The 54,792-nt window shown below is 67.7% G+C and carries 58 protein-coding genes (1 of these 58 running past the window's edge); 39 read left to right on the top strand and 19 right to left on the bottom strand.

Features of this window, described 5'->3' with window-relative positions:
* From HB724_RS07155 to HB724_RS07085, 15 genes are all read left to right on the top strand, one after another.
* Positions 1-541: energy transducer TonB (locus tag HB724_RS07155; protein WP_213980223.1), on the top strand; the 541-nt coding region annotated here is incomplete at its 5' end.
* A gap of 79 nt (positions 542-620) precedes the next feature.
* Entirely contained in the window at positions 621-1,103 is a 483-nt protein-coding gene (locus tag HB724_RS07150) for a methylated-DNA--[protein]-cysteine S-methyltransferase (RefSeq protein WP_213980222.1), read from the top strand.
* A 60-nt stretch (positions 1,104-1,163) separates the two neighbouring features.
* Positions 1,164-2,786, top strand: a complete 1,623-nt coding sequence (locus HB724_RS07145; protein WP_213980221.1) for an NAD(P)/FAD-dependent oxidoreductase — start codon at positions 1,164-1,166, stop codon at positions 2,784-2,786.
* A complete protein-coding gene (locus HB724_RS07140; RefSeq protein ID WP_218625102.1) occupies positions 2,786-3,514 on the top strand; it encodes a copper homeostasis protein CutC in 729 nt (242 codons plus the stop codon). Before HB724_RS07145 ends, HB724_RS07140 begins: the two co-directional genes overlap by 1 nt.
* The gene (locus HB724_RS07135) at positions 3,511-4,518 is read left to right on the top strand and encodes a N(4)-(beta-N-acetylglucosaminyl)-L-asparaginase (RefSeq protein WP_256731363.1); all 1,008 of its coding nucleotides are present in this window, start codon (positions 3,511-3,513) and stop codon (positions 4,516-4,518) included. The genes HB724_RS07140 and HB724_RS07135 overlap by 4 nt, the downstream gene beginning before the upstream one ends.
* A 42-nt stretch (positions 4,519-4,560) precedes the next feature.
* Entirely contained in the window at positions 4,561-6,618 is a 2,058-nt protein-coding gene (locus tag HB724_RS07130) for a S9 family peptidase (RefSeq protein WP_213980219.1), read from the top strand.
* A gap of 128 nt (positions 6,619-6,746) precedes the next feature.
* Positions 6,747-7,199, top strand: coding sequence for a YbgC/FadM family acyl-CoA thioesterase (locus tag HB724_RS07125; RefSeq protein WP_213980218.1), 453 nt, complete (start codon positions 6,747-6,749; stop codon positions 7,197-7,199).
* A gap of 6 nt (positions 7,200-7,205) precedes the next feature.
* A complete protein-coding gene (tolQ, locus tag HB724_RS07120; protein ID WP_213980217.1) occupies positions 7,206-7,895 on the top strand; it encodes a protein TolQ in 690 nt (229 codons plus the stop codon).
* A 160-nt stretch (positions 7,896-8,055) separates the two neighbouring features.
* Complete coding sequence (gene tolR / locus HB724_RS07115) at positions 8,056-8,496, top strand: protein TolR (protein WP_213980216.1); 441 nt, start codon at positions 8,056-8,058, stop codon at positions 8,494-8,496.
* Positions 8,493-9,314 (top strand): cell envelope biogenesis protein TolA, encoded by an 822-nt coding sequence (locus HB724_RS07110; RefSeq protein WP_346344686.1) that lies wholly within the window; start codon positions 8,493-8,495, stop codon positions 9,312-9,314. Before tolR ends, HB724_RS07110 begins: the two co-directional genes overlap by 4 nt.
* Positions 9,315-9,324: 10 nt before the next feature.
* The gene (tolB, locus tag HB724_RS07105) at positions 9,325-10,704 is read left to right on the top strand and encodes a Tol-Pal system beta propeller repeat protein TolB (RefSeq protein WP_213980215.1); all 1,380 of its coding nucleotides are present in this window, start codon (positions 9,325-9,327) and stop codon (positions 10,702-10,704) included.
* A gap of 66 nt (positions 10,705-10,770) precedes the next feature.
* Positions 10,771-11,286 (top strand): peptidoglycan-associated lipoprotein Pal, encoded by a 516-nt coding sequence (gene pal, locus HB724_RS07100; protein ID WP_213980214.1) that lies wholly within the window; start codon positions 10,771-10,773, stop codon positions 11,284-11,286.
* A 309-nt stretch (positions 11,287-11,595) separates the two neighbouring features.
* Positions 11,596-12,510 (top strand): SPFH domain-containing protein, encoded by a 915-nt coding sequence (locus HB724_RS07095; protein ID WP_213980213.1) that lies wholly within the window; start codon positions 11,596-11,598, stop codon positions 12,508-12,510.
* Positions 12,511-12,519: 9 nt separating this feature from the next.
* On the top strand, positions 12,520-12,738 hold the full coding sequence (locus HB724_RS07090) for a toxin-antitoxin system HicB family antitoxin (RefSeq protein WP_213980212.1): 219 nt from the start codon (positions 12,520-12,522) through the stop codon (positions 12,736-12,738).
* An 85-nt stretch (positions 12,739-12,823) separates the two neighbouring features.
* Positions 12,824-13,081 carry a hypothetical protein gene (locus tag HB724_RS07085; protein ID WP_213980211.1) on the top strand — a complete coding sequence of 86 codons (258 nt, stop codon included), beginning with the start codon at positions 12,824-12,826 and terminating at the stop codon, positions 13,079-13,081.
* A gap of 150 nt (positions 13,082-13,231) precedes the next feature.
* On the opposite strand, the gene HB724_RS07080 is transcribed toward HB724_RS07085, so the two are convergent.
* From HB724_RS07080 to HB724_RS07070, 3 genes are read right to left on the bottom strand one after another with little or no spacing between them, the layout of a single operon-like run.
* Complete coding sequence (locus tag HB724_RS07080) at positions 13,232-14,074, bottom strand: S1/P1 nuclease (protein ID WP_213980210.1); 843 nt, start codon at positions 14,072-14,074, stop codon at positions 13,232-13,234.
* Entirely contained in the window at positions 14,071-15,024 is a 954-nt protein-coding gene (locus tag HB724_RS07075) for an isoaspartyl peptidase/L-asparaginase (RefSeq protein ID WP_256731368.1), read from the bottom strand. The genes HB724_RS07080 and HB724_RS07075 overlap by 4 nt, the downstream gene beginning before the upstream one ends.
* Before the next feature lie 35 nt (positions 15,025-15,059).
* On the bottom strand, positions 15,060-16,235 hold the full coding sequence (locus HB724_RS07070) for an acyltransferase (protein ID WP_213980208.1): 1,176 nt from the start codon (positions 16,233-16,235) through the stop codon (positions 15,060-15,062).
* An 85-nt stretch (positions 16,236-16,320) separates the two neighbouring features.
* Between HB724_RS07070 and HB724_RS07065 the strand changes: the two genes are divergently transcribed.
* Positions 16,321-17,148, top strand: a complete 828-nt coding sequence (locus HB724_RS07065; protein ID WP_213980207.1) for a LytTR family DNA-binding domain-containing protein — start codon at positions 16,321-16,323, stop codon at positions 17,146-17,148.
* Here the strand turns inward: HB724_RS07065 and HB724_RS07060 are convergent.
* Complete coding sequence (locus tag HB724_RS07060; protein WP_213980206.1) at positions 17,092-18,363, bottom strand: acyltransferase family protein; 1,272 nt, start codon at positions 18,361-18,363, stop codon at positions 17,092-17,094. The genes HB724_RS07065 and HB724_RS07060 overlap by 57 nt on opposite strands.
* A 69-nt stretch (positions 18,364-18,432) precedes the next feature.
* Between HB724_RS07060 and ispG the strand changes: the two genes are divergently transcribed.
* Genes ispG through HB724_RS07025 form a run of 7 tightly spaced genes read left to right on the top strand, consistent with a single transcriptional unit; the run spans position 18,433 to position 22,333 of the window.
* Positions 18,433-19,557: a flavodoxin-dependent (E)-4-hydroxy-3-methylbut-2-enyl-diphosphate synthase gene (gene ispG, locus HB724_RS07055; RefSeq protein WP_213980205.1), complete on the top strand. Its 1,125-nt coding sequence runs from the start codon at positions 18,433-18,435 to the stop codon at positions 19,555-19,557.
* Positions 19,558-19,611: 54 nt separating this feature from the next.
* Positions 19,612-19,890 carry an AbrB/MazE/SpoVT family DNA-binding domain-containing protein gene (locus HB724_RS07050; RefSeq protein ID WP_346344685.1) on the top strand — a complete coding sequence of 93 codons (279 nt, stop codon included), beginning with the start codon at positions 19,612-19,614 and terminating at the stop codon, positions 19,888-19,890.
* On the top strand, positions 19,887-20,267 hold the full coding sequence (locus HB724_RS07045; RefSeq protein ID WP_346344684.1) for a type II toxin-antitoxin system VapC family toxin: 381 nt from the start codon (positions 19,887-19,889) through the stop codon (positions 20,265-20,267). The genes HB724_RS07050 and HB724_RS07045 overlap by 4 nt, the downstream gene beginning before the upstream one ends.
* 5 nt (positions 20,268-20,272) lie before the next feature.
* The gene (locus HB724_RS07040) at positions 20,273-21,169 is read left to right on the top strand and encodes a DMT family transporter (RefSeq protein WP_213980202.1); all 897 of its coding nucleotides are present in this window, start codon (positions 20,273-20,275) and stop codon (positions 21,167-21,169) included.
* Complete coding sequence (locus HB724_RS07035; RefSeq protein ID WP_213980201.1) at positions 21,166-21,645, top strand: GNAT family N-acetyltransferase; 480 nt, start codon at positions 21,166-21,168, stop codon at positions 21,643-21,645. The genes HB724_RS07040 and HB724_RS07035 overlap by 4 nt, the downstream gene beginning before the upstream one ends.
* Complete coding sequence (locus HB724_RS07030) at positions 21,645-21,962, top strand: multidrug efflux SMR transporter (RefSeq protein WP_213980200.1); 318 nt, start codon at positions 21,645-21,647, stop codon at positions 21,960-21,962. The genes HB724_RS07035 and HB724_RS07030 overlap by 1 nt, the downstream gene beginning before the upstream one ends.
* On the top strand, positions 21,962-22,333 hold the full coding sequence (locus HB724_RS07025; protein ID WP_213980199.1) for a TfoX/Sxy family protein: 372 nt from the start codon (positions 21,962-21,964) through the stop codon (positions 22,331-22,333). Before HB724_RS07030 ends, HB724_RS07025 begins: the two co-directional genes overlap by 1 nt.
* On the opposite strand, the gene HB724_RS07020 is transcribed toward HB724_RS07025, so the two are convergent.
* From HB724_RS07020 to HB724_RS07010, 3 genes are read right to left on the bottom strand one after another with little or no spacing between them, the layout of a single operon-like run.
* Complete coding sequence (locus tag HB724_RS07020) at positions 22,314-22,967, bottom strand: DUF1345 domain-containing protein (protein ID WP_213980198.1); 654 nt, start codon at positions 22,965-22,967, stop codon at positions 22,314-22,316. The genes HB724_RS07025 and HB724_RS07020 overlap by 20 nt on opposite strands.
* Positions 22,968-22,972: 5 nt before the next feature.
* The gene (gene ppa / locus HB724_RS07015; RefSeq protein ID WP_213980197.1) at positions 22,973-23,512 is read right to left on the bottom strand and encodes an inorganic diphosphatase; all 540 of its coding nucleotides are present in this window, start codon (positions 23,510-23,512) and stop codon (positions 22,973-22,975) included.
* Between the two features lie 36 nt (positions 23,513-23,548).
* Positions 23,549-25,444 (bottom strand): peptidase M61, encoded by a 1,896-nt coding sequence (locus HB724_RS07010; protein WP_213980196.1) that lies wholly within the window; start codon positions 25,442-25,444, stop codon positions 23,549-23,551.
* A gap of 112 nt (positions 25,445-25,556) precedes the next feature.
* Between HB724_RS07010 and HB724_RS07005 the strand changes: the two genes are divergently transcribed.
* Complete coding sequence (locus HB724_RS07005) at positions 25,557-26,876, top strand: DUF1295 domain-containing protein (protein ID WP_213980195.1); 1,320 nt, start codon at positions 25,557-25,559, stop codon at positions 26,874-26,876.
* 240 nt (positions 26,877-27,116) lie between these two features.
* Here the strand turns inward: HB724_RS07005 and HB724_RS07000 are convergent, their stop codons facing one another.
* The 3 genes from HB724_RS07000 to HB724_RS06990 all read right to left on the bottom strand — a co-directional run bounded on the left by HB724_RS07000 (position 27,117) and on the right by HB724_RS06990 (position 30,193).
* Positions 27,117-28,493 (bottom strand): glutamate--cysteine ligase, encoded by a 1,377-nt coding sequence (locus tag HB724_RS07000; protein ID WP_213980194.1) that lies wholly within the window; start codon positions 28,491-28,493, stop codon positions 27,117-27,119.
* A gap of 213 nt (positions 28,494-28,706) precedes the next feature.
* On the bottom strand, positions 28,707-29,447 hold the full coding sequence (locus tag HB724_RS06995) for a 16S rRNA (uracil(1498)-N(3))-methyltransferase (RefSeq protein WP_213980193.1): 741 nt from the start codon (positions 29,445-29,447) through the stop codon (positions 28,707-28,709).
* A gap of 47 nt (positions 29,448-29,494) precedes the next feature.
* Complete coding sequence (locus HB724_RS06990) at positions 29,495-30,193, bottom strand: EF-hand domain-containing protein (protein ID WP_213980192.1); 699 nt, start codon at positions 30,191-30,193, stop codon at positions 29,495-29,497.
* Between the two features lie 120 nt (positions 30,194-30,313).
* Between HB724_RS06990 and ubiA the strand changes: the two genes are divergently transcribed.
* Genes ubiA through HB724_RS06975 form a run of 3 tightly spaced genes read left to right on the top strand, consistent with a single transcriptional unit; the run spans position 30,314 to position 33,378 of the window.
* The gene (gene ubiA / locus HB724_RS06985; protein ID WP_213980191.1) at positions 30,314-31,231 is read left to right on the top strand and encodes a 4-hydroxybenzoate octaprenyltransferase; all 918 of its coding nucleotides are present in this window, start codon (positions 30,314-30,316) and stop codon (positions 31,229-31,231) included.
* A 31-nt stretch (positions 31,232-31,262) separates the two neighbouring features.
* Positions 31,263-32,609: a metallopeptidase TldD-related protein gene (locus HB724_RS06980; protein WP_213980190.1), complete on the top strand. Its 1,347-nt coding sequence runs from the start codon at positions 31,263-31,265 to the stop codon at positions 32,607-32,609.
* Positions 32,602-33,378 carry a 3'(2'),5'-bisphosphate nucleotidase CysQ gene (locus HB724_RS06975; RefSeq protein ID WP_213980189.1) on the top strand — a complete coding sequence of 259 codons (777 nt, stop codon included), beginning with the start codon at positions 32,602-32,604 and terminating at the stop codon, positions 33,376-33,378. Before HB724_RS06980 ends, HB724_RS06975 begins: the two co-directional genes overlap by 8 nt.
* Here HB724_RS06975 and HB724_RS06970 read toward each other — a convergent pair.
* From HB724_RS06970 to HB724_RS06960, 3 genes are all read right to left on the bottom strand, one after another.
* The gene (locus HB724_RS06970; protein ID WP_213980188.1) at positions 33,375-34,097 is read right to left on the bottom strand and encodes a hypothetical protein; all 723 of its coding nucleotides are present in this window, start codon (positions 34,095-34,097) and stop codon (positions 33,375-33,377) included. The genes HB724_RS06975 and HB724_RS06970 overlap by 4 nt on opposite strands.
* A gap of 3 nt (positions 34,098-34,100) precedes the next feature.
* Complete coding sequence (locus HB724_RS06965) at positions 34,101-35,306, bottom strand: toxic anion resistance protein (RefSeq protein ID WP_213980187.1); 1,206 nt, start codon at positions 35,304-35,306, stop codon at positions 34,101-34,103.
* A 136-nt stretch (positions 35,307-35,442) separates the two neighbouring features.
* Complete coding sequence (locus tag HB724_RS06960) at positions 35,443-36,012, bottom strand: NAD(P)H-dependent oxidoreductase (protein ID WP_213980186.1); 570 nt, start codon at positions 36,010-36,012, stop codon at positions 35,443-35,445.
* 95 nt (positions 36,013-36,107) lie between these two features.
* On the opposite strand from HB724_RS06960, the gene typA reads away from it, so the two are divergent.
* Entirely contained in the window at positions 36,108-37,928 is a 1,821-nt protein-coding gene (gene typA, locus HB724_RS06955; protein ID WP_213980185.1) for a translational GTPase TypA, read from the top strand.
* A 171-nt stretch (positions 37,929-38,099) separates the two neighbouring features.
* On the opposite strand, the gene HB724_RS06950 is transcribed toward typA, so the two are convergent.
* On the bottom strand, positions 38,100-38,993 hold the full coding sequence (locus HB724_RS06950; protein WP_213980184.1) for a LysR family transcriptional regulator: 894 nt from the start codon (positions 38,991-38,993) through the stop codon (positions 38,100-38,102).
* A 90-nt stretch (positions 38,994-39,083) separates the two neighbouring features.
* Between HB724_RS06950 and HB724_RS06945 the strand changes: the two genes are divergently transcribed.
* Positions 39,084-40,025: an NAD-dependent epimerase/dehydratase family protein gene (locus HB724_RS06945; protein ID WP_213980183.1), complete on the top strand. Its 942-nt coding sequence runs from the start codon at positions 39,084-39,086 to the stop codon at positions 40,023-40,025.
* Between the two features lie 40 nt (positions 40,026-40,065).
* Here HB724_RS06945 and HB724_RS06940 read toward each other — a convergent pair whose 3' ends face one another.
* Complete coding sequence (locus HB724_RS06940; RefSeq protein ID WP_213980182.1) at positions 40,066-40,455, bottom strand: DUF4168 domain-containing protein; 390 nt, start codon at positions 40,453-40,455, stop codon at positions 40,066-40,068.
* A gap of 176 nt (positions 40,456-40,631) precedes the next feature.
* Here HB724_RS06940 and rlmN point away from each other — a divergent pair, with 176 nt between their 5' ends.
* Together rlmN and HB724_RS06930 are read left to right on the top strand one after the other, a co-directional pair.
* Complete coding sequence (rlmN, locus tag HB724_RS06935) at positions 40,632-41,840, top strand: 23S rRNA (adenine(2503)-C(2))-methyltransferase RlmN (RefSeq protein WP_213980181.1); 1,209 nt, start codon at positions 40,632-40,634, stop codon at positions 41,838-41,840.
* Positions 41,841-41,971: 131 nt separating this feature from the next.
* Positions 41,972-42,733, top strand: a complete 762-nt coding sequence (locus HB724_RS06930) for a sulfite exporter TauE/SafE family protein (RefSeq protein WP_346344683.1) — start codon at positions 41,972-41,974, stop codon at positions 42,731-42,733.
* A gap of 3 nt (positions 42,734-42,736) precedes the next feature.
* On the opposite strand, the gene HB724_RS06925 is transcribed toward HB724_RS06930, so the two are convergent.
* Entirely contained in the window at positions 42,737-43,357 is a 621-nt protein-coding gene (locus HB724_RS06925) for a flavin reductase family protein (protein WP_213980180.1), read from the bottom strand.
* Positions 43,358-43,411: 54 nt separating this feature from the next.
* On the opposite strand from HB724_RS06925, the gene HB724_RS06920 reads away from it, so the two are divergent.
* The 4 genes from HB724_RS06920 (at position 43,412) to HB724_RS06905 (ending at position 47,560) form a co-directional block, all read left to right on the top strand.
* A complete protein-coding gene (locus HB724_RS06920) occupies positions 43,412-44,149 on the top strand; it encodes a cytochrome b/b6 domain-containing protein (protein ID WP_213980179.1) in 738 nt (245 codons plus the stop codon).
* On the top strand, positions 44,146-44,877 hold the full coding sequence (locus tag HB724_RS06915) for a molybdopterin-dependent oxidoreductase (protein WP_213980178.1): 732 nt from the start codon (positions 44,146-44,148) through the stop codon (positions 44,875-44,877). Before HB724_RS06920 ends, HB724_RS06915 begins: the two co-directional genes overlap by 4 nt.
* Positions 44,878-44,957: 80 nt before the next feature.
* Positions 44,958-46,190 carry a cyclopropane-fatty-acyl-phospholipid synthase family protein gene (locus tag HB724_RS06910; RefSeq protein ID WP_213980177.1) on the top strand — a complete coding sequence of 411 codons (1,233 nt, stop codon included), beginning with the start codon at positions 44,958-44,960 and terminating at the stop codon, positions 46,188-46,190.
* 152 nt (positions 46,191-46,342) lie between these two features.
* Complete coding sequence (locus HB724_RS06905; protein WP_213980176.1) at positions 46,343-47,560, top strand: argininosuccinate synthase; 1,218 nt, start codon at positions 46,343-46,345, stop codon at positions 47,558-47,560.
* Positions 47,561-47,713: 153 nt separating this feature from the next.
* Here HB724_RS06905 and HB724_RS06900 read toward each other — a convergent pair whose 3' ends face one another.
* Positions 47,714-48,922, bottom strand: a complete 1,209-nt coding sequence (locus tag HB724_RS06900; RefSeq protein WP_213980175.1) for an LL-diaminopimelate aminotransferase — start codon at positions 48,920-48,922, stop codon at positions 47,714-47,716.
* A gap of 128 nt (positions 48,923-49,050) precedes the next feature.
* Between HB724_RS06900 and phaC the strand changes: the two genes are divergently transcribed.
* The 3 genes from phaC (at position 49,051) to clpS (ending at position 52,197) form a co-directional block, all read left to right on the top strand.
* Positions 49,051-50,787, top strand: coding sequence for a class I poly(R)-hydroxyalkanoic acid synthase (gene phaC, locus HB724_RS06895; RefSeq protein ID WP_213980174.1), 1,737 nt, complete (start codon positions 49,051-49,053; stop codon positions 50,785-50,787).
* 237 nt (positions 50,788-51,024) lie between these two features.
* On the top strand, positions 51,025-51,633 hold the full coding sequence (locus HB724_RS06890) for a phasin family protein (protein ID WP_346344682.1): 609 nt from the start codon (positions 51,025-51,027) through the stop codon (positions 51,631-51,633).
* Positions 51,634-51,864: 231 nt separating this feature from the next.
* Entirely contained in the window at positions 51,865-52,197 is a 333-nt protein-coding gene (gene clpS / locus HB724_RS06885) for an ATP-dependent Clp protease adapter ClpS (protein ID WP_213980229.1), read from the top strand.
* A gap of 63 nt (positions 52,198-52,260) precedes the next feature.
* Here clpS and HB724_RS06880 read toward each other — a convergent pair whose 3' ends face one another.
* A complete protein-coding gene (locus HB724_RS06880) occupies positions 52,261-52,995 on the bottom strand; it encodes a Crp/Fnr family transcriptional regulator (RefSeq protein ID WP_346344681.1) in 735 nt (244 codons plus the stop codon).
* A gap of 122 nt (positions 52,996-53,117) precedes the next feature.
* On the opposite strand from HB724_RS06880, the gene murA reads away from it, so the two are divergent.
* Entirely contained in the window at positions 53,118-54,401 is a 1,284-nt protein-coding gene (gene murA / locus HB724_RS06875) for a UDP-N-acetylglucosamine 1-carboxyvinyltransferase (RefSeq protein WP_213980172.1), read from the top strand.
* Positions 54,402-54,544: 143 nt separating this feature from the next.
* On the opposite strand, the gene HB724_RS06870 is transcribed toward murA, so the two are convergent.
* Positions 54,545-54,792 carry the 3' end of a GH92 family glycosyl hydrolase gene (locus HB724_RS06870; RefSeq protein ID WP_213980171.1) on the bottom strand. The gene runs 2,077 nt beyond the window's last position, so only the last 248 of its 2,325 coding nucleotides appear in the window; the start codon falls outside the window, past its right edge; it ends in the stop codon at positions 54,545-54,547.

The following is a 54,792-nucleotide window of genomic DNA, read 5'->3' as shown; positions in this document are numbered from 1 at the left end:
CGGCGCCCGCGGCGCGCGCCGCCCGCCCCCCCCAGGGGTGGCCGGGCCGGGGGCTCGCCAGCCCGGCCCGGCCCGCGCGCCGGGGGCGGCGGTCGTGGGCCGCCGCGCGCGCCGGAGGCGCGGCCAGGCCAGGTCAGGCAACGGGCCGGGCGCCGGGCCGGGCACCGGCGCGGGCGGGCAGGGCACCGGGACGGGCAGCGGCGGCGCCGGGAACGGCGATGGCGACGGCGGCACGCCGCTGGAGTGGGTCGGCGGACGCATCCGCGATTCCGATTATCCGCGCCCCGCGCTCAGGGCAGGCGCGAGCGGGACCGTGTATCTGCGCTTCACCGTGGGGGTGAAGGGCCGCGTGACCGACTGCACCGTCACCCGCTCCAGCGGCAATGCCGATCTCGACGAGACGACCTGCCGGCTGATCCGCCAGCGCTTCCGCTACAAGCCGAGCCGTGACGCCAACGGCCGCCCCTATCCGGACGTCGTCACCGGCGAGCATGAATGGACGCTCTACCGGCGCCCGCAGCCGGACGATCCCGGCAACTGATTCGCTTTGAGCGCAAGCCGCGGAGCGTATCGCGCGCCGGGCCTCCCTATTCCGCTCCCGACGCAATAGGAGTGAACCCATGACCTTCTCGTACAAGACGATGGCGTCGCCGGTGGGCACGCTGAAGCTGGTCGCCAGCGCGCAGGGCCTCTCGGCGATCCTGTGGGAGAATGACGATCCTGCCCGCGTGCGGCTCGGCCCGCTGGTCGAGGATGCGGCGCACCCGATCCTGGTCGAGACCGAACGTCAGCTCGGCGCCTATTTCGCCGGCACGCTGACGGCGTTCACCGTGCCGCTCGATTTCCACGGCACCGCATTCCAGAAGCAGGTCTGGGCCGCGCTGCTCGCGATCCCCTATGGCGAGACGCGCAGCTATGCCGAGATCGCCCGCGCCATCGGCCGGCCGGCCGCCTTCCGCGCGGTGGGTGCGGCGAACGGCCGGAACCCCATCTCGATCATCGCCCCCTGCCACCGCGTGATCGGCACCAACGGCGCGCTCACGGGGTTCGCGGGTGGGCTGGAGGCCAAGGAACTGCTGCTCGGAATCGAGAGCCGGGCCTGACTCGCCCCGGCCGAAGCGGACGAATGGCGGAAAGCCTCGCCCCGCGCTAAGGGCATGGCAATGTTGCGCCTCTCCGATCTCAAGCTTCCGCTCGACCATGAAGACGAAGCCCTGCCCGCCGCGATCTGCGCGCGGCTGGGCATCGTGCCCGAGGATCTCATCGGCTTCTCGGTCTGGCGCCGCGGCTGGGATGCGCGGAAAAAGGCGCATATCCTGCTGATCTACACGGTCGACGTGACGCTGCGCGACGAGGATGCCGTGCTGGCGCGCTTCGCCGACGACCATAATGTCCGCCCGACGCCCGATACCGAATACAGGTTCGTCACCCAGGCGCCCCAGCCTTACACCGGCCCGCGCCCGATCGTGGTCGGCGCCGGCCCGTGCGGGCTGTTCGTCGGCCTGATCCTCGCCCAGATGGGCTTCCGCCCGATCATCCTCGATCGCGGCAAGGTAGTGCGCGAGCGGACCAAGGACACCTGGGGCCTGTGGCGCAGGAGCGTGCTCAACCCCGAATCGAACGTCCAGTTCGGCGAGGGCGGCGCGGGCACCTTCTCCGACGGCAAGCTCTACAGCCGGATCAAGGATCCCCGCCACCTCGACCGCAAGGTGCTGACCGAGTTCGTCAAGGCCGGCGCGCCCGAGGAGATCCTCACCGAGGCGCATCCGCATATCGGCACCTTCCGCCTGGTCACGATGGTCGAGAGCATCCGCGAGACGATCGAGGCGCTGGGCGGCGAATATCGCTGGCAGCACCGGGTGGTGGACCTCGACATCGAGACCGACGCCGAGGGCAATCGCCGCGTGACGGGCGTCGAGCTCCAGACCGGCGAGACGATCGCCGCCGATCATGTCGTCCTCGCGCTCGGCCACAGCGCCCGCGACACGTTCCAGATGCTCCATGATCGCGGCGTCTTCATCGAGCCCAAGCCCTTCTCGATCGGCGTCCGTATCGAGCATCCGCAAAGCTGGATCGACCGCGCCCGCTTCGGTCCCAATGCCGGCAACGCGATCCTCGGCGCGGCCGACTATGCGATCTCGCACCAGGCGAGCAACGGCCGCGCGGTCTACAGCTTCTGCATGTGCCCCGGCGGCACGGTGGTCGCCGCCACGTCGGAGGAAGGGCGCGTCGCCACCAACGGCATGAGCCAATATTCGCGCAACGAGCGCAACGCCAATTCGGGCATCGTCGTCGCGATCGATCCCGAGCGCGATTACCCCGGCCATCCGCTGGCCGGCATCGAGCTCCAGCGCCGGCTGGAGGAAAAGGCCTATGTCGCGGGCGGCTCCGACTACAAGGCGCCGGCGCAGAAGCTGGGCGATTTCGTCGCGGGGCGGCCCTCGACTGAATTGGGCGAGGTGATCCCCTCCTATCGCCCCGGCGTGAAGATGACCGACCTCGCCGAGGTGCTCCCCGAATTCGCGGTGACGGCGATGCGCGAGGCTTTGGTCGCGTTCGGGCGCCAGATCCCAGGCTACGACCATCCCGACGCGGTGATGACCGGGGTGGAGACGCGCACCTCCTCGCCGATCCGCATCACGCGCGGCAAGGACTTCCAGAGCCTCAACACCGCCGGCCTCTACCCGGCGGGCGAGGGCGCGGGCTATGCCGGCGGCATCCTCTCGGCGGCGGTGGACGGGGTCAAGGTGGCCGAGGCAGTGGCGCTCGACATGATGGGCGCGTGATGGCCGTTCTCGAAATCTGTGTCGATGATCCCGCCGGGATCGACGCGGCGGTCGCCGGCGGCGCCGACCGGATCGAGCTCTGCTCCGGCCTGGAGCTCGGCGGCCTCACGCCGTCGGCGGCGCTGGTGGCGCGCGCGGTCGGGACCAATTGCCCGATCCATATGATGATACGGCCCCGCGCCGGCGGCTTCGTGCTGGAGGAGGGCGAGGCGGCCCTGATGATCGAGGATATCCGCCTGGGCGTCGCGCGCGGCGTCGCGGGCGTGGTGGTCGGCGCGTTGCGGCACGATGGGACGCTGGACCGGGAGGCGCTGGCGCGCTTCCGCGATGCCGCGGGCGATGCGACGATCGTGCTGCATCGCGCGATCGATCTCGTGCCCGATCCGATCGGGGCGGTGCGCGAGGCGGCCGCGCTCGGCTACGACAAGATCCTCAGTTCCGGCGGCGCGCCCACCGCGGCCCAGGGCATGGCGACGCTGGCGGCAATGGTCGAGGCGGCGGGAGACCGGCTGTCGATCATCGCCGGATCGGGTGTCACGCCGGAGAATGTCGCGCCGCTCATCGCCTATACCGGCGTGCGCGAGGTGCATGGATCGGCCAGCCGTCCGGGGCCGGATCCCGATGCGCAGGCCGTGCGCCTGGGTTTCGCGGCCGGGCCGCGCCGCAGGACGGACAAGATGGTCGTGCAGCAATTGCGCGCCGGGATCGAAGGGGGAAGCAGGCGATGAACGAAGGCATTTCGCGGCGCACGGCGATGGGGCTCGGCGCCACCGCCCTGCTGGCGGCGGGCACCGCCAGGGCGGCGGACGCCGCGGACCCGGTCGCGGTCCTCTCCACCTGGGATTTCGGCAAGGCGGCGAACGAGGCCGCGCTGGCCCGCTTCAAGGCCGGCGGCACGGCGCTCGACGCGGTCGAGGCCGGCGCCAGGGTGCCCGAGGCGGATCCGACCAACCATTCGGTCGGCTATGGCGGCTATCCCGATCGCGACGGGCATGTGACGCTCGACGCGATCATCATGAGCGACGACGGCGGCGTCGGCGCGGTCGCCGCGCTGGAGGATGTCGTCCACGCGATCTCGGTCGCCCGGCTGGTGATGGAGAAGACGCCGCACACGCTGCTGGTGGGGGAAGGGGCGACCCGCTTCGCGCTCGACCAGGGCATGGAGCGCACCAACCTGCTGACGCCCGAGGCAGAAAAGGCGTGGCGCGAGTGGCTGAAGACCGCGCGCTACCGGCCCGTCGCCAATATCGAGAACCAGCTTCCGGCGCCGCCGGGCTCGCGGCGCAATCACGATACGATCGGCATCATGGCGCGCGGGCTCGACGGGCGGATGGCCGCCGCCTGCACCACCTCCGGCATGGCCTTCAAGATGCGCGGGCGGGTGGGCGACTCCCCCCAGGCAGGCTGCGGCCTGTTCATCGAGAAGGGCGTCGGCGCCGCCGCCTCGACCGGCGTGGGTGAGGAAGTGACGCGCATCGCCGGGACCGCGCGGGTGGTCGCCTCGATGCGCGCCGGCATGTCGCCGCAGGCGGCGTGCGAGGAGGCGGTGAAGCATATCGCGCAGTTGCGCGGCGATGCCATCAAGGGGCTCCAGGTCGGCTTTCTCGCGCTCGGCCAGGATGGCCAGGTGGGCGCCTTCGCGGTGCTGCCGGGCTTCACCTACGCCGTGACGCGCCATTCGGGCGAATCGGTGGTGCTGCCCTCGCAGAGCCTGTTCAGCCAGCCGGCATAGCCCGGTCTGGCCTCGCCCGGCGCGACGCGATAGGGCTGCGGCATGACCGAAGCCAAGCCCCCCGTCGCCGCCACCCGTCCCCATAGCTTCACCGCGCACGGCGTCACGATCGAAGACCCCTGGGCGTGGATCAAGGATCCCGGCTATCCGGAGGTCGCCGACAAGGACGTCCTCGCCTATCTGGAGGAGGAGAACCGCTTCTTCGAAGGCGTGATGGCGCCGCTCAAGCCGCTTTCCGATACCCTGTTCAAGGAGATGCGCGGGCGGATCAAGGAGGACGAATCGACCGTCCCCCAGCGCGACGGCGACTGGATCTACTGGACCGATTACGAGACCGGCGGCGAATATCCGCGCTGGTGGCGCAAGCCCGCCGCAGGCGGCGCGGACCAGCTCATCCTCGACGAGCCGGCGCTGGCCGCGGGCAAGGAATATTTCCGCCTCGGCGCGATCGCGGCCAGCCCCGACGGGCGCTGGCTCGCCTATGCGATCGACGACAATGGCTCGGAGCGGTTCGAAGTCCGCGTCAAGGATCTGACCACCGGCGCGCTGCTGCCCGATACGATCCCCGGCATGCTCTCCGAGATCGTCTGGACCTCGGATTCGACGGGCTTCCTCTACGGCCTGGCGAACGAGAACTGGCGCACCGACAATGCCCGCTGGCACAAGCTGGGCGAGCCAGTCGAGAACGACCTGGAGATCTTCAGGGAAGCCGATGAGGGCTACCGGGTCGCGGTGGGCGAGACCCAATCGCGCAAATATCTGCTGGTCTCGACCGGCGATCACGTCACCAGCGAAGTCTATCTCCTTCCCGCCGACAATCCCGCCGCGCCGCTGGTCTGCGTCGCCCCGCGCAAGCCGGGCCGCGAATATGACGTGGACGAGCATGACGGTAGGCTGTTCATCCACACCAACGATGTCGATCCGCAATTCCGGCTGGTGACCGCGAGCGCGGAGAGCCCCGGCGAATGGTCCGAGCGGATCGCGCCGTCGAAGCATTTCTACATGACCGGCATCACCTGCTTCGCCGATTTCTTCATCGTCGAGGGGCGCGAGGACGGGCTCGATCAGATCGAGCTCCACCGCTACGACGCGGGCATCGCCCCGGTGCGGCTGCAATTCCCCGAGGCGAGCTATGTCGCGGGGCTGGGCGACAATCCCGAATATGCGGTTTCGAAGCTACGGCTCGGCTATGAATCGATGGTCACGCCGGGCACGGTCTATGATTACGACGTCGCGGCCGGCACGCTGGAGACGCTCAAGGTCCAGGAAATCCCCTCGGGCTATGACGGCAGCAAATATCGTACCGAACGGCTCAAGATCGCCGCGCGCGACGGGACCGAGGTTCCGGTCTCGATCGTCTATCCCAAGGACTTCCCGCGCGACGGCTCCGGCAAGCTCTATCTCTATGCCTATGGCGCCTATGGCTATGCGATCCCGCCGGGCTTCTCGACCAGCCGCATGTCGTTCCTCGATCGCGGCATGGCCTTCGCCATCGCCCATATCCGCGGCGGCGACGATCTCGGCCAGCAATGGTATCACGACGGCAAGCTGGAGAAGCGCGCCAACACCTTCAACGATTTCGTCGATGTGGCGAAGGGGCTGATCGAACGCGGCTTCACCCACAAGGGCGGCATCGCCATCGCCGGGCGCTCGGCGGGCGGCGAGCTGATGGGGGCGGTGGTGAACTCCGATCCCGATCTGTGGGGCGTGGTGATCGCCGACGTGCCGTTCGTCGACGTGCTCAACACGATGCTCGACGAGAGCCTGCCGCTCACGCCCGGCGAATGGCCCGAATGGGGCAATCCGGTCGAGGACAAGGCGGCGTTCGAGCTGATCCGCAGCTATTCGCCCTATGACAATGTCGCGGCGCACCCCTATCCGCCGATGTTCATCTCGGGCGGCCTCAACGATCCGCGCGTGACCTATTGGGAGCCCGCCAAATGGGCGGCGAAGCTCCGCGCCACCAAGACCGACGGCAACGTGCTGGTGCTCAAGACCAACATGGGCGCCGGCCATGGCGGCAAGTCCGGCCGGTGGGAGAGCCTGAAGGAATCCGCCGACGAGATGGCGTTCGTGCTGTGGCAGCTCGGGGTGAGCTAAGCCGTCGCGAAAACCGCTCGCCTGGGCGGCAACGGACATTTCACTTAACCCATTGTTACACGTTGCTTGCCCCGCGGCCGGGTTTGCAGGGGTTCCGCTCGGCGAATCGCTGGGTTAGGAGCCCGGCCATGGACCGCGCCGATCACGCCCCCGCCGGCCGCTTCGACGGGCTCGAGCATCGCTTCGCGCTGCGCGTCTATTTCGAGGACACCGATCTCACCGGGGTCGTCTATCACGCCAATTACCTGCGCTTCATGGAGCGCGCCCGTTCGGACATGCTGGAGCGCGCCGGCATCGATCAGCGCGCCGCGTTCGAGGCGGGCGAGGGCGCCTATGCGATCCGCGACATGCATATCCGGTATCGCGCGCCGGCGCGGCTGGGCGAGGAACTTATCGTCGCCAGCCGGCTTGTCCGGCTGCGGCCCGCGTCCGTTCATATTCAGCAACGAGTCATGCGCGGGACAATCATATTGGCCGAAGCGGAGGTCGAGGCGGCATTCGTCTCCCCGTCCGGGCGGCCGCGGCGTCAGCCCCCGGAATGGGTGGCGGCGTTCGAACCTCTGGTCTGGAAGGAGAGCTGAGCCCTCATGGAATTCATCAGTACCGACGCCGCCACCATGTCGCCGGTCGGCCTGTTCCTGCAGGCGGACATCGTCGTGAAGGTCGTCATGCTCGGCCTGCTGCTCGCGAGCCTGTGGACCTGGACGATCATCCTGAGCTTCAGCTTCCGTGCGAGCAGCGTGCGCAAGGCGATTGACGCGTTCGAGCGCGAATATCGCGAAGCGGACGATATCGACGAGTTCCATCGCCGCATATCCGGCCGCGACCAGCCGATCGCCCGCGTCTTCTCGGCGGGCGTCACCGAATGGCGCCGCTCGACCTCGGGCAAGGCCATCGATCGCGAGGGCACGCGCGAGCGGCTGGCCACCGCGATGGGCGCCACGGTCGCGCAGGAGATCGATCGCCTCGCGGACCGGCTGAACTTCCTCGCCACCGTCGGCGCGGTCGCGCCGTTCGTCGGCCTGTTCGGCACGGTCTGGGGCATCATGCGCAGCTTCACCGGCATCGCCGCCGCGAAGAGCTCGTCGCTCGCCGTGGTCGCGCCGGGCATCGCCGAGGCGCTGTTCGCCACCGCGATCGGCCTGTTCGCCGCCATCCCCGCGGTGATCGCCTACAACCGCTACAGCCACGCCGTGAACCGCGTCGAGGCACGGCTCAACCGCTTCGCCGACGGCTTCCACGCCACGCTCAGCCGCCGGCTGGAGATGGAGGCGTGAGGCTGGCCAAGTCAAAATTCCTCCCCGGAACGGGGAGGGGGACCGCCGGCCGCAGGCCGGTGGTGGAGGGGCCGCCGTCGCAGACGGCGGTGTTCCACCGCCGCCCCTCCACCATCGCTGCGCGATGGTCCCCCTCCCCGTTCCGGGGAGGAATTTAGCCATGGCCATGCACCTCCCCTCCAGCAAGGGCCGCGGCCGGCGCCAGCCGATGGCGGAGATCAACGTGACGCCGCTGGTCGACGTCATGCTGGTGCTGCTGATCATCTTCATGGTGACCGCCCCGCTGCTCACCGCCGGCGTGCCGGTGAACCTGCCCGAGAGCCGCGCCAAGGCGCTCGACCAGGACCAGAAGCCCGTCCAGATCTCGATCGACGACAAGGGCCAGGTGTTCGTCGACAACGAGCAGGTGGCCGATGCGGCGCTGCCCGCCAAGCTGGAGGGCATCGCCGGCAAGGCGGGGCCTGACGGCAAGCCGCCCCAGATCTATCTGCGCGGCGACCAGGGGCTGGGCTATGGCAAGGTCATGCGCGTGATGGGCGAGCTCAATCGCGCGGGGCTGAACCGCGTCTCGCTGCTCACCGATCCGGGCAGCAATCCGTGATCGAACGTTCCGAGGGTGCGGGCCTGACGGTGGCGCTGGCGGGGCATGTCGTCCTGTTCGGCCTGTTGTCGGTCGGCTTCCTCGCCACGCCCAATCCGGACAAGCTCAAGAGCGTGCCGATCGAGGTGTCGCTGTCGGACGATATCGGCATGGAAAGCACCGCGCCGGTGGTGAGCCATGAGGAGCTGGCCGCGAAGAAATCGCCGGTCGAAGCGCCGGTCGAGCCCGACGAAGCGCCGCCCGAGCCCAGCGTCGAGCCGCAACCCGTCGCGAAGCCGCAGCCGACGCCGCCCAAGCCGGCCCCCGCTCCCGCGCCTGTCGCGAAACCGCAGCCGGCGCAGAAGCCGGTCGCCGCCGCGCCGCCGAAGACCCCGAGCAAGCCGAGCAATCGGCCGGTCAAGCCCACGGGCAATCTCGACGGGCTCGACATCGGCAAGTCGAACAACAAGACCGCCAGCACCGCGATCACCCCGCCCGCGACGTCGGCATCGCCTGCCGAGCGCGCGAGCTTCGCCGCGGCGATCCAGCGCCAGGTCCAGCCCTGCGCGAACCGCCAGGTCACGCCCGGGCCGGGCGCCGAGCAGATCCGCGTGGCGATCCGGCTGCGGCTCAATCGCGACGGCTCGCTGGCTGCGGAACCGACGGTGGGAGCCGTCGATGGGGATAATGATTCCAACCGCCGTTATGTCGAGCGCGTGAAGGATCTTGCGATCGCGACCTTCAAGGGCTGTTCGCCGCTGCGCGGATTGCCCGATGAGTTGTATGACGTGCCGGGCGGGTGGAAGAGCGTGACGCTGCGCTACAAATTGCCAGGATGAGGATGGATTGATGAGACTTCGCCTTTTGACCTTGGCCTTCGCGCTGATGGCGAGCGGGGCCGCGCATGCGCAGCAGGTTCCCGCGCCGCCGGTCGTCGCCGGCCAGCAGACGCCCGCCGATCAGGACCAGGATGCCGTGATCGACGTGATCGGCGGCATCTCCGCGCCGATGCCGATCGCCATTCCCGTCATGCCGACCAATGCCGTGGCGAACACCGCTGCGGGATCGACCGACGTGCTCGGCCAGAAACTGTCGGAGATCATCACCAACGATCTGCGCAATTCGGGGCTGTTCACGCCGATTCCCGCCGCCCGGCTGTTCCCGGTCGCCTATAGCGAAGTCACCGCGCCCGCTTATGATCGCTGGGGCGGCACCGGCGCGCAGGCGCTGGTCCAGGGCTATATCCGCGCCAACCCCAACGGCTCGTTCACCGTCGGCTGCTATCTCTACGACGTCGCCTCGCGCACCGAGCTGATCCGCCAGGGCTTCGTCGTCTCGCCCGGCGACTGGCGCCGCGCCGCGCACAAATGCGCCGACGCCATCTACACCCGGCTGACCGGCGAAGGCCCCTATTTCGACAGCCAGGTCGCCTATATCGCCGAGCAGGGGCCGAAGAACCGCCGCCGCAAGCAACTCGCGATCATGGACCAGGACGGCGCCAACCACCGTTTCCTGACCAACGGCCAGTCGATCGTGCTGACGCCGCGCATCTCGCCGCGCCAGAATGCGATCCTCTATATGAGCTATGAGAAGGATCGCCCGTCGATCCACATCTACGATCTCGGCTCGCGCAGCGACCGCACGCTCGTCGCCAACGTCAACCTGAACTTCGCGCCGCACTGGTCGCCCGACGGGCGCTGGGTGGTCTTCTCGATGGCGCAGGGTGGCAATACCGACATCTATCGCGTCGCCTCGAGCGGCGGATCGCCGCAGCGGCTGACCACCTCGCCCGGCATCGATACCGGCGGCAGCTATTCGCCCGACGGCAGCAAGATCGTGTTCGAGAGCGATCGCGGCGGCACCCAGCAGCTCTATGTGATGGATGCGGACGGTGGCAACCAGCGCCGCATCAGCTTCGGCGGCGGGCGCTATGCTACGCCGGTATGGAGCCCGCGCGGCGATCTGATCGCCTTCACCCGCATCGGCGGCGGCGCGTTCCGCATCGGCGTGATGAGCCCGTCCGGCAGCGGCGAGCGCTTGCTGACCAATAGCTGGGGCGACGAAGGCCCCAGCTGGTCGCCCAACGGCCGCGTGCTGATGTTCTTCCGCTCGGCCCAGGGATCGGGCCGTCCGGACCTGTGGTCGGTGGACCTGACCGGCGTCAATGCGCGCAAGGTGCCGACGCCGCTCGACGGCTCCGATCCGAACTGGGGCCCGATCCGCCCCTGAACCAAATCGAAACGAGCGCGTAATGCTCCGGTATAAAAGCAGACACTCAACAAGAAGGAGGAACATATGGCCAGGATCACGACCAGCCTGCTGATGGCTACCGCGCTCGTCGCGACCGCGGGTTGCACCAAGAAGCCGCCGAAGGAGCTGCCCCCCGCGCCGACCGAGCAGCCGGTGGAGCAGCCCGGCAATTACGGCAATGGCGAGAACCAGACGATGAGCGGGCTCGCCGAGCAGTTCCGCCGCGAAGTGACCAGCGACACGATCCATTTCGCGCTGGATGAATATGACATCGATCCCGAGGCGCGCGCCGTGCTCGACAGCCAGGCCACCTGGCTCGCGGCGCATCCGGCCGTGCGGATCACGATCGAGGGCCATTGCGACGAGCGCGGCACCCGCGAATATAATCTCGCGCTCGGTGATCGCCGCGCCAATGCGGCCAAGAACTATCTCGCCGCGCGCGGCGTGTCGTCCGATCGGATCACCACGATCAGCTATGGCAAGGAACGCCCGCTCGCGCTGGGTTCGGACGAGGCAAGCTGGGCGCAGAACCGCCGCGCGGTGACGATCGTCCTGAACTGATCGGCATCCGTCGAAAGGAAAAGGCCGCCGGGGCGAAGGCTCCGGCGGCCTTTTTGTTCCACCAGATCCTCCCCGAGCTTTGCTCGGGGAGGGGGACCATGCGCAGCATGGTGGAGGGGGCGGCCGAAGGCCGGAGGATCGTGTGGCAAGGGACCACAGCGCTTCGCGCCGCCCCTCCACCACGCCCTGCGGGCGCGATCCCCCTCCCCCAGCAAGCTGGGGGAGGACTTGAAACTGAGCGCTTCCGATTCCGCTTGTGCTTCGCCCGCCTGCGATATAAATACGATATCACAATTACAGGAGGGTTTGATGACGGACGTTCGGGCTCAGGCATCCGCGCTGCGGCAAAGCGGCGAAGGCACGGCCAGCACGATGGGCGGTTACGGCATGTTGCTGGTGCTGCTGGTGCTGCTGGTTTCGCTCGCGGCCGGCATCGCCGCGCTTACCCAGATCGATCGCATTGCGGACGCGATCGTGGTGAGCTGGCTGATCGCCGCGATCCTCGTCTTCCTCTTCGTGCTGGCGGGCTTCTATCTGCTCCAGCCCAACCAGGCGGTCGTGATCACCCTGTTCGGCGATTACAAGGGCACCGATCGCACCACGGGCCTGCGCTGGACCTGGCCGTGGATGATCAAGAAGAAGCTGTCGGTGCGCGCCAACAACATCATCTCCGAGCGGATCAAGGTGAACGATCTGCGCGGCAATCCGATCGAGATGGCGGCGCAGGTGGTCTGGCGCGTGACCGACACGGCGCAGGCGCTGTTCGACGTCGACGATTACAAGGCGTTCGTGAACGTCCAGATCGAGGCGGCGGTGCGCACGATCGGCTCGCGCTATCCCTATGACGATTTCGAGCATCAGGAGGTGACGCTGCGCGGCAATCACGATCAGGTCGGCGCCGAGCTGCGCGCCGAGTTGATCGAGCGGCTGGCGGTGGCGGGCATCACCGTGGACGAGTGCGGCTTCACCCACCTGGCCTATGCGCAGGAGATCGCCGGCGCGATGCTCCGGCGGCAACAGGCCCAGGCGGTGGTCGCGGCGCGCACCACTTTGGTCGAGGGCGCGGTCGGCATGGTCGAGATGGCGCTGGCCCAGCTTTCGGCGAAGAACGTGGTCGAGCTCGACGACGAGCGCCGCGCGGCGATGGTTTCGAACCTGATGGTCGTGCTGTGCGGCGAGCGCGACACCCAGCCGATCGTCAATGCGGGCTCGCTCTACCAGTAAAGGCGTATCGTGTCGGTCCCCCTGCAGAAAAAGGCATTCCCCCTGCGTCTCGATCCCGCGCTCTACGCGGCGATCGAGCGCTCGGCGGCGAGCGACCTGCGCAGCGTCAACGCACAGGTCGAATGCCTGCTGCGCGAGGCGCTGCAGAAACGGGGAGTGAAGCTGGCGGAGCCGGTCCGCGCGAAGCGCGGCCGCCCGCCCAAGGAGCGGCAAGGAGAATCGGAATGATCGGAGTTTTTACCCGCAATCCTCGTCCGTTGGCGGCGCCGTTCGGTGCGTTGGCGCTGATCGGCCTGCTGGTCCTGGTGCTGCGATGAGCCGGGATCGGGACGACGGCGCCTGGTTCGCGCCGAAGCGCTATGGCTATGGTACGGGGTTGCCGGTCGCGTGGCAGGGCTGGGCGCTGCTCATCGGTTTCCTCGGACTCGTCGCTGCGCTGGCTGCGACCCTCGCGGAGCGGCATCCGGCGATCTTCATCCCGCTCATGCTGTTGCTGGCCGCCGGCTTCACCCTCATCGCCGCGCAGCGCACGCGCGGCGGCTGGCGGTGGCGCTGGGGCGATCCGGACTGAAATCCCAAGACCATCCGGCCGCTTGCAATGTAGGATTTCATCGGCGATCCAAGGGAGCTCTTTCTCATCGTCGAAGTCCCGATACGTGCGAAATTCGAGGAGGAAGGGATTTTCGCAATATAGGCGTCAACCGTGTCAACCGGCTGGCCTTCAGCCCAGCGCTTCGTTCAGCAGCTTGGCCAGCCGCAGCCCGCCGCGCTCCACCTGGAGCCGGGCCGCCGGAACCAGCGATGCGATCGTCGCCTCGTCCAGCTTCACCGGCGTTTCCGATCCCACGCACGGATCGCGGCCCAGCGCGCTGCGGTAGACCACGTCGCGCGCCACCTGCCAGCTCTCGCGGCTCCAGTCCGTCACCGTGCCGGCCTGGACCGCCCGCCGCTCCGCCGCGCCATGGACGCGCACCAGCGAAGGCGGCGTCGAGATCGCCCGCTCGGCGAGCAGCCCGTCCCAGATCGAATGGAGGTTCAGCCGGTCGGTCGCGTAGATGCCGTAGCTCGCCTTCAGCTTGTTGCCGCCGGCATCGTCCATCTCGCCGGCATGGAGCGGCTGGTGCAGGTCGCCGACGAAGTGGATCAGGAAGACCAGCGCCTGCACCCGGTCGCGTACCGGCGTGCCCTTGTCCTTCAGCAGCTTCACCTCGCGCTCGATCTGCGCCGACACGCAATTGCCGTCCTTGCACGGTGGCTTGAGGTCGAACGGCTTGCAGATGTTCACGTCCTGGAAGTGCCACGTATAGGCATAGCGGAAGCGGTCGCCGAGCTTCTTGACGCAATCGGCCCAGACGCTCGCCTGCTCGATCGTGCCGGTCGGGCATTCGGGCGTGTCGAGCAGCGGCCCGGATTGCGCGAGCATGCGGCCGATCGTCGCGCGCACCTGCGGCGTCACGTTCCTGTAGGCGATCGCGGCCACCGTCTGATGGCCATATTCCCACCAGGCGTGCGCAGGGCTCGCGAAGCCGATCAGTGCGGCGAGCAGGATAAGGATACGCTTCACTTCTCGTCTCCGTATAGGGCGACGACGCGCACGCCGTCCGCCGATGCCTTGCCGCGATACATGCCCGGCGTGTTGAAGCTCCAGGCCATTTCGCCGTTCGGGCCGGTCAGGATCACGCCGCCGGTGCCGCCCAGCGCCTTGATGTCGGCCATCACCGTGTCGGCGGCCTGCTTCAGGCTCTCGCCCTTGAAGCGGACGCGCGCGCAAATCTCGTGCGCCGCGCCTTCGCGGATGAAGAACTCGCCCGCGCCCGTGGCGGATACGGCGCCGGCGCGATCATCGGCATAGGTGCCCGCGCCGATCAGCGGCGAATCGCCGATGCGGCCCCAGCGCTTGCCGGTGAGCCCGCCGGTGGAGGTGGCGGCGGCGACATGGCCGTGCGTGTCCATCGCCACCGCGCCGACCGTGCCGTATTTCAGGTCGACGTCGAACCAGCCGAGCTTGTCGTTCGCCTTCATCTTGTCGAGCTGCTCGCGGCGCTCGGGCGTGGCGAACCAGTCATTGCCCACCTGCTCCAGCCCCTGTTCCTGCGCGAACTGATCGGCGCCCGCGCCCGTGAGCAGCACATGCGGGCTTGCCTCCATCACCTTGCGCGCGAGCGCGACCGGATGGCGCGTCGTGGTGGTGCCGGCCACCGCACCGGCGGCGCGATTGCTGCCGTCCATGATCGCGGCGTCGAGCTCGTTGCGCCCGTCCCAGGTGAACACCGCGCCGCGCCCGGCGTTGAAATGAGGATCGTCCTCCAGCACCTGGACCGCCGCCTGCACCGCGTCGAGCGCGCTGCGGCCGTCCGCCAGCACCTGCGCCCCGGCGTCGAGCGCGGCGCTCAGCCCGGCTATCGCCCCCGCTTCCTGCTCGGGAGCCAGCTTGCCCTTCTCGATGATCCCGGCGCCGCCATGGATCACCAGCGTCCATTTGGGCTTTTGCTGGGCATGGGCGGACAGGGGCATGAGCAGGGCTCCGAACAGGATCAGGGCGAGGCGCATTAGGGCACTCTGAGCGTTGGTGCCGCCTCCCTAGCAGATCGGCTGCGCGCCGCCAGACGGGGACGCAGCCCGATCAGCGGGCGCAGCCACGAAATCTCGCGGCCTGCCAGATAGAACAGCCAGCATCCCGCGACGGTCGCCGCCACCAGGATCGCGAACTCGGCCGCCGGATGCAGGCCATGGGGCAGCAGGGTATATTCGACGAGGACGATCACCGTCTGGTGGATGATGTAGAAGGGGAAGACGGCCTCGGTCAGCATCGGCCGCCACGCATTGTCGCGGTTGAGATAGCGTTCGGCCAGGCCGATCAGCGCGGCGATGCTCGCCCAGGTCTGCACCTCGCGCGCGATACGGAACGCATAGCCCACCCAGCGCGAGACGATCGTGTCGCCGGGCCAGCGGATCTCGATCCCCGCGACGATCGCATAGCCGGCGAGCGCCAGCATCGCCGCCAGCGGCCATCCGCGCGCCAGCGCGACCATGGCGCGCCGCGAACCGGCAAGGCCGAAGCCGAACAGGAAGGCGGGGAAATAGGCAAGGTGCGCAACGCCGTCGCGCACCAGGTCATGCGTCTCCTCGCCGCGGCGGAACAGGATCACCTGGAACAGCAGCAGCCAGGCGAGCGGCAGCCACAGCGCGCCCGCGCCGCCGAACGCGCGGTCGAACCATGCCTGCAGCCGCTCCGGGCGCGGCAGTGCCAGCAATGCGCCGAGCGCGATCGTATAGGCCCAGAGATAGGCGACGAACCATAGGTGGTTCCAGGTCGGCAGGAGGACGCCGTCGAGCGTCCCGAAGCGGAAATAGTCGTGCGCCAGGAACCAGCCGAGGCCGTGCGCATAGCCATGCTGGGTCACCAGCTCGACCCAGCTCTGCGGCGGCACCACCACCGCCATGCCGAAGGCGAGCGGGATCAGCAGCCGCGCGTTGCGGTTGCGCAGGAAGCCGCGCACGCCGTCCGACTTGGCGAGCAGTGCGCGGCTGGCGAAGCCGGAAACGAGGAAGAGCAGCATCAGCCGCCACGCATTGGTGAGGAACATCGGCACCGCCACCCATTCGGCGGGCGCGGCGGTCTTCACCTGGAACCCCCAGGGCACGAAGACCATGCCGACATGATAGAGGATCAGCAGCGCGAACGCGCCGATCCGAAGCCAGTCCATTCCGTAATGCCGTTCCATAGCGAGCCTCCGTCTTGACAGGCGATGGCTAGCGACAGGGGCAGGGGTCCGGTATCGGGAAGGGAGGAGCGGCGGGCGGCGCGGGATGACGGAAAGATCGGCAGGGACGAACGGCGGGGAATGCGGGACCAGCGGTGCGCGCCGCCGCAGGCTGGTGGTGCTTGTCCTCGGCTTCATCGCTTTCGCCGGCCTTCAGCTCTTCGTGAACGCCTCCACGTCGCTCGCCGATTTCGCCAATGCGGGGCACCCGCAGACCGTGCTCCACGTCGCGATCTGGGAGCTCACCAGCATGACGCTGTGGATCGCGCTGCTGCCGGTGATCGGCTGGATCGTCGCTCGCGCCCGCCCGCCGCGGCTTGCCTGGCCCTGGGCGATCGCCGCGCACGCCGCCGCGACGGTGCCGCTGTCGATCGCCCATGTCCTGGGCATGATCGCGCTGCGCATCGCCGTTTATCGCGCGATGGGCGAGGAGTATGGCTTCGGCGGGATCGGCGAACGGCTGCTCTACGAATATCGCAAGGATGCCGCGACCTATGTCCTGCTCGCCGCCTTCTTCGCCTTTGCGATCTGGTGGCTGTCGCGCGCCGAGCCGGCGAAGGCACCGGAAGAGGTCGTCCTGGTCCCCGACGGCAACGTCACGCACCATGTTCCGGTCGATGCAATCGACTGGGCGGCTTCGGCGGGCAATTATGTCGAGATCGCCTGGGGGCAGCGCGTCCTGCTCCATCGCTCGACGCTGGCGGCGCTGGCCGAGACGCTCGGGGGCCGCTTCGTGCGGATCCATCGCGGGCGCATCGTCCGCCGTGCCGCGATCCAGCGCATCGAGACCGACCGCAGCGGCGATTTTACCGTGACGCTAGCGGGCGGGACGGTATTGCGCGGCAGCCGGCGCTATCGCGACGGGCTTGGGTGACAGGCCGATCAGCGGCCTGAGCCAGCCGATCCGCCGCCCGATCAGATAGGTGGCGAGGCACGTCGCCACGGTGCCGCCCAGCAGCAGCGCGAACTGCACGCCGGGCGCGAGGCCCAGCGGCATCGTGACCCAGGCGATCAGCACGATCGCCGGATGGTGGACGATGTAGAAGGGGAACACCGCCTCGGCGAGCGGCTTGCGCCAGGGGTGGTCATGGTTCCACCAGGTATCGGCGATGTGGAACAGCGCCAGGATCGTCGCCCAGGCCATGGTCGAGCGCGCGGCGCGATCGAGCGCCATCACTGCGTGCGAAGGCACCGCCGCGCCGGGGAAGTTGATCTCCACCGCGAGTACCGGCACCGCCGCCAGCGCGGCGACGAGCAGCGCCGGCTTCCAGGCACGCGCCAGCGCCGGCCAGAGCTGCGGCGCGCCGGCCAGCATGAAGCCGAACAGGAACTCGGGCACGTACTGCGAATGCCCGCCCCAGTCGCTCACCAGCCCCTGATGCTCGGGCGCGACGAACAGCAGCGACAGCCGCAGCGTGGCGAGTGCGACGATCGGCACCCAGAGCAGGCGCCGGTCCCGCGCCAGCCAGTTCGCCAGCCGATCGAGCCCGGCCAGCACCTGCGGCCCGCGCCAGCCGAGCAGTGCGGTCAGCAGGAAGGTGTAGGCCGCGAGATAGGCGAGGAACCAGAGATGCTCCCAGCTTGGGAAGGTCACGCCGTTCAGGTCGCCGAACCGCCAATAGTCGAGCGCCCAGAAATGGAGATAGCCTTGCTGGTAGCCATGCTCGGCGACGCGGACCCACATCTCCAGCGGCACGATCGCGGCCATGCCGAAGGCGAGCGGGATCAGCAGCCGCGATGCGCGCGAACGGGCAAAGGGCGCCGCGCCGCCCGAACGATCGTAGAGCTTGCGCGAGGCATAGCCCGAGACCGCGAACAGCAGCGGCAGCCGCCACGGCGTCAGCAGCGCCATCGGCGGGATCAGCGCGGGATAGCTGTGCGCGGTCTTGATGATCCAGGGCCAGGGCGCGAACACCATCGCAATGTGATAGAGGATCAGCAGCGCGAAGGCGGCGATGCGCAGCCAATCCATCCCATAGTGGCGCGCGCCCGGGCGGATCGATGCCGCGAAATTCGGGTCATGCTGCAACGGGACGGCGGCCTTGTCGATGGAAACAAGCCGGACATATGGCACGGCGAGCCTTAGCATCGTGTAAAGAATAGGTGCAGGCGCCCGCCGCCGCTTGGCGCATGGGGCCGGGAGGGCTATATGCGCGCCATGTCCGTAAGACCCTGGCGCGATATCGTCCGGCGGCCCAGCCGCCAGATCATGGTGGGCAACGTCCCCGTTGGCGGCGATGCGCCGGTCACCGTGCAGACGATGACCAACACCGCGACGTCCGATGCAAAGGCGACGATCGACCAGATCCGCCGCTGCGAGGATGCGGGCGTCGACATCATCCGCGTCTCCTGCCCCGATGTCGAGAGCACGGCGGCGCTCAAGCAGATCGTCCGCGCCGCGCGCGTGCCGATCGTCGCCGACATCCATTTCCACTACAAGCGCGCGCTCGAAGCCGCCGACGCCGGCGCGGCGTGCCTGCGCATCAATCCGGGCAATATCGGCTCGGCCGAGCGGGTGAACGAAGTCGTGAACGCCGCCAAGGCCAATGGCTGCTCGATCCGCATCGGTGTGAACGCGGGCAGCCTGGAGAAGGATCTGCTCGAAAAATACGGCGAGCCCTGCCCGGAGGCGCTGGTCGAGAGCGCGCTCGATCACATCAAGCTGCTCCAGGACCGCGACTTCCACGAATTCAAGGTCGCGGTGAAGGCCAGCGACCTGTTCCTCGCGGTCGCCGCCTATCAGCAGCTCGCCGAGCAGGTCGATTGCCCGCTGCATCTGGGCATCACCGAGGCGGGCGGCTTCGTCGGCGGCACGGTCAAGTCGGCGATCGGCATCGGTTCGCTGCTTTGGTTCGGCATCGGCGACACGATCCGCGTGTCCCTCTCGGCCGAGCCCGAGGAAGAAGTCCGCGTCGGCTTCGAGATCCTCAAGGCGCTCGGCATTCGCAATCGCGGCGTCCGCGTCGTCTCCTGCCCGAGCTGCGCGCGCCAGGGCTTCGACGTGATCCGCACCGTTCAGGCGCTGGAGGAGCGGCTCCAGCATATCCGCACGCCGATGTCGCTCTCGGTGCTCGGCTGCGTCGTCAACGGCCCCGGCGAGGCGCGCGAGACCGATATCGGCATCACCGGCGGCGGCGCGGGCAAGCACATGGTCTATCTCTCGGGCGTGACCGATCACCATGTCCAGGACGCCGGCATGGTCGATCACATCGTCAAGCTGGTCGAGGCCAAGGCCGCGGAGATCGAGGCGGCAGAGGCAGCCCAGGCCGTGGCGGCGGAATAGGTCTTGTGCTATAGGTCAGGTCTTGGGAGGCATGACATGACCTATCACGCAAAGGTGATCGCCGGCGGCAAGATCGTGATTCCTGCGGAATTGCGCCGCGAGCTGGATATCAAAGACGGCGATTCGCTCGTCATCGAGCGGGACGATCAGGGGAATCTGGTCCTGAAGACCTATGCGCAGGTGGTTCGCGAAGTGCAGGCCGCCTTTCGCGCGATGGTGGGCCCCTATGAGGGCAGTCTTGTCGATGAACTGATCGCCGAGCGGCGGCGGGAAGCGGCAATGGAAGACGAGCAGGAGGAAGCGCTGCGCGCGAAGATCGGCAAGCGGCGGTGACGGCAGTCCTCGATTCTTCGGCCTTGATCGCGCTGGCCCTGGGAGAGCGCGGTGGCGATACGGTGGCTGCACATGCACGCAACGCCGCAATCTCGGCGGTCAACATTACCGAAGTGCTCCAGCGCCTGGAAGAAGAAGGTATCGGGTCCGAAGACGCCCTGAACCTGCTCGGGCGGCTGGAGGTCGAGATCGTACCCTTCACGCTCGATCAGGCGCGTATCGCCGCCGAATTGCGTCGTCCCACGAAGCATCGCGGCCTTTCCCTGGGGGATCGTGCTTGCCTGGCTTTGACACGAGAGCGTGGGTCAGTGGTGTTGACTTCCGACACGGCTTGGGACGGACTGGATGTCGGCATCGAAATTCGACTGATCCGCTAGCTACCATGCCACGTCCCGCTTCCCTGCCTGTGGCCTTCGCCGCCGCATGCGCCGGCATCGCACTCTATTCGGTGATGGACGCGCTGATGAAGGGGCTGGCGCTCGCGATGGGCGCCTATGTCGCGCTGTTCTGGCGGCTGGCGGTTGGGGCGGGGATCATGGTGCCGCTGTTCGCGCTGTCCGGGCCGCGCATGCCGGCGCGCCACATCCTCCTGGTCCATTTCCTCCGCAGCGCGATCATCGCGGTGATGGCGATCGCCTTTTTCTGGGGCATCGCGCGGGTGCCGCTGGCCGAAGCGGTCGCGCTCACCTTCATCGCGCCGCTGATCGCGCTGGCGCTGGCGGCGATATTCCTGAAGGAACGGATCGGCGCGCGTTCGGTGCTCGCCTCGCTGCTCGGCCTGTCGGGCGTCGGCGTGATCCTGGCCGGGCGGATCGGCGGGACGCATGACGACGATACCCAGCTCGGCATGGCGGCGGTGCTCACCTCGGCGGTATTCTACGCGGTCAACCTGGTCATCGCGCGGCACCAGGCGCAGCACGCCCGGCCGATCGAGATCGCGTTCTTCCAGAACCTGTTCATCCTCGGCTTCTTCTGCCTGCCCGCGCCCTGGCTGCTGACTATGCCCGCCGCCACGCACTGGCCGGCGGTCGCCGTGGCGGCGGCGCTGGCGATCGTCTCGCTGCTGCTGCTCTCCTGGGCCTATGCGCGCGCCGAGGCGCAGGTGCTGCTCACGGTCGAGTACACCGCCTTCATCTGGGCGGCGCTGATGGGCTGGCTATTCTTCCGCGAGACCCTCACGCTCGGCGCGATCGCGGGCACGTTGCTCATCGTCGCCGGCTGCCTGCTGGCCGCGCGCCGCCAGGCCCCTCAGATCGAAAGTGAAATCGCAAGCGCATGATCCAGGTCCGTCCCGCCCTTCCCACCGATGTCCCGCTGATCCTGCGCCTGGTCCGCGAGCTCGCCGAGTTCGAGCGCGAGCCCGATGCGGTCGTCGCGACCGAGCCCATGCTGGAGTCCGCCCTGTTCGGCGAGCGTCCCGCCGCCGAAGCCGTGATCGCCGAGCTAGACGGCACCGTGCAGGGCTTTGCGCTGTTCTTCCAGAATTTCTCGACCTGGACCGGCCGCCCCGGCCTCTATCTCGAAGACCTCTACGTAACCCCGGATGCGCGCGGCGCGGGCGTCGGCACGGCGCTGCTGCGCCATCTCGCCGGCATCGCGCTCGATCGGGGCTGCGGCCGCTTCGAATGGGCGGTGCTCGACTGGAACGAGCCCGCGATCCGCTTTTATCGCGCGCTGGGCGCGGTCGGGATGGGCGAATGGCAGGTCCAGCGCGTCTCCGGCGAGGCGCTCGTCGCGCTGGCGGGGCGGGGCTGATGGCCTGGGCGCTGCTAGTCCTCGGCGGCTGTTTCGAAGTGGGCTTCACCACCTGCCTGCGCTTCGTCGAGGGCTTCCGCAACCTGCCCTGGACGCTCGGCTTCCTCGCCTCGGTCGGGCTGTCGATGACGCTGCTCGAAGTCGCCGCGCGCAGCATCCCGATGGGCACCGCCTATGCCGTGTGGGGCGGGATCGGCGCGCTCGGCACGGTGATCGTCGGCATGATCTGGTTCGGCGAGCCGGTGACGCCGGTGCGGCTGCTGCTGATCCTCGGGCTGGTCGGCTGCATCGCCGGGCTGCGGCTGGCGAGCCACTGATGGCGGTGGACGAGGGCCTGGCCGAATGGGTGAAGGAGGCGCTGGAGCCGCTCGGCACCGTTACCCGCAAGCGCCTGTTCGGCGGCGCGGCGCTGTATTGCGACGGCGTGGCCTTCGCGATCCTCGCCTTCGACGCGCTGTGGCTGAAGGCGGATGCCGAGAGCGCCGCCGAATGGGGCGATGCCGAACGTTTCACGGTCACGCGTGACGATGGCCGCACCCAGTCGCTCAACTATCGCCGCGCGCCCGACGCGACCTATGACGATGCCGACGAGCTGCGCCGCTGGGCGCTGCTGGCGATCGAGGCAGGTCGCCGCGCCCCGCCCAGGAAGCCCAGGGGCGGAAGAAAGCCTAGCCGCCCAGCACGTTGATCGTGAAGGCGATCACGCCCAGGTTGAACACGAACGCCGCCACGCAGTGCAGCGTCACCACCCGCCGCAGCCGGCTGTCGGTCACGGTCACATCGCTGGTCTGGAAGGTCATGCCCAGGCAGAAGGCGAAATAGACGAAATCCCAGTAATTGGGTTCCTTCGTCTCCGGGAAACAAAGGCCGCCCAAATCGGCGCCTTCCTCCTCGCTGTAGAAGAGATGGGCATAGTGCAGCGCATAGACGAAGTTGGAGAAGGTCCAGCACATCGCCAGCGTGCCCACGACCAGCACCAGCGACCAGGTACGCGGCGCGTCCTTCTGGAGCAGCTCGCTCGCCACCGCGGCGAGGATCACCAGCGAGACCGCGCCAGTGACCAGCAGCAGCACGACCCGGTTGGCGTCGTTCTGGCAGGCGCGGACGCGCATCTGCTCGGCGGATTCGCGCAGCAGCGGCCAGCAGAGGATCAGGAACACCGCCGCGCCGGCATCGAAGCCGGCCATCACGCCATGGCGCAGGCCCAGCCAGGGGGTGGCGACGGCGATCGCCGCGGCACTCGCCAGCGCGAAGACGATGAACCGCACCGGCGCCACGACATTGCCGATCCCCCGGCGATGTTCGTGGCGCGGTGCGGCCATCCGGGTCAGGCGGCCTTGGCCTTCTTGGCCGCCTCGATCGCTTCGAGCACGATCTGGCGGGCCTCGGCGGCATCGCCCCACTGGCCGATGCGCACCCACTTCTCGGACTCCAAGTCCTTGTAGTGCTTGAAGAAATGCTCGATCTGCTGGAGCACGATCGACGGCAGGTCGCCGCGCTCGCCCACGTCCGAATAATAAGGGAAGGTGGTGTCGACGGGCACGCAGATCAGCTTCTCGTCGCCGCCGGCCTCGTCCTCCAGCTTGAGCACGCCGATCGGGCGCGCGCGCACCACGCAGCCCGGCACGAAGGGCGAGCGGGCGATGACGAGCGCGTCGAGCGGATCGCCGTCCGGCGACAGGGTATGCGGCACGAAGCCGTAATTCGCCGGATAGCGCATCGGCGTGTGCAGGATGCGATCGACGAACAGCGCGCCGCTGGCCTTGTCGAACTCATACTTCACGGGCTCGCCGCCGACCGGCACTTCGATGACCACGTTCAAGCTGTTCGGCGGATCGTCGCCGACCGGAATCAAATCAATACGCATTGTTCAAACCTGTTTGGTTGGCCTCTCCGCCCCGTCTCAGCGGGGCTGGAGCAGCTTGTCTAGGCCAGCCTCTCCCTCGACCGTCTTGACGAGGTGCGGATAGCGCAGCCCCTCATGATAGTCGATGGACACTTCGCGGAAACGATCGCCGCTTTTCAGCAGCAGCTTGATCGGATCCTTGGTGCCCTTGGCCGCCTTGACCGCGTCCTTCAGCCGGTCGCCGGTATAGCTCATGCCGTTCACCGCGACGATCTCGTCGCCCAGATCCATGCCGGCGTTGAAGGCCGGGCTGTCCCAGGTGACGTTGCTGATGCCGCGCGGCCCGGCCGTCAGGCCCAGCGAATAGGTGAGGTCGGCCAGGTCGCGGCCGCCGCGGCCCGACTTGTTCGGCACGTCGGTATAGACGAGCTTGTAGCCGTTGCGGGTGAAGCCATTGAGCGGCGCGCGCTCGGTGACGGCGTTCAGCCGTTCGTCCAGGAAGCCCTTCCAGTCATAGGGGACGATCCGGTTCAGCTCGGCGATGACATCGTCGAGCGTATAGGTCACCTCGCCGAAATCGCCGTCCTTGTAGCCGAAGAAGCTGCGGGCGAAATCGTCGATCGACTTGGTGCCGTGGCTCTGCTCGCGGAGGATCGAATCGACGTCCATCCAGACCAGCAGGCCCTCATTGTAATAATCCTCGGAGCGCTGCCAGCTCACCCAGCCCTTGGGCCGGCGGGAGGAGATGATCGGATCGTTGGTGGTATCTACCAGCGGGCGCCACTGGCGGGCCGGGCGATTGTCGAGGCTCGCCATGATCGCGGCATAGCCCTCCAGCGTATCCTCCTTGCTCACCAGGCCGGAGCGGGCCTGGAAGACATAGCCCCAGAACTGCGTCTGCCCCTCATAGACCCAGAGCAGCGAATCGCGCATCGGCGTGCGGAAATCGGGGGTCCACAGGTCCGCGCCGCGGCGGAACTTGCCGTCCCAGCTATGGGTGTATTCGTGCGGCAGCAGGTTGCGGCTGCCCGAGCCTTCCTCCCACTTGGTGAAATAGCCGGGGCGCACGCCGTCTTCCGAGCTGCGGTGATGCTCCAGGCCGATCCCGCCCAGCTCCTCGCTGATCGAGAGCAGGAAGTGGTAATGATCGTAATGCTGGGTGCCGAAGGTCTTCACGGCTTGCTCGACCAGCCTTTTGTGCGCCTCGATCTGCTCGGGCTTGGCCTCCAGCTCTTCGGGCGAATCGGCGAACACGTCGAGCGTGACACGCGGGCTCAGCTCGAACGGCTTGTAGTAGCGGCCGGCGAGCACCGGCGAATCGACCAGGATCTCGTAGGTCGTCTTGTCATAGGTATAGGTGGAGCCGGTCGCCTTGGAGGGCAGGCCCGCGGCCGCCGACCATCCCGTGGGGTATTTCACCGTCGCCTGCACCGGGATGCGCCGGGTGAAATAGCCCGCCGGATAGAGGCTCATCGAGTTCCACTGGAGGCTCAACATGTTGGGCGTCATCACCATGCGGCCCTGGTCCGGCACGGTCGCCGAGATGAACTGGAATTCCAGGTTCAGCGCCTTGGCGCCGGCCGGCACTTCGACATGGAAGGCGAAGACGTCCATCGGATCGCGCGTCCAGGGCACGCGCTTGCCGTTGGCGCGGATCTGGAGCCCCGCCAGCTTCTCGATCTCGCCGCGCGGGGTGTGGGCGCCCGGCAGCCATTTCGGGAACAGCAGCACCATATGGCCGCTCTTGGCGACGGGGATGGTTTCCTTGACGTTGAAGATGCCGCGCTGCGTGTCGGTCGCGTCGATGTCGAGCTGAAGCGTGCCGGGATAGTCGATATCGCGCGCCTGCGGGATGGTATCGACCGGCCACACCGGCTGCGGTGCCGAATTCTGCGCCAAAGCGGGCGCGGTGGTGGCGAGCAGAAGGGCGGCGATCGGCAGCATTTGCTTCATCAAGGAACCTCTTCGGTCTGGAGCGACGGGCAGGTGATAAGCGGCAGGCGGGAGCGCGGTAAAGAGCACATCCTTCACCGCTCCCTAACCATTATGTGGATAGGTGTCCGGGATGTTTCACGATCCCGCATTGGCAGCCCGCGCCAAGGTCGATCCGCGCCCGCGATCGGCGGTGAGCACAGGCGTCGGCTTCGCGGGACTGGCGGGCATGAGCGCCTGGGTGCTGACCGCACATGTCCTGGGGCTCGACGGGCCTTATGCCGCCCTGGTCAACGTCCTCGCCTGCGCGCTGCCGATGGTGTTGTGGTCGGTGTTCGTCGACCGGGTGCATCGCAACCCCTCCACCGGCATCGACTGGCGATCGGTCCGCCCCTGGCGCGAGACGCTGGACATATCGATCACCAAGCTCGCCGGGCTGTGGCTCACCTGGGGCGGGATCGCCGCCGTCTATGCGCTCGGTCGCTTCTGGTGGGAGACGCGCTACGCCAATTTCCCCTTCGCCATGTGGTGCTTCAGCATCGCCGCCCCGGTGCTGTTCGTCCTTTCGATCCCCTATGTCCTCTGGCTCGACCGGCGGCTGGTGGAGCCGCGCGACGGCGCCTGGCATCTCGGCGCCTGGCTGATGGGATCGGAGGGGATCGACCGGGACGCGATCTGGAGCCACCTCAGAAGCTGGACGGTGAAGGGCTTCTTCCTCGCCTTCATGCTCTCGATCGTGCCCCCCGGCTTCGGCGAGTTCGTCTCGGCGGATTACAGCCGGGTGTGGCGCGATCCGGTGGCGCTGGCCAATACCTGCATCACCTTCATGTTCCTGATCGACGTCGCCTTCGCGACCGCCGGCTACATCCTCACCTTCCGCCCGCTCGATTCGCATATCCGCTCGGCGAACCCCTATGCGGCGGCTTGGACGGCGGCGCTGATCTGCTATCCGCCCTTCGTGCTGATGGCCGACGGCGGCGTGCTCGACTATCATCAGGGCGCGGCGGACTGGACCTATTGGTATGCCGGGCATCCCTGGGTGCTGGGGATCGTCGGCGCGGTGCTGGTGGGGCTGACGGCGATCTATGCCTGGGCGACGGTGGCGTTCGGGATGCGCTTCTCGAACCTCACCCATCGCGGCGTGCTGACGCACGGGCCGTATGCGTGGAGCCGCCACCCGGCCTATCTTTCGAAGAACCTGTTCTGGTGGTTCTCGACGCTGCCCTTCCTCGCCACCACCGGCTGGGCGGACGGCATCCGCAACGCGGCGGTGATGGTGTGCGTCAGCGGCGTCTATTACTGGCGCGCGCGTACCGAGGAGAAGCATCTCGGCGCCGATCCGGCGTATCGTGCGTACAGCGAATGGATGGAGCGGAACGGGGCAGTACCGCGGTTCTTCGGGTGGGTGAGGCGTGGTCAAAGAGCGGCCGGAGCACCCGGCGCGCCAAGCTGAACAGGCGAAATCCTGCATCACAATCCCTCTCCCCTTTGGGGAGAGGGTGGCGAGCGAAGCGAAGCCGGGAGAGGGGCAGGAGCCGCGAATTCACGGCACTTGCCCCTCTCCCCCGACCAGCATCGGGTCAACAGCGCCCCGCGCTGTTGAGGCCATGCCGGGGGCATGGCCGACCCGATGCTCCCCAAAGGGGAAAGGGAGAAGAACTGAGCAACGTTCGGCCGTAAGCGGGAAGGGCGCCTAGAACTTCGCCTCTTCATACACCCGCGAAATATCGCCGCCCCAATCGCCGTTGAAGCGATCGAGCAGGATCTGCGCGGGCACCTTGCCGGTGCGGACGATCTCGCGCAGCGGATCGAGGAAGCCGCTCTCATTGTCGCCCGCGGCGTTCAGCCGCGCGCGCGCCTTCAGCCCCGAAGCCGAGATGTCGAGCACCTGGCCGGCAATGTCCTTGAGCTTCCCGCCGCCCGGGATCGGCGCGTCGAGCGCCAGCTTCGGCACCGCGTCGCGCAGCGCCTGGCGCTCCTCGATCGTCCAGTCGCGCACCAAGTCCCAGGCCGCATCGAGCGCGGTGTCATCATAGAGCAGCCCCACCCACAGCGCCGGCAGCGCGCAGATCCGCCCCCAGCGCCCGCCATCGGCGCCGCGCATCTCGAGGAACTGCTTCATCCGCACTTCGGGGAAGGCGGTGGAGAGATGGTCCGCCCAGTCGTCGATCGTCGGCTTGTGGCCGGGATAGGCGGGCAGCTCGCCCTTCAGGAAATCGCGGAAGCTCTGTCCGGCCGCGTCGATATACTTGCCGTCGCGGTAGACGAAGTACATCGGCACATCGAGCGCATACTCGGCATAGCGCTCATAGCCGAAGCCCTCTTCGAACACGAAGGGCAGCATCCCGGTGCGCGCCGGATCGGTGTCCGACCAGATATGGCTGCGATAGGAGAGATAGCCGTTGGGCTTGCCCTCCAGGAAGGGCGAATTGGCGAACAGTGCGGTCGCGAGCGGCTGGAGCGCCAGCCCGACGCGGAACTTCTTCGCCATGTCGGCCTCGCTGGCATAGTCCAGGTTCACCTGGATCGTGCAGGTCCGCAGCATCATGTCGAGGCCCATCGAGCCGACCCGCGGCATGTGGCGCAGCATGATCTCGTAGCGGCCCTTGGGCATGATCGGCAGCTCGGCGCGCGTCTTGTCGTGCCACATACCCAGGCCGAGGAAGCCGATGCCCAGCTTGTCGCCCACCGCCTTCACCTGTTGCAGGTGGCGGCCGGTCTCGGCGCAGGTCTGGTGGAGATTTTCCAGCGGCGCGCCCGACAATTCGAACTGGCCGGCGGGCTCCAGGCTGATCGCGCCGTCCGGGCCGGAAAGCGCGATGATGTTTTCGCCCTCGTATACCGGCTTCCAGCCGAACTCGGTGAGGCCGATCAGCAGCGCATGGATGCCGCCCGGCTCCTCATAGCTGGGGGCGCGGTGATCGGGCGTCTTCCAGTAGACGAACTTCTCGTGCTCGGTGCCGATCCGCCAGCGCTCGCGCGGCTTTTCGCCCCGGGCGAAATAGTCGATCAGCTGGGCACGATCCTCGATGACCGGCGCGCAGGTTTCCGAAGCGGTCTTCGTGCTCATGGCGCGCGCATTAGCGGCGGGCGGGAGCCTGCGCCAGCGCTATCTGTACCGGTCGGTTGTCCCGAGATCCTCCCTGGAAGGGGGAGGGGGACCATCGCGTCAGCGATGGTGGAGGGGGCCGCTTTCCTCAAACGATGACGTTGGTGGAGAGCGGGCCCCTCCACCACGCCCTGCGGGCGCGGTCCCCCTCCCCGTTCCGGGGAGGAATTTGGATCACCAATCGCCCGCGGCGCCCATCCACAGGCTGACCGCCGCCGCCGCCGCCGTCTCGGCGCGGAGGATGCGGGGGCCAAGCGCGATGCCCACCGCCTGGGGCAGCGCGCGGATAGCTTCGCGCTCGTCGTCGTCGAAGCCGCCCTCCGGGCCGATCAGGATCGCGGCGGGGCCGGGGCGGGCGCGCATCGCCTCCAGCGCCGGGGTGCCACCCGCCTCGTCGGCGAAGAACAGCGCGCGCTCGGCCGGCCAGTCGCGGAGCAGCACGGCCAGCTTCACCGGTTCGGCCAGCTCGGGAAGCGCGGTGCGGCCGCATTGCTCGGCCGCCTCGATCATGTGCGCGCGCAACCGTTCCAGGTTGAGCCGGTCGATCACCGTGCGCCGCGTCAGCACTGGCGCCAGCCGCGCGACGCCCAGCTCGCACGCCTTTTCCGCCACCCAGTCGATCCGGCCCTTCTTGATCGGTGCGGCGCACAGCCACAGGTCGGGTACCGCCTCGCGCTCGCGCAGCTTTTCGGTCACGTCGAGGATCAGGTCGCGCTTGCCGGTCGCGCGGACCACGCCCAGCCATTCGCCGGTCGCATCGTCGAACAGCTTCACCGCCGCGCCCGGCTTGGTGCGCATGACGGAAACGAGATAATGGGCCTGGGGACCGTCGATCCGGATCTCGCCGGGCGCGAGCGGGGTTTCGACGAACAGGCGCGGCGCCGATTGGGGCGGCCAGGCGGGAGTGGCGGGCATGGCGCGGACCCTAGCCGCGCCCGCGTGCCGCCGTCACCCCCGGCCGGTCAAAATCCCTGACCGCCATCCTGGCCCATGCCGCGACCCATTCCGCCGCCATGATGGCCGCCGCCGCGTCCGCGCCCTGCACCGCGTCCGCCGCCCCGGCCGGGAGGAGGTCCGGCGACGATCTTGGGCAGCTCGTCATGCTGGAGCTTCCCGTCGCCATTCTTGTCGAGCATGTCGAAGCGCTGATCGGCGGCATAGGCGAACTCGGCCGCATCGACGCCGCGATTGAAGTTGCGATCGGCCACCACCACCGGCTCGGGATAGTCGAAGAAGCTGAACCGCGCCGCGCCCTGGCGCCCGCGGGCCGCGCTGGCGTCGCGCCGGGCGGGCGTGTCCTCGCCGCCGTCGAACTCGGTCGCGCCGCTGCGCTGGGTGCCGCCGCCGAAATCGGTGACGCGGATCTCGGGCGCCACCACGGTCTCGTAATATTCGATGTCGTCGGGATCGATCTCGCCGTCGTGCCTGCGATCGAGCGTGGCGAAGAATCGCTTGGCGTCGGCCTGGAACTCGGCGCGGCTGAGGGTGCCGTCATGATCGGTGTCGGCGGCGGCAAACCACATGTCCTGCGGCGCCGTGCCGCCTGCGTCTGAGCGGAAGGGCTCGCCCATCGGGCTGATGAAGATCTGTTCGCGCGGCGCGGCGGAGGCGGTGCCGGTGGCTGTAGCGAGGATCAGGCTGGAGAAGAGAAGGATGCGCATCGCTCGCCCTTGATTCGAAAGACCCCCATGACGCTCCGTTAGGATCCAATTGTCGCAAGAATGTGCCCGGCGCGACAAAATCCTGTTCCCTGGCCCCGCGCCTGTGGCAGCAGGGCGCGCATGACCACGCCCGCGCCCGAAATCGTCCCCGATACCGAGTATCGCGGCCTGATGGGCCTGCTCCCTGCCGCCGCGCGGCCCTATGCGCTGCTCGCGCGATTCGATCGGCCGATCGGCTGGTGGCTGCTCTTCTGGCCCGGCGCCTGGGCGATCGCGCTGTCGGGGCAGGCGATCCTGCGCTGGGATCTGCTGCTGTGGTTCCTGCTCGGCAGCATCGCGATGCGCGGCGCGGGCTGCGTCTATAACGACATTGTCGATCGCGATCTCGACCGGCAGGTGGCCCGCACCCGCAGCCGCCCGCTCGCCAGCGGTGCAGTGTCGCTCAAGGCGGCCTGGGGCTGGCTGCTGGCGCTGTGCCTGGTCGGGCTGGTGGTGCTCGTGCAGCTTCGCCCCTTCGCGGTCTGGGTCGCGCTGGCGAGCCTCGTGCTGGTCGCCGCCTATCCCTTTATGAAGCGGATCACCTGGTGGCCCCAGGCCTGGCTGGGCCTGGTTTTCTCCTGGGCGGCCTTGGTCGGCTGGGCCGAGGCGCCGGACATGCACTTCACGCCGGGCGCGCTGCTCTATGCCGGCAGCATCTTCTGGGTGATCGGCTATGACACCATCTATGCGCTCCAGGACGTGGAGGACGACGCGCTGGTCGGCGTCCGTTCCTCCGCCCGCCGCCTCGGCAGCCGGGTGCGGCCCGGCGTCGCGTTCTTCTACGCCGCTGCACTGGCGTTGTGGGCCGCCGCCTTCTGGCAGCTCCGCCCCGATCCGCTCGCGCTCGCCGCGCTGCTGCCGATGGCGCTGCACCTCGCCTGGCAGGTGCTGACGCTGGTGCCCGCCGACGGTGCCAACGCGCTCGCCCGCTTCCGTTCGAACCGCAATGCCGGCCTGCTCATGTTCGCCGCCTGCCTCGTCATCGGCCAGACTCTTTGACGTTCGCCGCCCGCAGACCTAAGTGCCCGGGATGCTGACTGTCGAACAAGCCCGCGAGCGTGCACGCGACGTCGTCGATCGCGCGCGCAGGGCTGGCGCCGATGCCGCCGATGCCGTGTTCGCCGCTGATAGCTCGCTCTCCGTATCGGTGCGCATGGCCGCGCTGGAGGATGTCGAGCGCTCCGAGAGCGAGGAGCTGGGGCTGCGCGTGTTCGTCGGCCGCCGCTCGGCCAGCGTCTCCACGTCCGATCTCAGCACCCAGGCGCTCGACGTGCTGGTCGATCGCGCGCTCGCCATGGCGCGCGAGGCGCCCGAGGACAAATGGGCCGGGCTCGCCCCCGAGGAGCGGCTGCTCCACGGCACGCCGCCGCTTCTCGATCTCGATGACGGCGCCCATGCCGAGCCGGCGGCGCTGAAGGCACAGGCGCTCGCCGCCGAGGATGCCGCCCGCGCGGTCGAAGGCGTCACCAACAGCGAAGGCGCCAGCGCCGGCGCGTCGCGGTCGATCATGGCGCTCGCCACCAGCCACGGCTTCACCGGCGCCTATGCCCAGACCAGCCACGGCCTGTCCGCCAGCGTGCTTGCCGGCAGCGGCAGCGGGATGCAGCGCGATTACGCCCATCACTCCGCCCGCCACGCCGCGATGCTCGAAGCGCCCGAGACGATCGGCCGCCGCGCCGGCGAGCGTGCCGTCGCCCGGCTGAACCCGGCGAAGATCGCCAGCGGCACGTTGCCGGTGGTGTTCGATCGCCGCGTCTCCTCCGGCCTGCTCGGCCATTTCCTCGGCGCGATCAGCGGCGCGGCGATCACCCGCAAGACCAGCTTCCTGCGCGATGCGCTCGGCACCCGGGTCTTCGCCCGCGCCGTCACCATCTGCGACGATCCGCACCGTCCGCGCGGCCTGCGCTCGCGCCCGTTCGACGGCGAGGGACTGCCGGTGCTGCCGATCAAGCTGATCGACCAGGGCATGCTCGAGACCTGGCTGCTCGACAGCGCCTCGGCCCGCCAGCTCGGCCTGGAGCCGACCGGCCATGCCTCGCGCGGGATCGCGGGCGCGCCCGGCGTCGCCCCGAGCAACCTCTATATGCATCCCGGCAGCATCCCGCCCGAGACCTTGGTGGGCGAGATCACGCGCGGCCTGCTGGTGACGGAGCTGATCGGCCAGGGCGTCAACGGCGTCACCGGCGATTACAGCCGCGGCGCGGCGGGCTTCCTGATCGAGAATGGCGAGATCACCACGCCCGTCTCTGAAGTGACGATCGCGAGCAACCTCAAGGACATGTTCCTCGCGCTCACGCCCGCCAATGACTTGGAGTTCCGCTTCGGCATCAACGCGCCGACGCTGCGCATCGACGGGATGACGATAGCCGGTGACTGATCTGGCCCGCGAGATCGCGGCGATCGCCGCCGATGCCGGGCGGCTGGCGATGGACTGCTGGCATACCGATTTCGCGCGCTGGGAGAAATCGCCCGGCAACCCGGTCTGCGCGGTCGATCTCGAAGTCGATGCGATGCTCCGCCGGCGGCTGGAGGCGCTGCTGCCGGACGCTGGCTGGCTTTCCGAGGAAACGATCGACAATGCCGCGCGGCTGGGATCGGAGCGCATCTGGGTGGTCGATCCGATCGACGGCACGCGCGACTATCTGCGCGGGCGTACCGGCTGGGCGGTGTCGATCGCGCTGGTCGAGCATGGCCAGCCGGTGATCGGCGTGCTCGACGCCCCCGCGCGCGGCGAGGTGTGGACGGCGCAGGTGGGGCAGGGCGCCTGGCGTAACGGCGAGCGGCTCCACGCCGCCGAGCGCGACGCGCTGGCCGGTGCCCGCGTGCCCGCCGATCAGCTCCCCAGGATCGATCAGGATCTGGCGGCGATCCCCAAGCCCAATTCGATCGCGCTGCGCATCGCGATGGTCGCGGCGGGCGAGGCGGATCTGGTCGCGACGCTGCGCTGGGGCAGCGAATGGGACATCGCCGCCGCCGTGCTCCTCGCGCGCGAAGCCGGCGCGACGGTGACGGACGCGCTGGGCGGTGCGCTGCACTTCAACACGCCGTCCGGGGAAGCGTTCGGCGTCCTCGCCACCACGGCCGGCATCCATGCCGCCGCCGTGGCGCGGCTGGCGGAGCGGGCGGCGACCGGGATCAAGCGCTAGGCGCCGCCGCCCAACTCCTCGCCCTGATATTTGATCTGGAGATAGCGCCCGCGCGTCGCCAGCAGGTCGAGATCGCCCTGGGCGAGCTGGGCGGACATCTGGCCGATCTCGTCGTCGATCACCTGCAGCCCCTGCGCCAGCTGCTGGTCCGGCGTCAGTCCGTTGCGCTCGACGCGGCGCAGCGGCTCGGGGACGCGGCCATAGCCCTTCACCAGCTCGGGCAGTTGCTCGCCCAGCAGCTTGCGCACTTCGCCAGCGGCCGGCGAAGCGTCGTCCAGCGTCGCGAGCTGCGGCGCCAGCGTTTCCAGCTTCACCCCGATCGAATCGACCAGCGTCCGCACCGGCGCGGGCAGCGCGGGCCGCTGCGACTCCAGCCAGCGCTCGGTGGTGAGCGGCAGCGCCTTGAGCGGCGTCTGCGCGAGCTGCTCGACATTGATTGCGGCGCCGAGCGGGAAGATCGCGAAGAACACCGTCGCCAGCATCAGCAGGATGAACACCGCCAGCGCGCCGAACATGCCGATGCCCGTGGGCAGCAGCAGCCCTGCCACGATCGCCGCGATCACGATCGCGGTATCGGCCACCACGATCCGGCCGACGCGGCGCAGCACCTCGGCATTGCGCCGCTGCGCCGCGCGCCGGGATACCGAGGCATAGCGCTCGCGGGTCCGGTCCAGGAGCTCGCCCGCGCGCGCGATCTGATGGTCCACGTCGGTCGGCACGGCTTACAGCGCCTCCAGCTTGAACGTCTCGCCGGGGCCGGAGACCTGGTTCTGCGCCGCGCCCTCGGCCCGGGCGATATAGCCCTTCGATTTCTCGACCTCGCTCGAAAGCGTGGTGACCGTCGTCTTCATGCTGTCGAGCGCCTTGAGCTTGAACGTGTCGATCGCGTCCATCGTGTCGTAGATGTTCTGGAACGCGCGCTGGAGCGTCTCGACCGGGATCGTCGAGCTCGCCGCCTGCTCGTGGATCGCGGCCGACTGGCTCTTGAGCAGCTGGCCGGTCGAATCGATCAGCCCCGCCGTGGTGGTGTTGAGCGCGGTGATCTGGTCGAGCACCAGCTTCTGGTTGGTCAGCGCCTGCGCCACGGTGACGGCGGTGCGCAGCGCCGATACGGTAGTGGTGGAGGCGCGATCGACGCCCTTCACCAGCTCGACATTGTTCTTCTTGACCAGGTCGAGCGCCAGATAGCCCTGCACCGTCACCGCCATCTGGGTGAGCAGATCCTGGGTGCGCTGGCGGACATAGAAGAGCGCGGTCTCGCGCAGCGCCTTGGCCTTGGCGGGATCGGTGTGATCGAGTTCGTTGGCCTTGTCCTCGATCCTCGTGTCCATCGCCTTGGAGAGATAGATCATCTGCTCCAGCCGGCCCATCGCGTTCCACAGGTTCGCGCGCTCGGTGTCGATCGCGGCATTGTCCATCAGCAGCTCGTCCTTGCCGTTGGACAGGCTCTTGAGGATGCCGTTGATGTGGCTCTGCGACGACTGGTATTTGCGGAAATACTGCTTCATCCCGCTGCCGCCGAAGAGCTTGCTCAGAAAACCGTCCTTGCCGCCGACCAGCCTGCCGTTCCTGCTGGGATCGAGATCCTCGACGGTCTTGCGCAGCGCGAGCAGGTCGGCGCCGACGCCGGTATCGTTGCCGATCGCCTTCACCGGGCGATCGAGGAAGCGGTTCGACTGGCCGGCCGCGTCGCGGATCTCCTTCTGCCCCATCGCCGCGATCGCATCGACTCGCTTGCCGAACTCGGGCGAGTTGACGTCATGCGCCACCAGATCGTCGATGAACGTATCGACTCGCGATTCGAGCTCGGTCCGCTTCTTGTCGTCGACCGGTACCAGCCCGGCAGCCTTTTCGGGGGCGACCACCTTCACCGGCTCGGGCGGCGTCAGCACCAGATCGGGTTCGGCTGTCGCGGTTTCCGTCGCCATGCAATTCCTCCAAAAGCTGCCCGGCCCATCAATAGGGGCATTGCCGCTTCTATCCAAGTGTGTCAGTTAGATAGTACACTACACGGGAAACGCCAAGGGCTGCGGAGATACGCGCCAATCACCTCATTTTCCGGCTCTAGCTCGTGCGTCCCGCCTTCAGCGTCCGTCCCCACCAGGCCAGCTCGTCGAACAGATGCCCCAGCCGCTGGTTGTCCTTGTCGTCGCCCAGGAAGCGGTCGCCCTGGCGCTTGGCGCCCGCGCCGGTCAGGTGGATCGCGGCTTCCAGCGGCGCCATCTGCAGCTCCACCGCGTTCAGCCGCAATTGCTCGACCGAGCGCGCCCCGCCCATCCCGCCATAGGCGACGAACGCCACCGGTTTGCGGTTCCACTCGGCATAGACGGTGTCGAGCGCGTTCTTCAGCACCGCGCTCGGCCCGTGATTATATTCGGGCGCCACCAGGATATAGCCGTCGGCCGTGCCGATCTTCCCGGCCCAGCGCTGCTGCAAGGGATCGGCATAGCCGCCCATCGCCGGCGGCCTGGGGTGCCAGAAGAAGGGCAGATCCCAGTCCTTGAGGTCGATCGCCTCGCAGGCCAGGTCTTCGCGCAGGGCCGCCTGCTCCATCACCCAATGCGCGATCGGAAGCGCCATCCGCCCCTCGCGCACGCTGCCGATGATGACCTGGATTGCAACTGGTTCCGGCATAACTATCTCCATGGTTCCGCTTGCCCTTCCCGCAACGCACAAATTCGGCTATGGGCGCCCGCGATAACGCGCTCCCGCGACATTCAGGATAATGTATGAATCTTCGTAACGTGGCGATCATCGCCCACGTCGATCACGGCAAGACCACGCTAGTCGACCAGCTTTTCCGTCAGTCCGGCACGTTCCGCGACAACCAGCGCATCGAAGAGCGGGCGATGGATTCGAACGATCTCGAGAAAGAGCGCGGGATCACCATCCTCGCCAAGTGCACCTCGGTGGACTGGGAGGGCACGCGGATCAACATCGTCGATACCCCCGGCCACGCCGATTTCGGCGGCGAGGTGGAGCGCATCCTGTCGATGGTCGACGGCGTGATCCTGCTGGTCGATTCGTCCGAGGGCGCGATGCCGCAGACCAAGTTCGTCACCGGCAAGGCGCTGGCGCTGGGCCTGCGCCCGATCGTCGTCGTCAACAAGATCGATCGCCCGGACGAGCGCATCCAGGAAGTGCTCGACGAGGTGTTCGACCTGTTCGTGAGCCTCGATGCCACCGACGAGCAGCTCGACTTCCCCGTGCTCTATGCCTCGGGCCGCAATGGCTATGCCAATGACGATCATTCCTTGCGCGAAGGCACGCTGGCGCCCTTGTTCAACAAGATCGTCGAGCATGTGCCCGCGCCGTCGGCCGATCCGGACGGTCCGTTCAAGTTCCTGGTGACGCTGCTCGATCGCGACAATTTCCTCGGCCGCATCCTCACCGGCCTGGTCTTCTCCGGCTCGGTCAAGACCAACCAGCAGATCCATGCGCTCGATAACGACGGCAACGTCGTCGAGACGGGCCGCGCGTCGAAGATCATGACCTTCCGCGGGCTGGAGCGCGTGCCGACCGAAGAGGCGCAGGCCGGCGACATCATCAGCCTGGCTGGCCTGACCACCGCCACGGTCTCGAACACGATCTGCGATCCCAGCGTCAGCGAGCCGCTCCACGCCCAGCCGATCGATCCGCCGACGCTGTCGATGCGCTTCGCCGTCAACGATTCGCCGATGGCGGGGCGCGAGGGCAGCAAGGTGACGTCGCGCATGATCCGCGACCGCCTGTTCCGCGAAGCCGAATCGAACGTCGCGATCAAGGTCACCGAGGCCGACGACCGCGATTCCTACGAAGTCGCCGGCCGCGGCGAGCTCCAGCTCGGCGTGCTGATCGAGACGATGCGCCGCGAGGGCTTCGAGCTCGGCATCAGCCGTCCGCGCGTGCTGTTCCGCGAGGAGGACGGCAAGAAGACCGAGCCCTACGAGACCGTCATCATCGACGTGGACGAGGAATATTCGGGCACGGTCGTCGAGAAGATGAACATCCGCAAGGCCGAGATGACCGACATGCGTCCCTCGGGCGGCGGCAAGACCCGCATCACCTTCTCGGCGCCCAGCCGCGGCATGATCGGCTATCACGGCGAGTTCCTGTCGGACACGCGCGGAACTGGCATCATGAACCGGCTGTTCGAGAAATACGGTCCCCACAAGGGCAATATCGAAGGCCGCAAGAACGGCGTGCTGATCTCGAACGGCGCGGGCGAGGCCAACAGCTACGCGCTGGGTCCGCTCGAGGAGCGCGGCATCCTGTTCGTCGGGCACGGCGAGGCGCTGTACGAGGGCATGATCGTCGGCGAGAACGCCAAGCCGGATGACCTCGAGGTCAATCCGATGAAGGCGAAGCAGCTCACCAACTTCCGCGCCTCGGGCGGCAAGGACGATGCGATTCGCCTGACGCCGCCGAAGAAGATGACGCTGGAGCAGGCGATCGCCTATATCGACGACGACGAAATGGTCGAAGTCACGCCCAAGTCGATCCGGCTGCGCAAGCGCCACCTCGATCCGCACGAGCGCAAGAAGGCCTCGCGCGCCAAGGCCGCGGCCTGATCGGCTTCGGCCGGGCCTATCGGTCCCGCTGGAATACGGCCCGGTTCGGATCCCCCGAACCGGGCCGTTCTGCTTTTTGGGGGACTCTCAGGGCTCCATAGAAATCGTCATCCCCGCCTGCGCGGGGATGACGTTTGCTTTGGCTACGATCCGAGCGGGGCGCCGCATCTTTCATCCGATATAGGTCCGAAGCCCCGCCACCAGCGCATCGAACACCGCGCGCACGCGGGCGACGTTCCGCAGATCCTCATGGCAGACCACCCAGGTCTCCAGGTTGAAGACCAGCGCTTCCGGCAGCAGCCGCACCAGCCCGTCGCGTGCGCCCAACCCGGTCTGGCAGAAGCCCAGGCCCAGCCCGGCGCGGATCGCCGCGAGCTGGGCGAGGTCGCTCTCGCTGCGGAAGGCGAAATCCTCGATCCACACGTCGAAGCCCTGGTCCTGCAAGCTGCGCAGGGCCGGGCTGTCGCGCTCCACGCCGATCAATGCATGGTTGGGGAGGTCGTCCAGTGTCGCGGGCGTGCCCCTGCGCGCCAGATAGTCCGGATGCGCGTGCAGCCCCAGCACCACGACGCCGATCCGCCGGGCGAGCAGCGCCTCCTGCCGCGGCGGGACCATCCGCACCGCGATATCGGCCTCGCGCCGCAACAGGTCTTCGTTGCGGTTGCTCGGGCTGAGCTCGATCACCAGCGCCGGATGCGCGCGCATCAGCTCGGAGAGGATCGCGGGCAGCACTTCGATCGCGATCACGTCGCTTGCCGAGATCCGCACCGTGCCCGCCACCTCATGCGCGTCGGCCGAGGCGGAGCGGATGAACGCATCGGCCGCCATCGCCATCGCGCGGGCATGCTCGCTCAGCGCATGGGCACGCTCGGTCGGCAGCAGCCCGCTGGGCGAGCGCGTGAACAAGGGCGCGCCGATCTGCGCCTCCAGCTCCTCGATCCGCCGCCGGACAGTCGGCTGGGCGATGCCGATCCGCCGCGCGGCGGCGGACAGGCTGCCCTCGCTCATCACCGCCAGGAACGCCCGCTGGCGCTCCCAATCCACGCCCGAATCGAGTGAGCTCATATATTTTTGATAGGCGAGCTGAAAATGTTCGGCAATTTTATTCCAGCGCGTTTGCCCGCATCTTCGCCCGGCAATCAAGAGGAAGCGAAGATGGAAAAGACGGTATTGGTGCTCGGGGCGACGGGCGGCGTGGGTGGCGAGACGGCGCGGGCGCTGCTGCGCCATGGCTGGAAGGTGCGCGGGCTGACCCGCGCGGTCCGGCCGGGCATGGACCCGGAGATCGCGTGGTTCGAAGGCGATGCGATGGACCGCCCCGCCGTACTGCACGCCGCCGACGGGGTGGACGCGATCGTCCATGCGGTGAACCCGCCGGGCTATCGCGACTGGGAGCGGCTGGTGCTGCCGATGCTCGACAACAGCATCGCCGCCGCGCTCGCCAACGATGCGCGGCTCGCGCTGCCGGGCACGATCTACAATTACGATCCCGCCGAGACGCCGGTGGCGAAGCCCGATTCGCCGCAACATCCCTCCACCCGCAAGGGCCGCATCCGGGGCGAGATGGAGAAGCGCCTGGAGGCGTCCGGCGCGCGCGTCGTCATCCTGCGCGCCGGCGATTTCTTCGGGCCGCGGCCGGGCAACAGCTGGCTGTCGCAGGGCATGGTGAAGCCCGGCAAGCCGGTCACCGCGGTCACCAATCCGGGGAGCAGGGGAGTTGGCCATGCCTGGGCCTATCTGCCCGATGTCGGCGAGACCTTCGCCCGGCTGCTGGACCGGGATCGCGAGCTGCCCCGCTTCGCCCGCTATCATTTCGCCGGCTTCTGGGACCATGACGGCGAGGATTTCGCGAGCTGGGTCGCCGTGGCGGCCGGCGCCCCCCAGGCGAAGATCCGGCGCATGCCCTGGGCGCTGCTGCCGCTGATCGCGCCGTTCAACCCGACGCTGAAGGAACTGATCGAGATGCGCACCTATTGGCGGCACCCGCTCAGGCTCGACAATCGCGACCTGGTCGAGCTGCTCGGCGAGGAGCCGCACACTCCGCTGGAGGAGGCGCTGCCTGTCACGCTCAGGGCGCTGGGCTGCGTTCCCGCTTGAAGGCCCAGGGCGGCGGCCGGTGACGCCGCCGCCCCAAGGCTTATTGCGGCGCCGGTGCCGTCGCGGCGGGTTGCTGTTCCGCCGCCGCCTTCTGGATGCGCTGGTTGAGCACCGGATCGGCCTGCATCGCCTGGCCGATCTCGTTGAAGCGCGTCGGCTCCAGGCCGGAGCTCGTCACCGCCTCGGCCATCTTGGTGTTCTTGTCCGCCGCGGCGATCGTGGTGTCCTTGTTGATTTTTTCGATGGCCAGCGCCGCGGTGGCGAACTGAGTCACCTCCGCATCGGTCACGGTGGCCGGTGCCGCCGATGCGGCGGGCGCCGCCGGAGTGGCCGGCTCGGGCGCGGTCTGGGTGGGGGTGTCCTGGGCGAAGGCCGCCGGCGAGCTCAGAAGAGTCGCGCCCAAGGCCATCATCGAGATGCGAAATTTCATGTCCAACTCCAAATTGAGGGCTATTCCCGCGCCCAAGCTGGACAGCCGCGACCGCTCCCGGCAACCCTTTGCGCGGTGCGTCGTGGCATAAGCGGGATAAGGTTACCCGGCGCGTCACCATCGGCGATGCGGCGCGGGAGTGGAATTCCGGTGCGGAATCGCCTACATGGCGCCCCATGCAGACAGTGTCGGCCGCCCTTATGCCCATTCCGGGGCACATCGATCCCGTGCCCGTACCGCGCGCCTTCGTGCCGCGCAGCGACGGCCGCATCGACTTGCTCGGCCTTTCCAAGGCCGATCTGCGCATGGCGCTGGAGACCTCGCAGCTCGAGCCGAAACAGGCCAAGCTGCGCGCCAAGCAGCTCTGGCACTGGATCTACAATCGCGGCGCCACCGAATTTTCGAAGATGACCGACATCTCGAAGGCGATGCACCCCTGGCTGGAGCAACGCTTCGTGATCTCGCGGCCGGAAGTGGTCGAGGCGCAGATCTCGACCGACGGCACGCGCAAATGGCTGCTGCGATCGGACGACGGCCAGGATTACGAGATGGTCTTCATCCCCGATGCGGATCGCGGCACGCTCTGCGTCTCCTCGCAGGTCGGCTGCACGCTCAATTGCCGCTTCTGCCACACCGGCACGATGCGGCTGGTGCGCAACCTGGTGCCGGCCGAGATCGTCGGCCAGGTGATGCTGGCGCGCGACGCGCTCGGCGAATGGCCGAGCCAGCCCGAGGGCCGCATGCTCACCAACATCGTGATGATGGGCATGGGCGAGCCGCTCTATAATTTCGACAATGTCCGCGACGCGCTGAAGCTGGTGATGGACGGCGACGGCCTCGCGCTCTCCAAGCGCCGCATCACCCTCTCCACCTCGGGCGTGGTGCCGATGATGGCGCGTGCGGGCGAGGAGATCGGCGTGAACCTCGCGGTCTCGCTCCATGCGGTGACCAAGGAAGTGCGCGACGAGATCGTGCCGCTGAACCGCAAATACGGCATCGAGGAGCTGCTCCAGGCCTGCGCCGACTATCCCGGCGCCAACAATGCCCGCCGCATCACCTTCGAATATGTGATGCTGAGGGACAAGAACGACAGCGACGCCGATGCGCACGAGCTTGTCCGCCTCATCAAGAAGTACAAGCTGCCCGCCAAGGTGAACCTGATCCCGTTCAATCCCTGGCCCGGCGCCCCCTATGAAACCTCGACGCCGGAGCGGGTCCGCGCCTTCTCGAACATCGTGTTCGAGGCGGGCATCTCGGCGCCGGTGCGCACGCCGCGCGGGCGCGACATCGACGCCGCCTGCGGCCAGCTCAAAACCGCGTCGGAGAAGAAGAGCCGCGCCGAGCTGGACCGGATGGCCGCGGAGAAGATGGCGGCGCTGGGCTGAATCGCCTCGGTTCGTCCCCCCGAACTGGTTAGATATATCTCTTTCCCGGCGCAGGCCGGGGAAGAGTGCATGGCTTGTTCCAAGGCCAAAACTCTCCCAACGGATGACCTGGCAGGAAACGGGCGGGGCACGTGATCGAAGCTGTGGATGACCTTCTCCTCGCGGCCGCCGCGGGTGTGCTCGGCGGCGCGATGAACGCGCTCGCCGGCGGCGGCACCTTCGCGACGCTGCCGGTGCTGATCGCGCTGGGATTGCCCGCGAACGTGGCCAACGCCACCTCGAACGTCGCTTTGCTTCCCGGTGCCGGCGCGAGCGCCTGGGAGTTTCGCGACGAGCTGGCGCCGGTGGCGGGGCTCGACGTGCGGGTGCTGGCCGGCATCACCTTCGCTGGCGGGCTGGTCGGCAGCGTGCTGCTGGTGATCACGCCGTCGCGCGCCTTCGATTTCATCATCCCCTGGCTGCTGCTGGCCGCCTTCCTGGCGATCGCGATGGGGCGACGCGCGTCGGACTGGCTGCGCGCCCGCGTGACGATCGGCCGGCGCACGCTGATGATCGCCCAGTCGCTGCTCGGCATCTATGGCGGCTATTTCGGCGGCGGCGTGGGGCTGATGACCACTGCCACCTATGGCCTGCTCGCGGGCGCCGATCCGCGCTCGCTCTTCTCGATCCGCACGCTGATGCTGGCGGTCGCCAATCTCGCCGCCGCGATCGTGTTCATCGCGGGCGGACTGGTGCGCTGGCTCTTCTGCCTGCCGATGCTGCTGGGCGCGATCCTGGGCGGCTGGCTGGGCGCGAAGCTGGGCAAGCGGCTGCCCCATGGGCTGGTCCGGCTCTGGACGCTGGCGGTGACCGGAGTCACCACCGTCGTCTTCTTCCTGCGCGCCTATGGCTGAGGATCAGCCCGGGCGGCGCATCCGGAACAGGGCATCCTCGGCAATCTCGAAATAATCGGCCGGGCCGCCGCCGCGCAGGATCGGGTGCGGGCGGGCGGTCTGGTAGACGCCGTCCTCCAGCATCGCGGTGTCGATATGGATGCCCACCGCCTCGCCCAGCACCAGCCATTGGTCGAGCTCGCGGCCTTCCTTGGTCTGGAGCCGCACGATCTGCGTCAGCCTGCATTCGAACTGGACCGGGCTGCCCGCGACGCGATCGGGCTTCACCAGCCGCGAGGGCAGCGTGTCGAGCCCCGCGAGCGCGAACTCGTCCACCTCCGGCCCCACCGTCGCCGAGCTGGCGTTCATCGCCCCGGCCTGGGCGCGCGTCGCCAGGTTCCACACGAACTCGCCGGTCGCCTCCACATTGGCGACGCTGTCCTTCCAGCCCATCGACGAGAAGCCGATGATCGGCGGGAAATAGTTGAAGGCGTTGAAGAAGCTGTAGGGCGCCAGGTTGCGCACGCCCTCGGCCGAGACGGTGCTGATCCAGCCGATCGGGCGCGGGGCGACGATCGCGTTGAGCGGATCATGGGCCAGGCGATGGCCCTGTGCGGGCTCGTAGAAATGGAAATCGGTGGTCATCGGGGCTTGCGAATCCTTTTGGTCCAGCCGCGCGATAGCCTATATCGCGCGGACATGGAGAGCGCGGAGAGGACGGACGATCGGAAAGCGGCGACGCCGCCCACCGTCTATCGCCACCGCCTCGTCACCCGCCTCTGGCATTGGGTCAATGCGCTGGCGGTCTTCATCATGATCGGCAGCGGCCTGATGATCTTCAATGCGCATCCGCGCCTCTATTGGGGGCAATATGGCGCGAACTGGGACCATGCGTGGCTGGAGCTGCCCCGCTTCCCCGGCTGGGCGACGCTCCCGTCCTACTACAGCCTGTCGGGCGCGCGGCACTGGCATCTGTTCTTCGCGCTGGTGCTGGGGTTCGGGCTGCTGGCCTATATGGTGCTGAGCCTGCTCAACCGGCATTTCGCGCGCGACCTGCGCATCCGCCCGGCCGAGCTGGCGCCGCGCCACCTCTGGGCCGATCTCAAGGCGCATCTCGCGCTGCGCTTCCACGATCCCGCCGATCCGCAGGCGTACAACATCTTCCAGAAGCTCGCTTATGCCGGGGTGGTCTTCGTGCTGCTGCCGGTGCTGATCCTCTCCGGCCTGGCGCTCTCGCCCAATATGGACGCGGCCTGGCCCTGGCTGATCGATGTGTTCGGCGGCCGCCAGTCGGCGCGATCGGTCCATTTCATCGCGATGGCGTTGACGACGCTCTTCATCCTTGTCCATTTGACTTTGGTGCTGCTCGCCGGGCCGATCGACGAAGTGCGATCGATGATCACCGGCTGGTGGCGCGTGCCCGGGGAGGACGCATGATTACCCGCCGCAACGCGCTGATCCTCGGCGCCGGCGGGCTGCTCGCCGGGTGCAACCGCTTCACCAACGATCCCTGGCTGCTGAGCGCCGAGGATGCGCACCGCTTCCTCCAGCGTTCGATCACCGGCCGCGCGGCCCAGGCCCGCGAGTTCCGCGCCGAGCAGCGCAGCCCGTTCTTCCGCGTCAACGGCACCGCCAATCCGAACACGCCCGAATATAACGCGCTCGCCGCCGGCCGCTTCGCCGATTGGCGGTTGCAGGTCGACGGACTGGTGGCCCGGCCGCTGTCGCTGTCGCTCGCCCAGCTCCAGTCGATGCCGCAGCGCGCGCAGATCACCCGGCACGACTGCGTCGAGGGCTGGAGCGCGATCGGCAAATGGCAGGGGCCGCGGCTCGATACGGTGCTGAACCTGGCCGGGCTGCGCGACGCCGCGCGCTACATCGTCTTCCACTGTGCCGACCGGTTCGGGCCGCACGCCTATTACGAGTCGATCGACCTGGTCGATGCCTTCCACCCGCAGACGATCCTCGCCTGGGCGATGAACGACCGCTATCTCTCGGTCGGGCACGGCGCGCCGATCCGGCTGCGCGTCGAACGGCAGCTCGGCTACAAACAGGCCAAATATGTCATGCGGATCGAAGCGGTCGCCTCGCTTGCCGGGATCGGCGCGGGCAAGGGCGGCTATTGGGAGGATTCGAACGGCTATGAATGGTATGCCGGTATCTGAGCCGCCGGTCGCGGGTTTGCCACGGCGCGGAAAGGCGTTACGGGGATAAGTCAGACACAAAAGCCGGGTACGCATAACCGATGGCGTTGATCGACCGTTTTCTTTCGCGCGCAATCAAGCGCGGCCAACTCACCATCCTGCGCGCCGACGGCACCTCCGCCAGTTTCGGTGCGCCCGATCCGGACCTCAAGCCGGTGACGATCCGCTTCGGCCGCGGTGCCGAGGGGCGGATCGTGCGCGATCCCGCGCTGGGCGCGGCCGAGACCTATATGGACGGCTCGATGGCGTTCGAGCAGGGCGACATTTTCGACCTGCTGATGATGGCGACCGCGAACAACAAATGGGAAAAGAGCGATTCCGCCCTGAGCCCGTCGCGGCTGAGCCTGGTCGCGGGCAAGGTCGCCCACATGATCGGCCGCTACAACATGGCGCGCAGCGCCAAGCGCAACGTCGCCCATCATTACGACCTGTCGGCGCGGCTCTACGATCTCTTCCTCGACGCCGACCGGCAGTATAGCTGCGCCTATTACACCGATCCCGCGAACAGCCTGGAGCAGGCGCAGAGCGACAAGAAGGCGCATATCGTCGCCAAGCTCGCGATCGGGCCGGGCATGAAGGTGCTCGACATCGGCTGCGGCTGGGGCGGCATGGCGCTCTATATCCACCGCAAGACCGGCGCCGAGGTGCTGGGCATCACCCTGTCCGAGGAGCAGCTCAAGATCGCCCGCGAGCGCGCCGAGGCGGAGGGCGTGGCCGACAAGGTGAAGTTCGAGCTGATCGACTATCGCGCCCTCCAGGGGCAGTTCGACCGGATCGTCTCGGTCGGCATGTTCGAGCATGTCGGCACGCCGCAGTTCCGCACCTTCTTCGCCAAGTGCCGCGAGCTGCTGACGCCCGAGGGCGTGATGCTGCTCCACACGATCGGCCGCGCCGACGGGCCGGGCTATACCGACGCCTTCACGCTCAAATACATCTTCCCCGGCGGCTATATCCCGGCGCTGTCGGAAATCGCCAAGGGCTATGAGGGGCTGCGCTTCTTCCTCACCGATGTCGAGGTGCTGCGGCTCCATTACGGCTATACGCTCAAGGCCTGGTACGACCGCACCGTGGCGGCGAAGGACGAGATCGTCCGGCTGTACGACGAGCGCTTCTACCGGATGTGGACCTATTATCTCGCCGGCTCGTGCGTGAGCTTCCTCAACGGCGGACTGGTCAACTATCAGCTCCAGTTCTCGCGCTCGCGCGACGCGCTGCCGATCACGCGCGACTATATGGCCGAGGCCGAGCGGGGGCTGCGCGATCGGGCCGGATAAGCGGCGCCCATCCGGGCGGCCTGGTCCTGTTCCGGGCCATGGCGGCCTTTCCCGAGTCGCTCCGATGCGGGTGCCCCCGCGGCAAAGGTTGCGGAAGCGGCACGTCGCTCGTAAGCGCGCAACCGTTCCCCATCCCCTGGAGTCGCTGCCCCATGTCCGATCAGATCAACCGAGTCGTCCTTGCCTATTCGGGCGGGCTGGACACGAGCGTGATCCTGAAATGGCTCCAGCAGACCTATAATTGCGAGGTCGTCACCTTCACCGCCGATCTGGGCCAGGGCGAGGAGCTGGAGCCCGCGCGCAGGAAGGCCGAGATGGCCGGCGTGAAGCCCGAGCATATCTTCATCGACGATCTGAAGGAGGAGTTCGTCAAGGACTTCGTCTTCCCGATGATGCGTGCGAACGCCTTGTATGAAGGTCTCTATCTTCTCGGGACATCCATTGCCCGGCCGCTGATCGCCAAGCGCCAGATCGAGATCGCCAAGCTGGTCAATGCCGACGCCGTCAGCCACGGCGCGACCGGCAAGGGCAACGACCAGGTCCGCTTCGAGCTCGGCTATTATGCGCTGAACCCGGACATCAAGGTGATCGCGCCGTGGCGCGAATGGGATCTGACCAGCCGCACCCGCCTCATCGAGTTCGCCGAGCAGCACCAGATCCCGGTGAGCAAGGACAAGCGGGGCGAATCGCCCTTCTCGACCGACGCGAACCTTCTCCACACCTCCTCCGAGGGCAAGGTGCTCGAGGATCCGTGGGAGGAAGTCCCCGATTACGTCTATTCGCGCACGGTGAACCCGGAAGACGCGCCGGACGTGCCCGAAGTCATCACGATCGATTTCGAGCGCGGCGACGGCGTGGCGCTGAACGGCGTCGCGATGAGCCCGGCGACGCTGCTCGCGGCGCTCAACGAGCTGGGCCGCAAGCACGGCATCGGCCGCCTCGATCTGGTCGAGAACCGCTTCGTCGGCATGAAGTCGCGCGGCATGTACGAGACGCCGGGCGGCACCATCTATCACCTCGCCCATCGCGGCATCGAGCAGATCACCCTCGATCGCGGCGCAGCGCACCTGAAGGACGAGTTGGCGCCGCGCTATGCCGAGCTGATCTACAACGGCTTCTGGTTCGCGCCCGAGCGCGAGATGCTGCAGGCCGCGATCGATTTCAGCCAGGAAAAGGTGACCGGCACCGTGCGGCTCAAGCTCTACAAGGGCAGCGTCATCGTCACCGGCCGCAAGTCGCCCTATTCGCTCTATTCGGAGAAGGTCGTGACCTTCGAGGACGATCAGGGTGCATACGACCAGCGCGACGCCGCGGGCTTCATCAAGCTCAACGCGCTGCGGCTCCGCCTGCTGGGCCGGCGGGGCCGCTAGTTTTCATCGTCACCCCGGCGGAAGTGCCGGGGTCCACCCATCCGCGGGAGAGCTGCCTGCGATTGCGCGGATAGCGTACCGCAAGGAGTCTTGAAGGGCTCTCCCAGAGGCACAGTGGACCCCGGCACAAGGCCGGGGTGACGAGTTAGTGGTTCACCCCGCGTTCGAGGCGGGCGTGTTGACGCCCATCGATTGCAGGTATTTCCGTACGTTGCGCGCGGCCTGGCGCAGGCGCTGCTCGTTCTCGACCATGGCGATGCGGACAAAGCCCTCGCCATTCTCGCCATAGCCCACGCCCGGCGCCACCGCGACCTTGGCCTCGGTCAGCAGCTGCTTCGAGAACTCCAGCGATCCCAGATGCGCCAGCGCCGGCGGCAGCGGCGCCCAGGCGAACATGCTGGCGGGCGGGGAGGGGATGTCCCACCCCGCGCGGCCGAAGCTCTCGACCAGCACGTCGCGGCGCTTGTGGTAAAGCTGCCGGTTCCGCTCGACGATGTCCTGCGGCCCGTTCAGCGCCGCGCAGGCCGCCGCCTGGATCGGCGTGAAGGCGCCGTAATCGAGGTACGACTTCACCCGGGTCATCGCCGCGATCAGCCGCCTGTTGCCCACCGCGAAGCCCATCCGCCAGCCGGCCATCGAATAGGTCTTGCTGAGCGAGGTGAACTCGACCGCGACGTCCTTCGCGCCCTTCACCTGGAGGATCGAGGGCGTCGGCTTGCCGTCGAAATACAGCTCGGAATAAGCAAGGTCGGACAGGATCCAGACCTGGTTCTCCTTCGCCCAGGCGACCAGCCGCTCGTAAAAGGCGAGATCCACCGTCTCGGCCGTCGGGTTCGACGGATAGTTCACCACCAGCACCGAAGGCCGCGGCACGGTGAAGTTCATCGCGCGCTCGAGGCTCTCGAAATAATGCTCGTCGGGCGTGGTCGGCACCGCGCGGATCGTCGCGCCGGCGATGATGAAGCCGAAGGTGTGGATCGGATAGCTCGGGTTCGGCGCCAGCACGACGTCGCCCGGCGCGGTGATCGCGGTGGCGAGGCTGGCGAGCCCTTCCTTCGATCCCATCGTCACCACGACTTCGCTGTCGGGATCGAGATCGACGCCGAAGCGGCGGCCATAATAGTTCGCCTGGGCCTTGCGCAGGCCGGGAATGCCCTTGGACTGGGAATAGCCGTGCGCGTCGGGCTTGCGCGCGACTTCGCAGAGCTTCTCGATCACATGGTCGGGCGGCGGCAGGTCCGGGTTGCCCATGCCGAGATCGATGATGTCCTCGCCTGCCGCTCGCGCCGCTGCCCGCATGCCGTTGACTTCGGCGATGACATAGGGGGGCAGGCGCTTGATGCGGTAGAACTCTTCGGACATTTCCTCATCTTTCAAGGATTGGAGCGCGGCACCCGAATGTGCCGTGAGGCGGTTTCTACGCCATATGTGCCGCTGCGGGAATGACGAGTTGCACGCGGTGCGCTAAAGCGCTGCTTGAAGAGGATTGCATGGCCGAAACCGCGACTCCGTCCCTCCCCAGCCTCGAAGACCTGCAGCACTGGACCTGGGTGCTCGGCCGCGCGCAGCAGATGATGCTGGAGCATGGGCTCGACATCTTCGATCATGCGCCCGCAGCATCGCCCTTCGGCGCGCTGCTCGATCCCACCGCGGCGATGCGTGCCGGCGCGGGCTTCTGGGCGGATACGATGCAGCTCTGGCAGCGCTTCCTCGATCCCGAGCATGCCCAGCCCTATGAGGAGACGCCCGAACAGGCGAAGGACAAGCGCTTCAAGGCGCCGCAATGGCGCGAGGAGCCGGTCTTCGATTTCCTGCGCCAGAGCTATTTCGTCATCGCCGATCATTTGCTGAAGGGCGTCGACTCGCTCGAAGGCGTCGATCCCAAGCACAAGGACCAGCTCCGCTTCGCGACCAAGGGCTTCATCGACGCGATCAGCCCCACCAATTTCCCCGCGACCAACCCGCAGGTGCTGGAAAAGATCGTCGAGACCAAGGGGGAGAGCCTGCTCAAGGGCCTCCAGCACATGCTGGCGGACATGGCCAAGGGGCAGATGACGCAGACGGCGGACGGCGCGTTCGAGCTGGGCCGCAACCTGGGCGTCACGCCGGGCAAGGTCGTGAAGCGCACCTCGCTCTACGAGCTGATCCAATATGCGCCGGCGACCGAGCAGGTATACGAGACCCCGCTCATCATCTTCCCGCCCTGGATCAACCGCTTCTACATCCTCGATCTGACCCCCGAGAAGAGCTTCATCGCCTGGGCGGTGGCGCAGGGGCTCACCGTGTTCGTCGTCTCGTGGAAATCGGCCGACGCGAGCATGAAGGACGTGGTGTGGGACGATTATGTCGAGCGCGGCCAGATCGACGCGATCGATACGGTGCGCGCGCTGCTCGGCGTCGATGCGGTGCATGCCATCGGCTATTGCGTGGCGGGGACGACGCTGGCGGCGACGCTTGCGGTGCTCGCCGCGCGGGGGCAGGCGGAGAAGGTGAAGAGCGCGACCTTCTTCACCGCGCAGGTCGATTTCTCCGAGTCGGGCGATCTGGAGCTGTTCGTGGACGACGACCAGCTTGCGCTGATCCGCAGCCTGGGCGGCGACGGCTATCTCGACGGGCGCTACATGGCGGCGACGTTCAACCTGCTGCGCGGCCGCGACCTGATCTGGAACTATGTCACCAACAATTATCTGATGGGGCAGGATTATGTGCCCTTCGACCTGCTCCACTGGAATTCGGACGTCACCAACCTGCCGGCGGCCTGGCATCTGAGCTACCTGACCGACCTCTATCGCGACAACAAGCTGGTGACGCCGGGCTTGCTCTCGATCGGCGGCACGCCCGTCGATCTGACCAGGGTGACCATCCCGACCTATATCCAGGCCGGCCGCGAGGACCATATTGCGCCAGCGCAAAGCGTCTGGAAGATCACCCATTATTTCAAGGGACCGCTCAAGTTCGTGCTGGCGGGCTCGGGCCATATCGCCGGCGTGGTGAACCCGCCGGCGGCAGGCAAATACCAGTATTGGACCAACGAGGAACGCGCCGAGACGCTCTCCGAATTTTTTGCGGGAGCAAAGGAGACGAAAGGGAGTTGGTGGCCCGACTGGATCGGCTGGATCGACGCCCAGGACGGGAAGAAGGTGGCTGCAAAGGCTGCACGTGTCCCCGGAAAGGGCAAGTTCAAGGCGATCGAGGACGCGCCCGGAACCTATGTAAGGACGCGGTAAAGCCACGGTTCCGTAACGGAAATGTCTTATGCTGCAGTGCAGCATTTGCCTCTTGCAATCGGCGCGACAAGAGCGTACATGTTGCATCGCAGCAAATTAGCTAGGGGTGCCATAGATATGGCTAGCAAGGGTCCGAAGTCCGGCACGGCGAAGCCTGCCGCTCCGAAGCCCGCGGCGCGAGCGAAGAAGCCGGTCGCGCCCAGGGCTAAGATTGCTGCCCCCGCGGTTGAGAAGCCCGTGCCGGAGCCCGTAGCCGAGACGATCGTCCCGGCCGTGGAAGCAGCACCGCAGGAAATAGTCGAGACTGTCGAAGCCGTGACGGAGCCCGTTGTCGAGGCCGTTACGGAAACCGCAACCACCGCCGCCGTTGCCGAAACGACCGCGGACACCGTCAAGGAAACCGTGAAAATGGCTACCACCGTCGAGAATACCGCCGCCAAGGCCCAGGCTTTCTTCGCCGACTTCAACGACCGCACCAAGGCGGCCGTCGAGAAGTCGACCAAGCTGGTCGAGGAAGCCAATGACTTCGCCAAGGGCAATGTCGAGGCGCTCGTCGAGAGCGGCCGCATCGCCGCCAAGGGCTTCGAGTCGTTCGGCCAGGAAGCCGCCGAGTACAGCCGCAAGTCGTTCGAGACCGCGACCGCCGCGCTGAAGTCGCTCGCCGCCGTCAAGTCGCCGACCGAATTCTTCAAGCTGCAGAGCGATTTCGTTCGCGGCGCCTTCGACTCCTATGTCGCCGAGGCTTCGAAGAACACCGAGTCGCTGCTCAAGCTCGCCGGCGACGCCGCCCAGCCGCTTTCGAACCGCATCGCGGTCGCGGCCGAGAAGGTGAAGACCGCCGCGTAAGCCGAATTTTCCCGCGTATCTGGGAATAGTGAAGGGGCGGCTGCCGAAAGGGCAGCCGCCCCTTTCGTTTTTCGGCGCGGTCCACGCGCTGAACCGGCCGCAATGCCGGAAGTCAGGGCCGGAAGTCAGGGCCGGAAATCAGGGTTATCGCGCCCGTCGGCCTTGCCCTCACCGCAGTGCCATCATATTTTCACGAGACAGATGGCCGAGAACCCCGAAACACTGATCCGCATGGCCGAGGACGGCGACAATGACGACCGGGGCAACGACCCTTCGGTCGGCTTGGCGACGCGCACCCGCACGCGGACCAAGAAGCCGACGCCGTACCGCGTGCTGATGCTCAACGACGATTACACCCCGATGGAGTTCGTGGTGCTCTGCCTCCAGCGCTTCTTCCGGATGAACATGGAGGAGGCGACGCGCGTGATGCTCCACGTCCACCAGCGCGGCGTGGGCGTGTGCGGCGTGTTCAGCTATGAAGTGGCGGAGACCAAGGTGAGCCAGGTGATAGACTTCGCCCGCCAGAACCAGCACCCGCTGCAATGCACGCTGGAAAAGGCGTAACGCGATAGTTCTGTAACGCTGGGCTTCCCACCTTCGCAGGAGCACGGCCCCAGAGACCCCAAATCAACGCGGCTTGGGCAGCCAGCCCAGGTCCAGCCCCTCATACCGGTTCACGTAATTCGCCGCCCGCTTCAGCGCGCGTTCGTCGCGCAGGGTGACGCGGCCCGCCTCGCGCGCGATCAGCCCCTCCTCCTCGAGCTGGCGGAGCATGCGGTTGACATGGACCGCGGTGAGCCCGGTCGCGTCGCCGATTTCCTCCTGCGTCAGCCCCAGCGCGAAGGCGTTGTCGATGCTCTTGTCGATCGCGCGCAGGCGGTTGCGCAGCTCCAGCAGCAGCGCGGCGACGCGGGCCTTGGCGCTGGTGCGGCCGAGCGCGGCCAGCCGGTCGGTCAGCGCGACGCGCTCGATCTGGCTATAGACCAGGACCATGCCCGCAAGCCGCGGATGATCGACCATCAGCTCGGACAGCACCGATCGATCGAACGGGCAGACCACGCAGTCGGAGAGCGCGGACAGCGTCTCAGGCGCCTCGCGGTACATCGCGCTGGAGATGCCGAGCATGTCGCCGGGGAACAGGAAGCGCAGGATCTGCCGGCTGCCGTCGTCGAGCAGCACATAGCTCATCATCAGCCCCTTACGGAGGATGAACAGCTCGCCGCACGCCTCGTTCTCGCGCTGGAGCACCGCCCCGCGGCGCACATGCCGCTGGCGTTCTTCCAGCCTCTCCAGCGCCTCCTGTTCGGAAGGCGTCAGTTCGACCAGCTCGCGCAACACTTCGGCGAAACAACTACCAGACACGCTTTGGACTTCCCCCACCGCGCCTGCAAAGCAGTCCAACGGAATCAATGCATTAAAATCGATCAAGCCCCGAAAAGAGAGCCGCGCTTGCGTGTGTGGCGGGACGGGCTAGAAGCTCGGGCATGGACCGTATCCTCATCCGCGGCGGCAACCGCCTTTCCGGCAAGATCGCTATTTCGGGCGCGAAGAATTCGGCGCTGACGCTGATGCCCTGCGCGCTGCTCACCGATGAGCCGCTGACGCTGCGCAACCTGCCCCGGCTCGCCGATGTCGACAGCTTCGGACACCTGCTGAACGAGCTCGGCGCATCGACCGCGATCGAGGGCACGCGCCCCACCGATTTCGGCCGGGTGATGACGATCCGCGCGGGCCGGCTCACCTCGACGGTCGCGCCCTATGACATCGTGCGGAAAATGCGCGCCTCGATCCTGGTGCTCGGGCCGGTGCTCGGCCGCGCGGGCGAGGCGACGGTGTCGCTCCCCGGCGGCTGCGCGATCGGCAACCGCCCGATCGACCTGCACCTGAAGGCGCTGGAGGCGATCGGCGCCGAGATCGAGCTGGCGGCGGGCTATGTGAAGGCGAGCGCGCCGGGTGGGCGGCTGACGGGCGGCAAGTTCCGCTTCCCCGTCGTCTCGGTCGGCGCGACCGAGAATGCGCTGATGGCGGCGGTGACGGCCAAGGGCGGTACCGTGCTGGAGAATGCGGCGCGTGAACCCGAGATCGTCGATCTGTGCAACATGCTGGTGGCGATGGGCGCGTCGATCCACGGCATCGGCACCGAGACGCTGGAGATCGAGGGCCGCGACCGGCTGCACGGCGCGACCTATGCGGTGATGCCGGACCGGATCGAGGCGGGCAGCTATGCCTGCGCGGCGGCGATCACCGGCGGCGACGTGGAGCTGGTCGGCGCGGCGGCGGGCGACATGCGCGCGACGCTCGACGCGCTGATCGAGGCGGGCGTGATCGTGGAGGAGACGCCGGACGGCATCCGCATCGCCGCGCCCGACGGCATCAAGCCGCTGACACTCTCGACCGCGCCGTTCCCCGGCTTCGCGACCGACATGCAGGCGCAGTTCATGGCGATGCTGTGCAAGGCGGACGGTGCTAGTGTGCTGACCGAGACGATCTTCGAGAACCGCTACATGCACGTGCCCGAGCTGGCGCGGATGGGGGCCAATATCGAGGTCCGGGGCCGCACCGCCGTAGTGCGCGGCGTCGACCGGTTGATCGGCGCGCCGGTGATGGCGACCGATCTGCGCGCCTCGATGAGCCTGATTCTTGCCGGCCTGGTCGCCGAGGGCGAAACCCAGGTGCAGCGCGTCTACCACCTCGATCGCGGTTACGAGCGGCTGGAAGAGAAGCTCCAGGGCGTCGGCGCCGATATCGAGCGGGTGGGGGACGGGTAGAATCTAGATCCTCCCCGGAACGGGGAGGGGGGGACCAGCCGCAGGCTGGTGGAGCGGCGGCGGACGCAGTCCGCCGTCTGCGACGGCGGCCCCTCCACCACCGCCTTCGGCGGCGGTCCCCCTCCCCGTGCCGGGGAGGAATTTTACTTCGCCACGCTCATCGAATAGGGCCGCGCCGCCTTGCCGGTACCCCAGCTCTTGTTCGGCACCGCCTGCATCGTGAACCTCAGCTCGCCCCCGGCGACGATCTCCTCATGGCGGATGAAGCTGCGCGCCAGCGGCTTGCCGTTGAGCGTCACCTTGCCGACATAGCGGTTCGCGTCCGACAGCCCATCCGCCAGCACCGTGAAGCGCTTGCCGTTCGGCAGGGTGAGCACCGCGCGGTCCACGA

It is taken from the genome of Sphingomonas sp. dw_22 (assembly GCF_018449795.1).
GTDB lineage: Bacteria > Pseudomonadota > Alphaproteobacteria > Sphingomonadales > Sphingomonadaceae > Sphingomonas.
This window is presented reverse-complemented; position numbering and strand designations above follow the sequence as displayed.

Excerpts from the sequence above, each read along its gene's own strand:
- HB724_RS07150 (WP_213980222.1), top strand. The coding sequence starts at position 621 with ATGACCTTCTCGTACAAGACGATGGCGTCGCCGGTGGGCACGCTGAAG.
- HB724_RS07145 (WP_213980221.1), top strand. The coding sequence starts at position 1,164 with ATGTTGCGCCTCTCCGATCTCAAGCTTCCGCTCGACCATGAAGACGAA.
- HB724_RS07140 (WP_218625102.1), top strand. The coding sequence starts at position 2,786 with ATGGCCGTTCTCGAAATCTGTGTCGATGATCCCGCCGGGATCGACGCG.
- HB724_RS07135 (WP_256731363.1), top strand. The coding sequence starts at position 3,511 with ATGAACGAAGGCATTTCGCGGCGCACGGCGATGGGGCTCGGCGCCACC.
- HB724_RS07130 (WP_213980219.1), top strand. The coding sequence starts at position 4,561 with ATGACCGAAGCCAAGCCCCCCGTCGCCGCCACCCGTCCCCATAGCTTC.
- HB724_RS07125 (WP_213980218.1), top strand. The coding sequence starts at position 6,747 with ATGGACCGCGCCGATCACGCCCCCGCCGGCCGCTTCGACGGGCTCGAG.
- tolQ (WP_213980217.1), top strand. The coding sequence starts at position 7,206 with ATGGAATTCATCAGTACCGACGCCGCCACCATGTCGCCGGTCGGCCTG.
- tolR (WP_213980216.1), top strand. The coding sequence starts at position 8,056 with ATGGCCATGCACCTCCCCTCCAGCAAGGGCCGCGGCCGGCGCCAGCCG.
- tolB (WP_213980215.1), top strand. The coding sequence starts at position 9,325 with ATGAGACTTCGCCTTTTGACCTTGGCCTTCGCGCTGATGGCGAGCGGG.
- pal (WP_213980214.1), top strand. The coding sequence starts at position 10,771 with ATGGCCAGGATCACGACCAGCCTGCTGATGGCTACCGCGCTCGTCGCG.
- HB724_RS07095 (WP_213980213.1), top strand. The coding sequence starts at position 11,596 with ATGACGGACGTTCGGGCTCAGGCATCCGCGCTGCGGCAAAGCGGCGAA.
- HB724_RS07085 (WP_213980211.1), top strand. The coding sequence starts at position 12,824 with ATGAGCCGGGATCGGGACGACGGCGCCTGGTTCGCGCCGAAGCGCTAT.
- HB724_RS07075 (WP_256731368.1), bottom strand. The coding sequence starts at position 15,024 with ATGCCCCTGTCCGCCCATGCCCAGCAAAAGCCCAAATGGACGCTGGTG.
- HB724_RS07070 (WP_213980208.1), bottom strand. The coding sequence starts at position 16,235 with ATGGAACGGCATTACGGAATGGACTGGCTTCGGATCGGCGCGTTCGCG.
- HB724_RS07065 (WP_213980207.1), top strand. The coding sequence starts at position 16,321 with ATGACGGAAAGATCGGCAGGGACGAACGGCGGGGAATGCGGGACCAGC.
- HB724_RS07060 (WP_213980206.1), bottom strand. The coding sequence starts at position 18,363 with ATGCTAAGGCTCGCCGTGCCATATGTCCGGCTTGTTTCCATCGACAAG.
- ispG (WP_213980205.1), top strand. The coding sequence starts at position 18,433 with ATGTCCGTAAGACCCTGGCGCGATATCGTCCGGCGGCCCAGCCGCCAG.
- HB724_RS07040 (WP_213980202.1), top strand. The coding sequence starts at position 20,273 with ATGCCACGTCCCGCTTCCCTGCCTGTGGCCTTCGCCGCCGCATGCGCC.
- HB724_RS07035 (WP_213980201.1), top strand. The coding sequence starts at position 21,166 with ATGATCCAGGTCCGTCCCGCCCTTCCCACCGATGTCCCGCTGATCCTG.
- HB724_RS07030 (WP_213980200.1), top strand. The coding sequence starts at position 21,645 with ATGGCCTGGGCGCTGCTAGTCCTCGGCGGCTGTTTCGAAGTGGGCTTC.
- HB724_RS07025 (WP_213980199.1), top strand. The coding sequence starts at position 21,962 with ATGGCGGTGGACGAGGGCCTGGCCGAATGGGTGAAGGAGGCGCTGGAG.
- HB724_RS07020 (WP_213980198.1), bottom strand. The coding sequence starts at position 22,967 with ATGGCCGCACCGCGCCACGAACATCGCCGGGGGATCGGCAATGTCGTG.
- ppa (WP_213980197.1), bottom strand. The coding sequence starts at position 23,512 with ATGCGTATTGATTTGATTCCGGTCGGCGACGATCCGCCGAACAGCTTG.
- HB724_RS07010 (WP_213980196.1), bottom strand. The coding sequence starts at position 25,444 with ATGAAGCAAATGCTGCCGATCGCCGCCCTTCTGCTCGCCACCACCGCG.
- HB724_RS07005 (WP_213980195.1), top strand. The coding sequence starts at position 25,557 with ATGTTTCACGATCCCGCATTGGCAGCCCGCGCCAAGGTCGATCCGCGC.
- HB724_RS07000 (WP_213980194.1), bottom strand. The coding sequence starts at position 28,493 with ATGAGCACGAAGACCGCTTCGGAAACCTGCGCGCCGGTCATCGAGGAT.
- HB724_RS06995 (WP_213980193.1), bottom strand. The coding sequence starts at position 29,447 with ATGCCCGCCACTCCCGCCTGGCCGCCCCAATCGGCGCCGCGCCTGTTC.
- HB724_RS06990 (WP_213980192.1), bottom strand. The coding sequence starts at position 30,193 with ATGCGCATCCTTCTCTTCTCCAGCCTGATCCTCGCTACAGCCACCGGC.
- ubiA (WP_213980191.1), top strand. The coding sequence starts at position 30,314 with ATGACCACGCCCGCGCCCGAAATCGTCCCCGATACCGAGTATCGCGGC.
- HB724_RS06980 (WP_213980190.1), top strand. The coding sequence starts at position 31,263 with ATGCTGACTGTCGAACAAGCCCGCGAGCGTGCACGCGACGTCGTCGAT.
- HB724_RS06965 (WP_213980187.1), bottom strand. The coding sequence starts at position 35,306 with ATGGCGACGGAAACCGCGACAGCCGAACCCGATCTGGTGCTGACGCCG.
- HB724_RS06960 (WP_213980186.1), bottom strand. The coding sequence starts at position 36,012 with ATGCCGGAACCAGTTGCAATCCAGGTCATCATCGGCAGCGTGCGCGAG.
- typA (WP_213980185.1), top strand. The coding sequence starts at position 36,108 with ATGAATCTTCGTAACGTGGCGATCATCGCCCACGTCGATCACGGCAAG.
- HB724_RS06950 (WP_213980184.1), bottom strand. The coding sequence starts at position 38,993 with ATGAGCTCACTCGATTCGGGCGTGGATTGGGAGCGCCAGCGGGCGTTC.
- HB724_RS06945 (WP_213980183.1), top strand. The coding sequence starts at position 39,084 with ATGGAAAAGACGGTATTGGTGCTCGGGGCGACGGGCGGCGTGGGTGGC.
- HB724_RS06940 (WP_213980182.1), bottom strand. The coding sequence starts at position 40,455 with ATGAAATTTCGCATCTCGATGATGGCCTTGGGCGCGACTCTTCTGAGC.
- rlmN (WP_213980181.1), top strand. The coding sequence starts at position 40,632 with ATGCAGACAGTGTCGGCCGCCCTTATGCCCATTCCGGGGCACATCGAT.
- HB724_RS06925 (WP_213980180.1), bottom strand. The coding sequence starts at position 43,357 with ATGACCACCGATTTCCATTTCTACGAGCCCGCACAGGGCCATCGCCTG.
- HB724_RS06920 (WP_213980179.1), top strand. The coding sequence starts at position 43,412 with ATGGAGAGCGCGGAGAGGACGGACGATCGGAAAGCGGCGACGCCGCCC.
- HB724_RS06915 (WP_213980178.1), top strand. The coding sequence starts at position 44,146 with ATGATTACCCGCCGCAACGCGCTGATCCTCGGCGCCGGCGGGCTGCTC.
- HB724_RS06910 (WP_213980177.1), top strand. The coding sequence starts at position 44,958 with ATGGCGTTGATCGACCGTTTTCTTTCGCGCGCAATCAAGCGCGGCCAA.
- HB724_RS06905 (WP_213980176.1), top strand. The coding sequence starts at position 46,343 with ATGTCCGATCAGATCAACCGAGTCGTCCTTGCCTATTCGGGCGGGCTG.
- HB724_RS06900 (WP_213980175.1), bottom strand. The coding sequence starts at position 48,922 with ATGTCCGAAGAGTTCTACCGCATCAAGCGCCTGCCCCCCTATGTCATC.
- phaC (WP_213980174.1), top strand. The coding sequence starts at position 49,051 with ATGGCCGAAACCGCGACTCCGTCCCTCCCCAGCCTCGAAGACCTGCAG.
- clpS (WP_213980229.1), top strand. The coding sequence starts at position 51,865 with ATGGCCGAGGACGGCGACAATGACGACCGGGGCAACGACCCTTCGGTC.
- murA (WP_213980172.1), top strand. The coding sequence starts at position 53,118 with ATGGACCGTATCCTCATCCGCGGCGGCAACCGCCTTTCCGGCAAGATC.